The following is a 54892-nucleotide window of genomic DNA, read 5'->3' as shown; positions in this document are numbered from 1 at the left end:
CGACCGGCTGGGCCGACACCACCATGCTGCATGCCGACAGTGAGCATCCGAACTGCGCCTATATGTGGATGGAGCACTCGCTCCAGGCCAAGGTGCAGGGCGATGCCGCCGCCTGGTTCGGCGCCGTACCCTCGGTTCCGGCAGCCTGCAAGGGCGATGAGCTCCTGACCGACAGTGGCTGCGCCACCAACGGCTATGATCACTTCGACAAGATCAAGTTCTGGAAGACGCCCGTCGCGAAATGCGGCACGCAGAGCGAATGCGTGCCCTATCACCGCTGGGTCTCCGACTATATCGGCGTGATCGGGGGCAGATAGGAACCTACCTTCTCCCCTCGGGGAGAAGGTGGCCCGAAGGGTCGGATGAGGGGGTAGCGCGGCATAGAAAAAGCTGCATTTTGCTTACGCTCAAAGCCCTCGTCGCTCCGCTCCTCAACCCCCTCATCCGCCCTATCGGGCACCTTCTCCCCGTTGGGGAGAAGGGGAACCAGTATCCCTGGAGAAGCCAATGAACGCCGTTCGTTTCCAGCAGGTGTCGCGCCATTTCGGCCAGGTCCGCGCTGTCGACCGCGTCGATCTGGAGATTGCACCCGGCGAATTCTTCGCCATGCTCGGCCCTTCCGGTTCCGGCAAAACCACCTGCCTCAGGCTGATCGCCGGCTTCGAGCAGCCGACAGGCGGCCATATCGAGATCTTCGGCGAAACCGCCGAAGGCGTGCCGCCCTACCGGCGCAACGTCAATACGGTCTTCCAGGACTACGCCCTGTTTCCGCATCTCAACATTCTCGACAATGTCGCCTACGGGCTGATGGTCAAGGGTGTCGGCAAGGCCGAACGGCTGCGGGCCGCCGAACAGGCGCTGGAGCTGGTGAAGCTGCCGGGTTATGGCGCGCGCCGTCCCGGCCAGCTCTCGGGCGGCCAGCGCCAGCGCGTGGCGCTCGCCCGCGCGCTGGTCAACAAGCCGAAAGTTCTTCTGCTCGACGAGCCGCTCGGCGCGTTGGACCTGAAGTTGCGCGAGCAGATGCAGGAGGAACTGAAGAGTCTGCAGCGCGCGCTCGGCATCACCTTCGTCTTCGTCACCCACGACCAGGGCGAAGCATTGTCCATGGCCGACCGCGTCGCCGTCTTCAACGACGGCCGCATCGTGCAGCAGGGCACGCCGCACGATATCTATCAGCGGCCGAAGACCCGTTTCGTCGCCGATTTCGTCGGCTCCTCCAATGTCATCGCCCCAGAAACGATGTCGTCGCTCGGAGGCGAACGGCGCTGGGCAAGCCTGCGCCCCGAAGCCATCCGGTTGACTGAGGAGAGCGGCGTGGCGGCGACCGTGAAAGCGACGAGCTTTCTCGGTGCCGCTACCCGCCTCTCGGTGGAGGCAAACGGCGCCCGCCTGCATGTGACCGTACCCGCCGGCCAATCGGCTCCGGATACCGGCGCCTCCGTCCGCCTCGCATGGCTGCCGGCGGATGTGCATTACATGGATGACGCTGCATGAACGCCGCCGCCTTGACCGCCTCGACGAGCCAGGCGCCGGCTTCGATCCTGCCGCGCCGCGGCGGCGCCTTCGGTCGCCTCTCGGATCTCTTCTGGCGGCGCCCGAAACTGCTGCTGTTCCTGATGCTGACGCCGCCGCTGCTCTGGCTCGGCATCATCTATATCGGCTCGCTGATCGCGCTGCTGCTGCAGAGCTTCTTCTCGATCGACGACTTCTCGGGAATGGTGAACTACGAATTCACGCTCTCGACCTATGCGCAACTGCTGAACACAGCGAATTTCGACATCATCGTGCGGACGGTGGTCATGGCAGCTCTCGTCACGCTCGCCTCCGCCTTCGTCGCATTCCCCATCGCCTATTATGCGGCCCGCTATGCGCAAGGAAAATGGAAGGCGCTGTTCTATCTCGGCGTCATGCTGCCGCTCTGGTCGAGCTATCTGGTGAAGGTCTATGCCTGGAAGCTGATCCTCGCCAAGGAAGGCATCCTCACCTGGATCTTCGGCAAGCTGCATCTCGGCTGGCTGCTCGATGGCGTGCTCGCCCTGCCCGTCATCGGCGGCAATTCGCTGTCGGTGAGCTATATCGGCACCTTCCTCGTCTTCGTCTATATCTGGCTGCCCTACATGATCCTGCCGACGCAGGCAGCTCTCGAGCGCGTGCCGGCCAATCTGCTCGAAGCCTCCTCCGACCTCGGCGCGACGCCGAACCAGACCTTCCATACCGTGCTTCTGCCGCTGGCATTGCCCGGTGTCGTCGCCGGCTCCATCTTCACCTTCTCATTGACCTTGGGCGATTACATCATCCCGCAGATCATCGGCTCCTCGCGCCTCTTCATCGGCCAGGCTGTCTATGCGCAGCAGGGCACCGCCGGCAACGTGCCGTTGGCCGCGGCCTTCTCGGTGGTGCCGATCGTCATCATGGCAATCTATCTCTGGATCGCCAAGAAACAGGGAGCTTTCGATGCGCTCTGATCGTGGCCAACGCGCCTCCTTCTCCTTAAAGCTCGCGGCGGCAGGCGGCCTGCTCTTCCTGCATCTGCCCATCCTCTTGATCTTCGTCTATGCCTTCACGACGGAGGAAAAGAGCTATCAATGGCCGCCACCAGGCCTCACGCTGCAATGGTTCGGCATCGCCTGGAACAGGCCCGATGTCTGGTCGGCGCTGGCGCTGTCGGTGCAGGTCGCGACCATCGCAACCGCGATCGCCCTGCTGCTCGGCACTCTCTGCGCCGCCGCCGTCAGCCAGACGAAATTCTTCGGCCGCGAGGCGATCTCGCTGCTTGTCATCCTGCCGATCGCGCTACCCGGTATCATCACCGGCATTGCGCTGCGCTCCGCCTTCAGCCTGTTCGATATCCCCTTCTCGGTCTGGACGATCGTTCTTGGCCATGCCACCTTCTGCGTCGTCGTCGTTTACAACAATGCCGTCGCCCGTTTCCGCCGTACATCCGGCTCGCTGATGGAGGCGTCGATGGATCTTGGCGCCGATGGCTTCCAGACCTTCCGCCATGTCGTCCTGCCGAATATCGGCACGGCGCTGCTTGCCGGCGGCATGCTTGCCTTCGCGCTCTCCTTCGATGAAGTCATCGTGACCACCTTCACCGGCGGCCAGCAGATGACCTTGCCGATCTGGATGCTGGAGGAATTGATCCGCCCGCGCCAGCGACCGGTGACCAACGTCGTCGCCATGGTCGTCGTGCTTGTCACCTTCCTGCCGATCCTGGCAGCCTACTATCTTACCCGCGACGGCGACCAGATCGCCGGCGGCGGCAAATGAAAGGGAGAGAATAATGGATACCCAGATGCTGATCGGCTCCCGCTTCGAGGCCGGCACGGAAACGGAAGAGCGCGTGCTGAACCCGAAGACGGGCGAAACGGTGCTCAACCTGCCTGAGGCGTCACTCGGCCAGATCGATGCCGCCGTCGACGCCGCGGAAAAGGCCTTCACGAGCTGGTCACAGACGACACCGAGCCAGCGTTCGGTCTATCTCCTCAAGATCGCCGACGCCATCGAGAAAGAAGCCGAAGGTTTCGCAACGCTTGAGGCGCTGAACTGCGGCAAGCCGATCAACGCCGTGCTCAATGACGAAATCCCGGCAATCGTCGATTGCTACCGCTTCTTTGCTGGCGCGGTCCGCAACCTGCATGGCCCGGTCGCCGGCGAATACCTGCCGGGCCACACCTCGATGATCCGCCGCGACCCGATCGGCATCGTGGGTTCGATCGCGCCGTGGAACTATCCGCTGATGATGATGGCCTGGAAGCTGGCACCAGCCATTGCCGGCGGCAACACAGTCGTCTTCAAGCCCTCCGAACAGACGCCGCTGACGGCGCTGAAGATGGCGAAGCTGCTTTCGGAGATCCTTCCCGAGGGCGTCGTCAACGTCATTCTCGGACGTGGCGAAAGCGTCGGCAATGCGCTGATCAACCATCCAAAGATCAGCATGGTCTCCATCACCGGCGACGTCGCCACCGGCAAGAAGGTGCTTCAGGCCGCCGCCAAGACGGTGAAGCGCACGCATCTCGAGCTCGGCGGCAAGGCGCCCGTCATCGTCTTCGACGACGCCGATATCGACGCCGTCGTCGCCGGCATCAGGACCTTCGGCTATTACAATGCCGGCCAGGACTGCACCGCCGCCTGCCGCATCTATGCCGACGCCAAGGTCTATGACAATTTCGTCGCCGACCTGACCTCCGCCGTCTCCAGCATCAAGTTCAACCTCGCCGACGATACGGAGAACGAGATCGGCCCGCTGATCTCCAAGCGCCAGCGCGACCGCGTCGAAAGCTTCGTCACCCGGGCAGCCGAACACAAGCACATGGAGATCACCACCGGCGGCAAGATCTCCGGCGAACGCGGCTTCTTCTATGCCCCGACCATCGTTGCGGGCGCCACGCAGGACGACGAGATCGTCCGCCGCGAGGTCTTCGGCCCCGTCGTCTCGGTGACGCGCTTCACCAACGCCGACGATGCCGTGACCTGGGCCAACGACAGCGACTACGGGCTTGCCTCCTCGGTCTGGACCAAGGACATCAGCCGTGGCATGCAAACCGCTGCCCGGCTGCAATATGGCTGCACCTGGATCAACACCCATTTCATGCTGGTCAACGAAATGCCGCATGGCGGGCTCAAGCAATCCGGCTACGGCAAGGATATGTCAGTCTACGCTATCGAAGATTATACCGCGGTACGGCATGTGATGATCAATCATGGCTGAGGGGGGGCGGGGGTAAGGCATTCGCTCAGACTAGATTTCGTGAGTTTGTCGCACCGCTGTACCCCCCTCTGTCCCTATCGGGACATCTCCCCCACAAGGGGGGAGATTGTTGGGAGTATGCCGCCCGCTCTGTAAAAGCAATGGCCTTAGCTTCAGCAGATACGATACTGATTTAGATGCTAGTAGTCGCTGCGGGTTACCAATCTCCCCCCTTGTGGGGGAGATGTCACGAAGTGACAGAGGGGGGTATCCACACTCTCCGCGCGTTCCGCACCATCCACCAAAACCGACAACCCGTCATAACCAAAACGCCTTCGGAACAATTCACCCTCCTCCCGCGTCTTTAAGAGGTACAACGCAGAGGAGATTGCTAATGCTGAAATGGGCTCTCATTTTCTTTGTGATTTCGCTGATCAGCGGCTTTTTCGGCTTTTCGGGAGTATCGGCGGCAACCGCAACCATTGCGCGCGTTCTCTTCGCCATCTTCCTGATCATCTTCCTGGTGTTCCTGATCCTGGCCGTCATGGCCGGCAACGCCGTCGTCTGACGATATCGGCCATCATAACCTTCGGGGCGGGCCTAAATCAGGCTCGCCCCGACATTTATCGCAAGCGCCAGGATGGTCGTGTTGAACAGGAACGACAGGATGGCGTGCAGAAGTACCAGCTTACGCATGCCGACCGTGGAAACGCCGATATCGGCCGTCTGCGCGGCAACGCCGATGGTGAAGGAGAAATAGAGGAAATCCCAATAGATCGGCTCTTCCACGGGCTCGGCGAATTTGAGCCCCTGTCCCTTGCCCGCAGTGTTGTAGAATTTGTGCGCATAGTGGATCGTGAACAGCGTGTGCAGGAATGTCCATGAAATCAGGATCGTCACGATCGCCGTCATCACGCGGAAGAAGGCGACTTGGGGCGAGGCGTCCTTGATGCCGATGAGATCGAGCGCAATGCCGCCGATACTGGCGACTGCCGCTGCGATCGACAGGAACAGCAGCAAGCCATCCGAGAAATCGAGGTCGGCCGAACGCTTTCGGATGCGAAGCGCATTGGCCGTCAACATCCGATAGAGGCTGTAGGCGATGAAGACGACGGCGGTCGTATCCCAGGCGATCAGCAGGTTGCCGGCATTGAGATCACGCGATGTCAGAAGCAGGAAGACAGCAATACCGGCAAGCACGGAAATCAGGATGACATGGTGCTTGCGCCACAGCACGAGACCTCTGGAACGATGCATAAGTTCGTTCGCATCCATGCCGCTCTCCTGATCGCAAATCGCCATTACAAACCGATTTGCAAACGAGAGTGGCAAATAAAAGGAGGCCTCGCAACACGAAGCCCCCAATTGCGAAAATAGAGCCTCAGCCGGTCCATCCGCCGTCGACGACGTGAGTCTGGCCGGTCGTGAAGCCCGCTTCATCACCGGCCAGATAGGTCACCAGCGCGGCGATCTCTTCGGCGGTCGCGATGCGGCCCATCGGCTGGCGGGCGATGAAGTCCTTCATCGCCTTGTCGTAGTCGCCGGTTGCCCGCAGCCGCTCATGCAGTGAGGGGCTATCGACCGTGCCGGGGCAAATCGCGTTGGCGCGGATGCCCTTAGAAACGAAATCGGCGGCGATCGACTTGGTAAGCCCGATGACGGCAGCCTTCGAGGCGCAATAGGCAAAGCGGTTGGGCACGCCCTTCACGCTGGAGGCGACCGAAGCCATGTTGACGATCGAGCCCTTGCCCTTTTCCAGCATGCCGGGCAGGAAAGTGCGGCAGGTCGTGTACATCGCCTTGGCATTGAGGTTGAAGGAGAAATCCCAATCCTTCTCGTCGCAGTCGAGGATGGTGCCGGCATGCACGAAACCGGCGCAGTTGAAGAGCACGTCGATCGGGCCAACCTCTTCCGATAAAGCCTTGACGGCGGCGCTGTCGAGCACGTTGAGCACATGCTTGCTGGCGCCTTCCAGCGTCGAGAGCGTCTGCTCGTTGATGTCGGTGGCATAGACATGCGCGCCAAGCGAGATGAAGCGCTCCGCCGATGCCCGGCCGATACCCTGCCCCGCCGCCGTGATGACGACCTTCTTGCCTTCCAATCCGTGACCCATAATCCTGATCCTTTCCTCGGGGACCATGACCTCATCCACTCCGCCGGCTGCGGGGCCGGCACCGCCGATAAGATCATGCAATAACAATCAGTTGGCACAGCCTCTCGCTAAGCTTCGAAGGACTGCGCGAAGCGGCGGTTCAGCTTGTCGATGAGGACTGTATGTTGTTCACCGGTTCGCAGTCCATCGCTAATCACCTCGGATACATCGCTTTGAAACGCCATGTAGCCGTCATGCCGCGGCCGCACATAGGCGCCCTCTAGCGTCGCCCGCGTACTGCGGTAAAAATCGAGCGCCGGCGCATTGACCGCATCGCTGACCCAGGCGTCGGCATGACCCGGCTGGCCGTTCCCGCTTGCATAAATGCCAGCCTGCACCGGCCCACCCGCGATCCAGCGCGCGAAAGCCTTCGCCTCCTCCGGGGCTTGCGTGCGCGCCGATACGGCAATGCCCGTACCGCCAAGCGCCGAGCCGTTCGGCGCGCGGCTGTCGATGACGGGCATATCCGCAAAGGCTATCCGTGCCGGCCTGAAGCCCGCAAAGGAATAATTGACGTAACCGTAGATGAAGGGCGACGCCACATAGGGGCTGTCGACCTGCCCCATCAGGTCGAACACCGCGATCGGGTCCATCTCATAGCAGCGGACATCCATTCCGGCGACGATCCGTGCCATCCAGTCAAGCGCCGCTTCGCCATCGGCTTTCGCAATGAAATCCGGCCCCTCGATGTTGCAGGGCGTGCCGAGATGGGCAGCAAGCGTGATGAAGGTCATCAGCGAATGCGGCGGCCGCATCGGCAGGATCGCCTTGCCTTCCTTGACGAGCGTCACGAATTCGGCGAGATCCTTGACCGGCGAATTCAGACGGTCCGGCCGGTAAGCCTGCACCTGCGTCGCCGCGTCGAGCGGGAAGGCCCACTGGCGGCCCTGCCAAGTGTAACTCGGATAGGACCGCCCGACGGTGCCGGCTGTGATCGCGGCGATTTCCTCCGCATGGGCTGCATCGTCGAGCGGCAGCAGGCAATTCTCGCGCGTGATCTGGCCGACATGCGGATGATCGATGACGATAAGGTCGTATTGGGCGGCAAGTTCCTCCACCGGAAAGGTCTCGAAATCCTGCAGCGAGCGCTTGTCCCAGCTGATCTCGACACCGGTCTTTTCCAGCCACTCTTTGGAGCAGGCGAGCATTGGATCGTAGCCGCGCGGATGCGACCAGGTCATCCCCTTAAGCTTCACCATCATGCCGTCTCCGCACCGGTCTTGCGCTCGACGACCAGGATGTGATCGGCGGCGAGCACGACTTCGTCGCGCTGGTTCAGCACCTCGCAGCGTTCGACCACGCGGCCGGCCGCCGGCCGCTTCAGATCGTCTTCTTTCGCCGAAATGGTGACGCGGGTGCGGATCGTATCGCCGATATGCACCGGACGGACGAAGCGCAGCCGATCGTAGCCGTAGGAAAAGGCGACGGGATTGATGAGCGAGGCCGTGAGACCGACGCCGATCGCAAAGATCATCGTGCCATGCGCGATGCGCTGGCCGCCGGGCAAGGTCTTGGCGAATTCCGCATCCATGTGATGCGGGAAGAAATCGCCGGTATGGCCGGCATGAACAACGAAATCCGTCTCGGTGATCGTCCGTCCCGTGGTCACCCTGACATGGCCGAGTTCATAGTCTTCGAAATAGATGGTTTGCTCTGCCATTCCTCAAGCCTTTGGAAGTTCTGCGATCAGCGTCGCCGGCGCGGCGCTCGATTGATAGGCGGCTTCGACGAGGGCCATGGTCTGCCAGGCATCCTCGACCGAACCGATCAGCTCCCGATCCTCGCCGGACGCGAAGCGCTGCAGGTTGGCCATGCGGTTGACGAAAGCATCCGGGAACCAGGCGCCCTCCAGCTTCACCTCCACCCAATCGCCGCCGCCCTCGGGGTGGATCCAGAGCTCGTCCGGCTCGCCGCGCGGATAGTCGAGATTGACGCCGAGCTTCACATAGGCCGCGCCCTTGGTGCCGGCGATGCGAAACTCGCAGGCCTGGAACTTGCGGCCGAAATCATGGTCGTGATTGACCGAAAGCACGCAGCGGATCTTGTCGCCATAGTCGAGGATCGCCGCCGTCCGCGTCTGCGCGACATCGTGGTTGGGATGGCCGATGGTCTTGGCGTGGATCCCTTGAGGATTGCCGAGCAGCCCGCGAATGAAATCGAGATAGTGGATTGAGTGCATGGCGATCTCGATCCGCGGCAGCCCTTTCAGGAACGGCCAGAGCCCCCACGGCGTCGCAAGCGCGAGCCACGCGTCGAAGTCGACGACCTCGCCGAGATAGCCCTTGTTCACCGCATCATAGAGCGCCAGCATCATCGGCGCGAACCGAAGCTGGAAATTGACGGCCGCCTTGATGTCGCGCTCGCGGCAGACACGCAGAATTTCCGAGGCGCCGGCAAGATCGCTGCCCATCGGCTTCTGAATCAGCACGAAGGAGCCACGCGGCAATTTCGAAAGGATCGCCGCATGCGCCGCTGGTGGCGTCGCCAGATCGAAGATCGCGCCTTCTACGGCAAGCGCCTCTGCCTCGGAGGTGAAAGCTCGAATGCCCCATTGCGCAGCCAGCGCCGCCGCTTTCTCGGCATTTGGATCATAAAGGCCCGCAACGGGAAAACCGGCTTGCCTATAAGCCGGCAGATGGGCATCACCGACGATGCTGCCGGCACCGAAGATCACGATCGGGCGAGGATTCGAAGGCTTCGGCCACCATTGGCGAAGAGATTGAGGATCGAAGCTCATCTTACCCTCCCCTCGAAGGGGAGGGTCGGCACGTAGTGCCGGGGTGGGGTGATCCCTCCTCGTGCAAGGAAAGCAGCTTCGGTATTTGCAGAGAGTGCGCACCCCCCTCTGTCACTTCGTGACATCTCCCCCACAAGGGGGGAGATCGCTGGGAGCGTTTCGTACCGCCTCGGGAAACGAATAGCTGTCTTATCAGCAGATTCGATGTCTGCTGATTGCGAGAGATAACCGCGAGTTACCAATCTCCCCCCTTGTGGGGGAGATATCAGCGAAGCTGACAGAGGGGGGTATTCCTTCCATATTCTATTCGCTGGTGGAATGAGGGGCTCTTGTTGGAGGTCAGTCATGATGAAACACCTCCTCCATCATGGCCCACCACTCGCCTTGCCTGCGGGTCTCGAACGGCTTCTGGCAGGGTATGCAGAAGGACCACCATTCCTGGTTCTTCGGGCTCGCGGCCATCTTGGCCATATCAGCCTCGAAATCCGTGCCTACATATTCCCAGTAGCCGAAGAGCAGATTTTCCGGCTCTTTCAGGAAGATCGAATAGTTGGTGATGTTGCATTCGGAGATCAGCGCCAGGATCTCGGACCAGACGGCCGCATGAAGCGCCTTGTATTCCGCAACCTTTGCCGGCGCCAGGCCGATCACCATTCCCATCCGCTGCATGATCAGGTCCTCCTCAGCCGTGAATTTCCCACGTGAATTCGCCGATCGAGCGCGCCTTCACCGCTTCCCAGTCCCAGGCAATGCCGATGCCGGGCTCGGAGGGCGCCAGCGCCCGGCCGTCAACGATCTCCATGCCCTTGATGGTGAGGTCATCGAGTTGCGGGATGTATTCGACATACCTGCCGTTCGGCACGGCGCAGGTGAGGCTGACATGCAGCTCCATCAGGAAATGCGGGCAGACGGGAATGTCGAAAGCTTCGGCCACATGCGCCACCTTCAGCCAGGGCGTGATGCCGCCGATGCGGGCAACGTCGACCTGCACGATCGAGCAAGCACCCTTCTGCATATACTCGCGGAAATGCCGGATCGAGTATATGGATTCGCCGACTGCGATCGGCGTCGGCGTCGATCGGGTCAGCCGAATATGGCCGTCAAGATCATCAGCCGGCAGCGGCTCCTCGATCCAGGCAAGGTCCAACTCCTTGAGGCGTGCCGCCCGGCGGATCGCCTCGTCGACGGTAAAGCCCTGATTGCAGTCGGTCATGATCTCGAAGCCGGAGCCGAGCGCCAGACGCATCGCGGCCAGTCGGTCGTAATCCTCGGAGCCGCGCGGCTTGCCGATCTTCACCTTGGAGCCGGAAAAGCCCTTGGCCTTCGCCTGCAGGGCATCCTCAACCAAAGCTTCCTTCTCAATATGCAGCCAGCCGCCCTCTGTCGTGTAGAGCGGGCAGCGATCCCTAGCGCCGCCGGCAAGCTTCCAGAGCGGCAGGCCCAGCTTCTTGGCCCGCAAGTCCCAAAGCGCCGTGTCGATGGCGGCAAGCGCCAGTGCAGTGATGGCGCCGATGGTCGTCGCATGGGTGGCGAACTCTAGTCTGTGCCAGATCGCCTCGATGCAATCGGCATCCGCGCCGATCAGCAGCGGCACCAGATGATCAGCGAGCAGCCGCATGACGGAGGAGCCGCCGGTGCCGATCGTATAGCTGTAGCCCGTGCCGACCGCGCCGTCGCTATCGGTGACGGTGACGATCGGAGTCTCCTGGCTGACGAAGCTCTGGATCGCATCCGTCCGCTTCACCTTCGGCGGCAGATCGACCATGCGCAGTTCAATTTTCTCGATACGTGCCATGGGTCGGCTCCTCAACCTGCCAGGCTCTTGCCGGTTTCGGCGGAGAAGAGGTGCGCCTGGCTGAGATCGAAGCTCATCTTCAGCTGTTCGCCGCTCTTCAGCGAGCGCGGATTGAGCATGCGCGTCACCCATTCGCGCCCGGCAAATTCGACGAAGACGAGCGTTTCATTGCCGAGCGGTTCGGTGATGGCGACGGGCAAGGTCAGCTCGTAGACGGCAGATTCCGCACCCGAATGCAGGCCATGGCCAGTCGGGAAGATATCGTCAGGTCTGAGGCCGAAGGCGACCTTCTCGCCCTCCTTGACCTTGCCGGCAAACTGGCCGGGCAACGGCAGACGATCGCCGTTCTTGAAGGTGAGTTCTCCGCCCTTCAGCGTCGCCTCCTCGATATTCATCGGCGGCGAGCCGATGAAGCCGGCGACGAAGCGCGTGGCCGGCCGCTTGAACACCTCGTCCGGCGTGCCGACCTGCTCGATATAGCCGTCGCGCATGATGACGATGCGGTCCGCCAGCGTCATGGCCTCGACCTGATCGTGCGTGACATAGACCACCGTCGACTGCACCTTGGCATGCAGCTTCTTGATCTCGGTGCGCATCTGCGTGCGCAACTTGGCGTCGAGGTTCGACAGTGGCTCGTCGAAGAGGAAGACTTCCGGCTGGCGGACAATGGCGCGGCCCATGGCGACGCGCTGGCGCTGGCCGCCGGAAAGCTGCGCCGGGCGGCGGTCCATCAGCGCTTCGAGGCTGAGGATGGCGGCGGCTTCGTTGACGCGCTTATCGATCTCCGCCTGCGGCTGCTTGGCGATCTTCAGCGAGAAGCCCATGTTCTCACGCACGGTCATGTGCGGATAGAGCGCGTAGGACTGGAACACCATAGAGATGTTGCGATCACGAGGCGGCAGGTCGTTGACGACGGTGTCGCCTATCTCGATCACGCCGTCGGACACATCCTCCAGGCCGGCGATCATGCGCAGCGTCGTCGACTTGCCGCAGCCGGACGGGCCGACGAGCGCGATGAACTCCTTGTCCGCGATGTCGAGATCGATGCCGTGGACGATTTCCAGCGCGCCGTAGCGCTTGACGAGTTTTTTGAGGGAAACCTGAGCCATTAAGATCAACCTTTGACCGCACCGAATGTCAGACCCGACACCAGATGCTTCTGAATGATGAAAGTGAGAGCGAGCGCCGGAATGATCATCACGACCGCGAGAGCGCACATGCCGCGCCAGTCGATGGTGAATTCGGCCGTATAGTCGAGCAGACCCACAGGCAGGGTCTTGGAATCGACGGAGCGGGTCAGCTGCGAAGCGAGCGCATATTCATTCCAGCAGGTGAGGAAAGCGAAGATGCCGGCGGATGCGATGCCTGGGCCGGCAAGCGGGAATTCCACCTGCCAAAAAGCCTGCCAGCGGGTGCAGCCGTCGATCTGCGCGGCTTCGGCAAGATCCTTCGGCACCTGCCGGAAGAAGCCGTCGATCAGCCAGATGGTGAAGGGCACGTTCAGCGCGACATAGGTGAGGATGAGGCCGAAATGCGTGTCGATGATGCCGAGCCGCGCATAGACCATGAACAGCGGCAGCGACAGCGCGACACCGGGCACGGAGCGCGTCAGCATCAGCCCCAGGAACACGGCCGATTTGCCCGTGAAACGGAAGCGGGCGAAGGCATAGCCGCCGGACATGCCGATGACGAGCGCAATGGCGGTCGAGGTGATGGAGATAACAAGCGAATTGCGGAAATAGTCCCAGACGGGAATGCCGCCCTGCCCCACGCCGCTGAACATGGCGCGATAGGCTTCCAGCGACAGCTCCTGCGGGATCCAGACCGGCGGCTTCGCCATGATTTCCACGGTCGGACGCAGCGAGCTGATGACGATCCAGAAGCCGGGCAGGCAGATGACGAGCATCGCGAGGAAAAGGCCGATGAGATAGGCAACCTTCCAGAGGCGGCGCTGCAGGCGTTGTTGAGCGTTGCGATCCATGATTACCACTCCGCTCCGATCTGGGTGCGGGCAAGCGCCAGCTTACGGAAGAAATAGACGGTGAAGACGATCGAAAGGATGATCGAGACATAGGCCATGGCGTTGGCAAGCCCCATCTGCGCGTCGGCATAAGCGGTGCGCCCGACCAGCGTCCAGATCAGCTCCGTGCGCCGCGCCGGGCCGCCATCCGTCATGATCTTGACGATGTCGTAGGCGCGGGCGACGTCGAGCGAGCGGATCGTCATGGCGATGAAGGCAAACGGCATCAGGAACGGCCAGGTGACGTAACGGAAGGTCTGCCAGCTGGTGCAGCCATCGACCTTGGCGGCCTCGACCGGCTCCTGCGGCATGGCGAGCAGGCCTGCGAGGATGAGGATCGCGAAGACCGACGTCGAAGACCAGACCTCGGCGATGACGATGGACAGCAGCGCCAGATTGCCGTCGATCAGCCAGGGAATGGCCGTTTCCGTAATGCCCAGGGATTGCAGGGCATTGTTGATGATGCCGACATTGTCGTTGAACATGAACTTGAACTGGAAGCCGACGAGAACAGGCGAAAACATCATCGGAAACATCATCAGCGTGCGCAGTATGCGCTTGCCGTGGGTGGCCTTGTTGACCAGGACCGCTAGTCCGAGACCAAGCAGCATTTCCAGATTGAGGGCGATCGTCAGCAGCACCACGGTGCGCACGAAGGTCGCGAGAAACACCGGATCGGTGAGGATGCGGATGTAGTTGCGCAGGCCGATGAAGGTGAAGAGCGTGGCCGGCCGCGTCAGGCGAAACGGCGTAAAGCTGGAATAAAAAGAGAGAAGCAGCGGAAAGAGAACCACCGCCATAAGGACGATGATCGCCGGCAGAAGAAGCAGGACCGGTGGAGATATTCTTTTGAGCATGGTTTGCACCTGTCGGCATTCCTCGGCAGCGTGGCCCGGACTGCGTGGAATGAATTGCCTGGGACCGAGAAGCCGGTGCGATGCCGGCGGCACAAGCCGGCTCCTCACGGTGCCGGTCGAAAGCCATTCTCGAAGTCAGTTTGCGGAAATCCCGCACACTTGCGACGCGCGGGATCTCTATTGCATCGCTCAGAGCGCGCCGGCATCTTTCAGGACGTCGGTTGCCTTCTGGGCAGCGGCATCGAGCGCTTCCTTGGAGCTCTTGTCGCCGAGGATGGCAGCCTGAAGTTCAGGATAGACGACGTTGGAAATCTCGATCCATTGCGGCGTGCGCGGAACCGGGAAGGCATATTTCATGGCTTCCTGGAAGGTGCTCAACACTTCCTTCTTGTAAGGATCGGAAGCCGCCTGCTGGATATCCCAATCCCAGACCGCCTTGCGGGTCGGCAGCGTGCCCTTGGCGGCTTCGAGCTTCTGCGAATCGTCGTTGGTGAGGAACCAGACGAGCGAAGCGGCAGCGTCTTTGTGGGCGCAGGATTCGGTGACCGAGAAGCCGTGATGGCCGGACCAACCGGTGTGTTTGCCGGAGGAGCCGGCGGGCTGCACGACGACGCCGACATTGCCGGCGATCTTCGACGACTTCGGATCATTGAAATAGGTCGCCCAGCCCGGCCAGTCGAGATCGAGCGCGACGGAACCGGAGGCGAAGCCGGCGCCGAGGTCGTCCCATAGATAGTTGGTCGTACCGGCCGGAACAGCCTTGGCCTTGTACATGTTGACGAACCAGTCGAGCGCACGCACGCCGGCTTCGGAATTGAAGGCGGGCTTGCCGTCCTTGTCGAGATATTCGCCGCCTTCGGCGACCAGCATTTCATAGAAGCGGCCGTTGATCGCCTCTTCCTTGCCGGGGAACTGCGTGCCGAAGAAGTTCGGCGGATTGGCGAAGAAGATCGCCTGGTCGGAGACTTCCTTCCAGGTCTTCGGCGGCGCCAAATCGTAGCCGTACTTGTCTTTGAAGGCCTTCTTCTTGGCGTCGTCCTTGTAGAGGCGCTTCTGATAGTAGAGCGCCGAGACGTCGAACTGGGCGCGCGGCAGCATGATCAGACGACCATCGATAGTCGAGGCCTGGATGGTCGAATCGACGAACTGGGCGACTTCTTCCTTGGGCAGAAGCTTGGAAAGATCGGTGTAGAGGTCGGGATATTGCGGCGCGAAGGACGAGTGGTTCGAGCCGACGCACCAGGAGATGCTGCCCGATGCCATATCGGACTTGATTTCCTTGTCGAGCTCGAAGTGGTTCTTCTTGGAGAGAATATTGACCTTGGCGCCGGTCTCCTTCTCCCACTCGGCGATGCGCGCATAAAGCGGCTCATATTGCTGGCCGCCGATAAGCTTGGCGTCGATCGTCACGCCCGGAAATTTGCCCGGCAGATCGGCAGCGAAGACCGAGGTACCCGCAAGCAATGCCATCATGCCGGCAGCAAGACCGGCCTTCCAATTCCTCATCGAAGTTCCTCCCTAAGACCGGACCCTTGTCCGATTGTTCTCCCGACCCAAATATGGATCGATGATTTATAAGTAAACATCTTATTCATTGGCCGTCAAGCCGCGATCGCGTGCTTGTAAAATGCCTTCATTCATATATGAATGATGATTCATGTTTCGTCGCGTGGGGGACTTGCGGATGAGTGTAGAAGACGACAGTGATCGCTATCGCGCACCGGCCTTGGACAAGGGGCTCGATATTCTGGAATTGCTGGCAAGGATCGATGGTGGCCTGACGCAGGCGGAAATTGCCAAGGCGCTCAACAAGAGCCCCAACGAATTCTATCGCATGCTCGATCGCCTTGTGCGGCGCGGCTATGTGCAGCGCCAGGATGGTGATCGCTTCTATCTGACGCTGAAGCTCTTCGGGCTCGCGCATTATCATGCGCCGGTGCGCCGGCTCGTTTCCTTCGCCACGCCGCTGATGCGCGAATTCTCCAACCGCGCCGAGCAGGCCTGCCATCTGGCGATCTACGACCGCGGCTCGGTGGTCGTCATCGCCCAGCAGGATTCTCCCACCTATTGGGGCATCTCCATTCGCGTCGGCGCGCAGATCAATCTTTACAATACTGGCTCCGGACATATTCTCCTGGCATTCCGCGATGAAAAACAGCGCCAGATGATGATCAACGAGCAGAGGCGCCAGCAGGATCAGGAAGCCGAAGAGCCGCCGGCCGGTCTCGAAGAGAAACTTCGGGTAATCCGCGAAAAAGGCTTCGAAACCATGGACAGCCTGCAGACCAGCGGTGTCCGTAATATTTCCGCGCCGATTCTGGCCATGGACGGCAATGGACTTGCCGCTCTCACCTGCCCCTATATCGAGCCCGTCAACACCAAAGCGCCGAGCTACGATCAAGTCATCGAATATGTGCGGGAAGCGGCAAAGGAGATCTCCGAAACCGTGGCCGGCACGGTCGACAAAGCCGAGCTGTAATTTTTATTTGAATAAACTATTCTTCTGTGAGTATATGTAGAGCAAGCAGGTATGGGAGGATCACCATGCTCTTCGACAGCCATTTGCACATCGTCGACCGGAAAAAACTTGCCTATCCTTGGTTGGCCGAAGCCGGGGCGCTCAATCGCGACAGCCTCTATGAGGACTATGCGCGCGAGGCCAAGCGCCTCGGGATCACCGATACGCTTCACATGGAAGTCGATGTCGCCGAGGATGATATCGAGCGGGAAACCGATTATGTCAAAGGCCTGAGCCGCGAGCCCGGCAGCCTGCTGCGTGGCGCCATCGCTGCCTGCCGTCCTGAAAGTGCCGACTTTCCCGCCTATCTCGAACGCGTACTTGCCGATCCCTTCGTCAAAGGCTTCCGCCGCGTGCTGCATGTCGTGCCCGACGATGTCTCCGAGGGCGCCCTCTTCCGCGAAAACCTGAAGCGGCTCGGCAATACCAGGCTCACCTTCGATCTCTGTGTCCTGCCGCATCAGATTTCCAAGGCGCTCGCGTTGATCGACCTCAATCCCAATATCCGCTTCATCCTTGACCATTGCGGCGTGCCGGCCGTGAAGGATGGCTTGAGCGAAAGCTGGTCGTCAGGGATCAAGGAGGTCGCCAAACGGCCGAATGTCACGGTGAAGATCTCCGGTGTCGTCGCCTATGCCGATCCGGACAACTGGTCGCCGGAAACGCTGCGTCCCTTCGTCGAACATTGCATTACGAGCTTCGGCTGGGATCGCGTCATCTGGGGCAGCGATTGGCCGGTCTGCACGCTCGGCGGCAATCTCTCCACCTGGGTCGCCGCCACCCATGCGCTGATGCAAGGCGTAAGCACCGACGAACGTAGCCGGCTCTATTACCTCAATGCCAAGCGCCTCTGGTCTCTCTGAGACCGGAGGTTTTCCATCGAAAGACATGCCATGACCGCCACCGTCGGCATATCCAGCACCCATCCGAAAACCATGCCGGCCGATCACGCTGAGATCCCGGTGTGGAATGCGGAAAACTGGTTCTACGAAGATTTCGAAATCGGCCACAGGATCCGTTCTCTGCGCCGCACGATCTCCGAAGGCGAGTCCCAGCAGTTTAACGCGCTGGTCCTCGACATGCATCCTTACATCAGCGATCAGATCTTCGCCGAAACCGAAGGCCTGTTCGGCAAGCGGCTCGTTGCGGGCGCCTTCGTCTTTTCCGCCGGCCTCGGGCTCGTCGCCACGAACTGCGTCAACGCCTTTTCCTATGGCTACGACAAGCTGCGCTTCATCAAGCCCACCTTCATCGGCGAGACGATCTATACCATCCGCACCAACCTGGACAAGCAGCCGAAATATGCCGAACTCGGCCTGATCCGCTCTTCTTACGAAGTCTTCAAGGGCGAAGGCGAGCTGGTGCTCTATTGCGAGCATATCCAGACCGTGCGCTACAAGAACAGCCGTCCGGCGGATGCACCGCCGCTGAAAGTCTGACATGACCAAAGATAACGAGGAGGGCCTGCTCTCCGGCATTCTCGTGCTGGATATGAGCCAGTTTCTCGCCGGCCCGATGGCAGCGCTGCGCCTCGGAGATCTCGGCGCGAGGATCATCAAGATCGAGCGGCCCGATGGCGGCGATCTCTGCCGCCGGCTCTATCTCAGCGATACCGAGATCGGCGGCGATTCCACGCTCTTTCATGCCATCAATCGCGGCAAGGAGAGCTTTGCCCTCAACATGAAGGATACGAGCGATCTGCAGGAACTACGCACGCTGATCGCCAGGGCCGACGTCGTCATCCAGAATTTCCGCCCCGGCGTCATCGAGCGGCTCGGCCTCGACTACGCCTCCGTTGCATCAATCAATCCCCGCATCGTCTATGGCAGCATCACCGGATACGGCCCCGACAATGAATGGCGCCACTTTCCCGGACAGGATCTGCTGGCCCAGGCCCGCTCCGGCGCCATGTGGCTGAACGGCGAGGCCGATGACGGGCCGGTGCCCTTCGGGCTTGCTGTCGCCGACATGCTGGCCGGCAATCTGCTTGTTCAGGCCATCCTCGCCGGCCTCGTGCGACGCGGCGCGACCGGACGCGGCGTGCATGTGGAAACGAGCCTGCTGGAAGCGATGGTCGATTTCCAGTTCGAGGTGCTGACCACGCATCTGAACGACGGCGGCCGCCTGCCGAAGAAATCCGCCATCCGCAACGCGCACGCCTACCTCGCAGCGCCCTACGGCGTCTATCGCTGCGCCGATGGCTGGCTGGCGCTGGCGATGATGCCGCTAGCGCAGCTCGCACCGCTGCTCGACCTGCCCGCGCTTGCCGACTACACGCCGGATGATGCCTTCCAGCGCCGTGACGACATCAAGAGCATGATCGCGAGCCGCCTGCAGGAAAAGACCGTTCGCGAATGGCTCGCCATCCTGGAGCCGGCCGATATCTGGGCGGCGGAAGTGCTGGATTGGCCAAAGCTCTTGCAAAGTGCCGCCTTCCGTCAGCTCGACATGCTGCAGACGGTGACACGTGACGATGGCACTTCGGTGCGCACGACGGCTAGCCCGATCCGGGTGAATGGTGTTCGAGCCAAGAGCGATATGGCGGCGCCGACGATCGGCGGGCAGTCGGAGAAGGTCAGGGCGGAGTTTCTTGGGGACCGGTAGGTCGTCGCATACTTTGTATCTGCCGCACCCGTGATACCCCCCTCTGTCACTGTCGTGACATCTCCCCCACAAGAGGGGAGATCGATGGGGCGCATCATACCGCTCCTAGGAGCCGATAATTCAGCAAGTCTAAGTGCCGGTTGTTTGGCGCCAGCAGCGCTGCGGGTACCAATCTCCCCCCTTGTGGGGGAGATGTCACGAAGTGACAGAGGGGGGTGCTCAGGTGCGACAAATTCAAGGTCCCACCTTATCACTCAAAACAAAAAAGAGGCGCCGCATTCCTGCGACACCCCTCTCAAACAGCGCGCCTTCAAAGGAAGGTGCAATCTCACCTTCAAGCCGCAGCGAGCTGCAGCTCCTTGCTGACCATGGTGCGCAGCGCGACCAGGTCCTTGGCGAAGGCGCGGATGCCTTCGGAGAGTTTTTCGGTCGCCATTGCGTCTTCGTTCATCATCCAGCGGAAGGTCTTCTCGTCGACGGCGATCTTTTCGACCGAACCCTTGGGCTCCGGCGAAAGCTTGCGTTCCAGCTTGCCTTCGTCCTTGGAAAGCTCGTCGAGCAGGTTCGGGCTGATCGTCAGGCGGTCGCAACCGGCCAGGGCTTCGATTTCGCCGATATTGCGGAAGGAGGCGCCCATGACGATCGTCTTGATGTCGTTGGCCTTGTAGTAGTGGTAGATGTCACGCACCGAGATGACGCCCGGATCTTCCTCGGCCGTGTAGTCCTTGCCGGTCGACTTCTTGTACCAGTCGAGGATGCGGCCGACGAAGGGCGAGATCAGGAATGCCTTGGCGTCGGCGCAGGCGATGGCCTGGGCCTTGCTGAAGAGCAGCGTCAGATTGCAGTCGATGCCTTCTTTCTGCAGCACTTCGGCGGCGCGGATGCCTTCCCAGGTGGAGGCAAGCTTGATCAGGATGCGGTCGCGCTCGATGCCGCGCTCCTTGTAGGCTGCGATGATGGCGCGAGCCTTGGCGAGCGAGGCTTCCGTATCGAAGGACAGGTCAGCATCGACTTCGGTCGAAACGCGGCCGGGAACGAGGCCGGAGAGCGCCGCACCTACGGAGATCGCCAGACGGTCGGCAACGGCAGCGGCAACGGCTTCGGAGGCGCCGCCCTGCTTCTTGCCCCAGGCGACTGCTTCCTTGATCGCATCGGCGAACATCGGCGTGCCGAGCGCCTTCAGCACGATGGTCGGATTGGTGGTGCAATCGACCGGCTTCAGGCGAGCGACTGCCTCGATATCGCCGGTATCGGCCACGACCGTCGTCATGGCGCGGAGTTGATCAAGCTTGGAAGTCATAACAGGTATCCTTGTTGAATGAGGCCCATTTGGATGGGAGATGTCGGGCAACAGATCCGATCTTTCCGTCGAACGGACTTGAAGGCGTCAGGGATGCAGCCTTCCTTCTCCTATGTTTCGGTAACGGGATAAAAAGCGCGAAAGTTCCATTTCCGATGAACGGCCGAGCGATGAGGAGGCAACCTTCCAAAAACAGGCTTTTCGCCGGCACCGGGCGCCCTATATGGCTCCCTGTCCGGCCTGGCACTTGCTCGGAGCAGCATCTGCACATTGTCCTCCTCGATTGGACAAGACCGAATTCCTCAACACCGACTATCAGCAATCTCGCACGGAAAAGTCAAGGACATTTGTGCAATTCGATTGACATAAGTTTCATGTCATAGAATATCGATAGCGGAAGAGCCGATCTCGCCTGCTCCTGTCATCCGCCATAACAGTATTTCGCATCCTGGGCGGATCATGACGTTAAACGGCGCATGCGACAATCCTGCCGGAGGACCTGTGGCCAAACTGAGACGAGGAACCCATACCGCCTATTCGGAAACTTCGTCCCTGAGGCTTCGCGCCGCCTGGCTCTATTACAATCAGGGCCTGACGCAGAAGGACGTTGCCGAACAGCTCGGCATCAGCCGCACCACCGTCATCCGCTTGCTCGACGAGGCTATGCGCCGCGCCGAGGTGCAGATCTGGATCACGGAAGGCATTGACGACTGCGTCGAGCTGGCGATCAAGCTGGAGCGCACCTACGGGCTGGACGAAGCGATCGTCGTTCCCGAGCCCGCCGGCGGCAATGTGAACGCACAGGCAAAGAGCGTCGGCCTGGCACTCGGCCAATTCCTGACGGAGGCCATCCCCGACGATTATACGATCGGCGTCGGCTGGGGTCGGACGATGACCGCTTCGCTCGCGAGCTTCCGCCCCCCTCGCCGCGACAATTGCAAGGTGGTTTCCCTGCTCGGCGGTATCGTCGCCGTGCACCAGACCAATCCGATCGACTATACATGGCGCCTGGCAAGCCAGCTCGGCGCTGAATGCTACATGTTCCTGGCGCCGCTGCTCGTCGATTCCGTCGAGACCAAACGCAACCTCATCGAAAAATGCGGCCTCGAAGCCATCTATAGGCTGGCGGAGGACCTCGATCTCGCCATTGTCAGCTGCGGCGACATCGGTCCGCACTCGACATCGCTGTCGGAAGGCTTCATTTCGAAACGCGAGCTGGAAGAGCTGATCGAAGCCGGCTGCGTCTGCGACACCATGTTCAATTTCCTCGACGCCGAAGGCAATTCCGTCGATCACCCCATCAACAAGCGCGTCATGTCCGTTGATCTCGATACGTTGAAAAAGGCAAAGCACATCGTGATCTCCTCCGGCGGCGCCCACCGCGCCCAGGCAATCAGCGCCACCATCAAGCGCATCGGCTGCAACACGCTGATAACGGACGAAAGTGCCGCCAAGGCGCTGCTGCAGATGGCTATGGCGAAGGCGGCGTGAGCAATTGGATCCGCGTTTGCGGAGAGTCTGATGTCCCCCTCTGTCACTTCGTGACATCTCCCCCACAAGGGAGAGATCGTTGGGAGTTTGTGTCTCGCCCTAATGAATGTTCAGCAGCTGCAACTTCAACAGATACAATGTACTTTGAAGCGAGAGGCCGCTGCGGATTACCAATCTCCCCCCTTGTGGGGGAGATGTCCCGAAAGGGACAGAGGGGGGTGCGGACTTTCACCAAGCTAGAGGTTTATTGTGGCGAACCCTCAAGCATCCCCCGCTTCCCACCCCAGTATCGCCCGCTTGCGCGTCAGCCCCCAATGATAACCCGTAAGCTGCCCATTCTTCCCGAGCGCACGATGGCAAGGCACGACGAAGGAGATCGGATTGCGGCCGACGGCCGCGCCCACCGCCCGCATCGCTGTCGGCTGGCCGATATCCCTCGCGATGTCGGAATAGGTCACGGCGCGGCCCATCGGGATCTTCAACAGGCTTTCCCATACGCGAAGCTGGAAATCCGAGCCGATCAGCACGACCCGCAACGGCTCGTCGCTCGACCAGTTCGAACGTTCGAAGATGCGGGCCGCATAGGGCGCCGTCGCATGCGGGTCCTCTATGAACTCGGCATTCGGCCAGCGGCAGGTCATGTCGGCGAGACAAGCCTTCTCATTGCCGGAATCGCTGAAGGCGAGGCCCGCAAGGCCGCGATCGGTGACCATGATCAAGGCGAGGCCGAAGGGGGAGATGTGGAACGCATAGCGCATCACCAGGCCGCTGCCCCTCGCCTTCCATTCGCCGGGAGACATCGCCTCATGCGTGACGAAAAGATCGTGCAACCGGCTCGGGCCGGAAAGGCCGACCTCGAAAGAGGTCTCCAGGAGCGGCAGATCCTCCTTGCGCAGAAGCCGCTTGGCATGATCGAGCGTAACGGCCTGAAGAAACGCTTTCGGCGACAGCCCGGCCCAGCGCGTGAACGTCTTCTGCAGTTGGGTCGGCGATTGGCCGAGCCGTTCAGCCAGCATCTCCAGCGACGGCTGGTCGCGATATTCCTCGGTGATGAGCTCGATGACCTCCCGCACGGTGTCGTAATCCTGGCCTTCCGGGGTGATGTCTTTCTTCAGCTGTGCAATCGCATTCATGATCTTTCTCCTTGGAAAGGAGAAAACCACGGCAAGCGGGCTAAAACCACCCGTTTCTTGCGCAAGTGGCCTCTCTGCGAAAATGTGATACGGCGTGTCTCGAACGATCGGTTCATAGTCTCTGCGTCACGGTCGCCAATGCCCGCTTGAAAGCCTTGGCGAAGCTCTCGCGATCCTCCGGATTGAGGAAGGAGCCGACATCGGTGTCGTGGCTCCTGTCGCGGACATGCATGGACACGACGCCGATCTCGCGATGGCGGCGAACGAGGAAACGCGTCCAGAACGGATTGAAATCATGCTCCACCATCCGCCCCGTCGGCGAGAACTTGCGGATGGATACATTGGTGCGCGACACGGTGACCTCTTCGCGCACGCGGCCCGAACGGTAATTCAGCCAGAAGGCACCATAGAGCAGGAAGAGATCGGCGCCGAAGAAGATGCCGATCGGCCATGCCCCACGGATGATGAACAGGATGCTGTAGACGAGACAGAAGCCACCCGCCAAGGCCAGCATGACCCTGAACCCCTTTCGCCCCAGCGAGCGATGAGGGAACAATTCGGCAGCGAAGACTGGCCTGTTGCCGTCTGCCGCGGTATCGGCGTTGCGCTCCATCATAGGAGTTGAGTATAGGTCGTTCATGGCAAATCCCAAGATCAAATCCAGCGCTCAAACCGCGAAAAAGTCAAATACGACCGCAGGCCGCAAGCCGACCGGAAAGAGCATCTATTCCAAGGCAGACCTGGAAGAGATCTTCCGCCGCTTCTCCATCCAGCGACCGGAGCCGAAGGGCGAGCTGGAGCACGTCAATCCTTTCACCCTTGTCGTCGCCGTGGCGCTATCGGCACAAGCGACCGATGCCGGCGTCAACAAGGCGACGCGCGCCCTCTTCGCGGCCGCCGATACCCCGCAGAAAATGCTCGACCTCGGCGAGGAGCGCATCCGCGAATACATCAAGACGATCGGCCTTTACCGCAACAAGGCGAAGAACGTCGTCGCCCTGTCTGAAAAGCTGATCACGAATTTCGGCGGTGAAGTGCCACGAACGCGCGAGGAGCTGATGACCTTGCCGGGCGTCGGCCGCAAGACCGCGAATGTCGTGCTCTCCATGGCTTTCGGCCAGGCGACGATGGCCGTCGACACCCATATCTTCCGCATCGCCAACCGGCTGCTGCTGGCGCCTGGCAAGACGCCGGATGAAGTCGAGCAAAGGCTGATGAAGATCATTCCCGATCAATATCTCTACCATGCGCATCATTGGCTAATCCTGCATGGCCGCTATTGCTGCAAGGCGCGCAAGCCGGAATGCGAACGCTGCGTCATTGCCGACCTCTGTCGCTCGCCGGAAAAGACCTTTGACATCCCCGCCCCTCTGGTCGAACTGCCGCCCCAGGTTATCGGTGCGGAAGCTGCAGGCTAAGCCTGTCTTGACCGCAGGCCTGTCTCACTGTGTGAGATCAGCTTGTGCAGATGCACCATCATGCCTGCGGCAAACAGCGGCGTCAGCAGGTTGAGAAACGGGATCGCCAGAAAGGCCGCGATCACCAGGCCGGCGAGGAAGACCGTGAAGGCATGCTTGACGCGGAATTCCCGCGCCTCGTCCGGCGAACGAAAGCGCATGGCGGCGAATTCGAAAAACTCGCGGCCAAGCAGATAGCCGTTCACCAGGAAGAAGGCGACGAGGTTGACGCCCGGAATGAACAGCAGAAACAGCGCCACGATGTTGCCGACGATGACAACGCCGAGAAACCGCACGGAGCTCTTCATTGCAGCTGCAATCGGCATCGCCGTTCCTGGCGCATCGCCGGGATAGTCGCGCCTTTCGACAACTTCAGCGACATCGTCGAGAAAGAGGCCGGCGATCAATGCCGTCACCGGCGAGATCAGGAGCGCCATCGCCAGTGCCAAAGCAATCCCCGCGAAAATGGCAAGAAAGAGCGTAAGCCAGCCCGTCCAGTCCGCCGTCGATGGCATGAAGCCCTGCAGCCAGGGCAGGATGAAGGAATTGAACACGCCGCGCAGTGCAAACCATAGCGCGACCAGCGCCAGCAAAGTCAGGCCCAGAACCTTCCAGAAAACCTTGCGCGTCTCCGGCGCAAAGAGATTGGTAAGGGAAAGACGCGCAGCAAGAACAATCATTCGGTCGACCTCTTTTGATGGCAGATGGACAGCTAGGAAATGGTTGCACCGATATCAATATCTCGCGTCGGTGTATGAAATACGTTCAATTAAAAATTTGAATTATTGTAATATATTTTACACTAATATATTCTGTTCGCCACATTATGAACAACAATCGAAACAAGACCAGCCGCTCGATTAGATTTGAATGAGCGATTGAACCAGGCTATGGCGCAACCGAACATCGGAAAGACCATCGACGAGGCGTAAAAAATTGGAAGACCTTAGCCAGAAACTTAGACAATATATCAAGATCGGCACACCGGCCGAGCGAAGAATTGCTAAGTATTTCTCAGAGCATCTAAATGAACTACCGTTCGAGACGGCCTCCTCGGTCGCCGACAGGCTGGAGCTCAGCCCAATGACGGTAGGGCGGTTCCTGCGATCGCTCGGTTATCACGGCCTGGATGGGATCAAGGTGCATCTCAAAGAAAATGCACCCACGCTTACGTCACAATTGCCTAACATTCTCGAGCAGCTCCAGAAAGACGCCAACGAAGGCCGTCCGCTTGCGACCCAGATCGCCGAGCAGGTCGAAATGCTGCAGCATATCTACAATCTCGCCGGCCAGCCGCAGTGGCAGGAGGCGACCACGACCATCCTGTCCTCCGACAATGTCTTCGTCGCCGCCCATCCCAGCCTTGCCGGGGTTGGGCGCCATTTCTGCGACCGTCTGACCTTTGCCCGCGATCAGGTCCTGTTTCTCGACGGAGCCAATGGCAGCTATATCGAACTGTTCGGCGAGCGATCCGCAGATGGATTGCTTGTCATCATCGATTCACCGCGCTTCGTTTCGTCTCGCCTGCTGGCCCGCTCCGCGCGCCGGTCCGGATATAAGGTACTGCTGGTAACAGGCCAGTTTACCGAATGGGCGCATGAATTCGCAAATATCACGCTGTCCCTGCCGCCGCAGCGGGCCAATAGCCGCGAAAATCTCGCGGCCATAATGTCGCTGCTTGAATATCTGGCCGTCGCCGTCATTCAGGCGGCTGGCGAGACCGCGGAAAACAGAACTCGCCGCATAGAAGAGCTTCAGGGCATGTTTGCCTACGCGCCGCTCCGGTAAGCCACCCTATTCCATGGCGTCCAGTTCCGCGCGGTGGCGGTACATGGCGAGGAAGCGTCGGTAATCGCGGTCGTAGAATGCCTTCTTTTCGGCATTCGGGAGCCGCTCGTGACCGCCCGGATACATCGCAGTGCCGGCAGCACCCAGGCTTTCATGCAGGCGGCAGGAGACGGAAGCGGCGATCGCCGTGCCCAGAAGCACCGTCTCGTTCATTTTCGGGATTACAACCTTGCAGCCCGTCACGTCGGAATAGAGCTCCATGAGCAGCGAATTCTTCACGTGGCCGCCGGCCACATGCAGCGTGTCGGGCACATAGCCGTAGTCCCGCATCCGTTCCAGGATATGACGGATGCCGAGCGCAATACCGACGCTGGTACGCCAGTAAAGCCGGCAGAGACCGTCAAAGGAGGCGTCCAGCGTCATGCCGCTGATGACGCCCAATGCATGCGGATCGGCAAGCGGCGAGCGATTGCCGTGAAAATCGGGCAGCACATGGATGCGTCCGCCGAGCGAATCGCCCTCCTCCAGCCGCAGCTCGGCGATCCGCCGCACGATGCGGTCATGCAGCGCCGCCGTCGGAGGCCCGCCGGCCGCATGCATGCTGACGATATGATCGAGCAGCGCGCCCGTTGCCGACTGTCCGGCCTCGACAAGCCACATGCCGGGGAAGACGGCCTCGTAATAGGGCCCCCACATGCCGGTGCTGCGCTTGCGCTCGCGCGCAAAGGAAACGACGCAGCTCGAGGTTCCGGCAATCAGCGCCAGCTGATGCTCCAGCATGCCGGTATCGCCGGCATGGGCGGCAAGCGCACCGAGCGCGCCGGCATAGGCGTCGATCATGCCCGCGCCGACATGGCAGGCGCGATCGAGCCCTAGCGCCTCGGCCGCCTCCGCCGTCAATGTGCCGATGCTCTTGCCGACGGCGACGCTCTCTTCGGGCAGGCTACCGCGTTCACGCAGGTCGCCAAGCCCGATCACGTTGAGAAAATCGGCCTGCCAGCCCGGCTCGCGATGGGCGAGATAGTTCCATTTCGCCACCAGGGTCGAGCGCGACCGGGCAAGCGAGCCCGTCGCCTTCCACGTCATGAAATCCGCAAGATCGAAGAAGTAGCCGGCCTCGGCCCAGCTTTCCGGCAGGTTCTCCTTCAGCCACATCAGTTTGGGCATTTCCATTTCCGGCGACATGAACTCGCCGGAATAATCGAGAACCTCGTGCTTCGTCGCCGTGCAATAATCCGCCTCGGCAAGCGCGCGGTGGTCGAGCCAGACGATGGTGTCGAACCGCCTCTCCCCATCCGTGGAGACAGTCAGCTGCCCGCCATCGCGATCACGCACGACCAGCGAACAGGTCGCATCGAAGCCGATCGCGCCAATGACGGATGCATCGACGCCGGCAGCCTTCACCGCAGCGCGAACCGCGCTACAGACGGCGGCCCATATATCTTCGGAATCATGCTCGGCGTGGTTTTCACGCGGGCGATTCATCAGGATCGGATGTTCGCTTTTTCCCAGCAGCGAGCCGCTCGCCGTGAAGACACCAGCGCGTGCGCTACTTGTGCCGATATCGACCGCAACCACGTGATCACGCATGCAAAAGAGGTCCCGACCACTTATGTCTTGTTGCGGACAAGTTGTATCAATTCCGGCATCGCGTCAAACACGACTTCTGGCGAAAGCTGCTCCAATTCCGCCCGGTAACTCGGTGAATGCGCATGCGAACCACCGGTGAAGGCAAAGACCGTCATGCCGGCCGCGCGCGCCGCCGTAATGCCCGCCGGGCTGTCTTCGACGACAATGCAATGCTTCGGCGGCACGCCCATTTTTTCCGCCGCATAAAGGAAGAGATCCGGTGCGGGCTTGCCGCGTTTGACCATGCTGGCACTGAAGATATTCGGCTCCAGCCTGTCGAGAAGGCCGGTCACGCCGAGCGAGAGACGGATGCGCTCCAGCTGGCTCGACGAGGCGACGCAGCGCGGAAGCTGAAGCACGTCCAGCGTCGCTGCAATGCCGTCGATCGGCTTCAGCTCATGCTTGAAGCGCTCGTAGAGATCGTTGCGGATGCGATCGAGAAATGCCTGGTCGATGAAGACATCGAACTCCGTCTGCATCGTGTCGACGAGCGTCGCCAGGCTCTTGCCGAGGAAGCGGCTGTAGACATCCTCCTCGCTCATCTCGACGCCGACATCATGCATCGCCTGGATGAGCACGCTGACCGACAGCGGCTCGCTATCGACAAGCACGCCATCGCAATCGAAGATTACGAGCCCTGTTCCCTCACCCGCCATCACAGATCCAACCTGAATTCTGTTGCTGTCCCGCCAGCCAGAAACCCGACACGACAATGGAAAACGGCCGGAACAGGAGAAGTCCGGCCGCTTGAAAGTTATTCCGCGAGTTTGTTGTCCAAGTATAGCTGCAGGGTGACGCGGGTACCCTTTTCCCACAGCGTTTTCAGTGCATGCGCGAAGCGCTTGCGGAAGAGATCGGATTTGGCGACATCGCCGAAAATATCATCGAAGACTAGGAAGGCATTCGGATCGTCCTTTGCCTTGAGAGCTGCTTCATGCAGCCGATCCGCGCTGGCATCGTTGAAGACGATCTCCTTGCCGCTGTCGCTCTTGCCGGCGAAATAGCGGCACCAGAGGGCGGAAACGAGTGCAAGCCCGACGATATCCTCGTTGCGGCGGAGGCGATCGGCCGTGGATGGCAGGATGAACTTCGGCTGGCGGTTGGAGCCGTCCTGCGCCAGGCGCGGAATGGTGTCGGCGATCTTCGGATTGGCGAAGCGGCGCTCGATCAGCTTGAAGTAGTCGGCAAGCACGGTGTTTGGCACCGGCGGGATGACAGGGATGATCTCGTCATTTTCGAGCTTGGCGAGGAAGGCACGGATCAGCGGCTCTTCCATGGCTTCATGCACGAAGTGAATATCCATCAGCGCCGCCGGATAGGCAATCGCCGCATGGCCCCCGTTGAGAATGCGGATCTTCATGTGCTCATAGGGCGTCACGTCGGGCACGAAGGTCACGCCGACCTTTTCCAGCGCCGGGCGCCCTGCGGGGAAGTTGTCTTCCAGCACCCATTGCTTGAACTCTTCGCAATAGACGGGCCAGTTGTCCTCGATATCGAAGACTTCTTTCAGCAGGTCGATTTCGCGCGCGCCAGTCGCCGGCGTGATGCGGTCGACCATGCCGTTCGGGAAGGCGACGTTCGCGGCGATCCAGTCGGCAAAGGCCGGATCGGAAAGCTTCGCCGTACCGACGACGGCGGCTTTGGTGACGCCGCCATTGTGGGGGATGTTGTCGCAGGACATGACGGTGAAGGGCTGCAGGCCGGCGGCGCGACGCACCTTGAGGCCGGCCACGATCAGGCCGAACACTGTGTTCGGGGCATCCGGGTTCTTCCCGTCGGCTGATATCGCCGGATGAGCGGGGTTGAACTTGCCGGAGGCATCGATGAAGTAGCCGCCTTCGGTGATCGTCATCGAAACGATGCGGATCGTCGGGTCGGCAAGCTTGGCGATGATAGCCTTGGCGTCGCCGACCGGCAGGATGTCGATCATGGGCGCGGTCACGCGCGCAGCCGTGCGATTATTGTCCTGCTCGACGACGGTCGTCAGAAAATCTTGGGCTGCGAGCTTTTCCCGCATGGCCGCATCGGACGGCAGCACGCCAGCGCCGATGATCGCCCAGTCATGGGCTTCTCCGGCATTGAAAAGATCGTCGAGATAAACGGCTTGATGGGCGCGATGGAAATTGCCGACACCGAAATGCACGATGCCCGCCGAAAGCGATTTCGGATCGTAAGCAGGAATGGCCGCCTTCGCAGCCGCCTGCTGAAGAGTTGCGAGCGATAATTTGCACGTCATGTCTCTCGTCCTTCTGAAGGGTCTCTGGCGCCGGACGGCTTGGGATGAGCGCACCGGCTGGTATGCTTGCCCGTCCGCGGAAATCGATGGATCCGGACCGGCGAAATGCACTGGCCGTGCCCGCTCAAGCGCACACGGCCTCGGCTTTTGGCTCAGATCGACAGCCCCTCGGCGTTGAACCGGTGAATATGTGCCTTGTCAGGCGTCAGGTAGACGGTATCGCCAGCCCGGGCCGGAAAATCGCCCGAACCGCGTGCCGTCACCGTACCGATTCCCTCGACTTCGATATGCAGGAAGGTGTCGGAGCCGAGATGCTCCGCCACGAGCACCTTGCCCTGCCAATCGCCCGAGCTGGTCGACAACACGACATGCTCAGGACGAACGCCGATCGTATCGCCGCCAAGGCTCTGGGCATAGGCACCCTTGACGAAATTCATCTTCGGCGAGCCGATGAAGCCGGCGACGAAGAGGTTGCGCGGGCTGCGATAGAGCTCCAGCGGCGAGCCCACCTGCTCGATATTGCCTCGGTTGAGCACGACGATCTTGTCGGCCATGGTCATGGCTTCCACCTGATCGTGCGTCACATAGACCATCGTCGTCTTCAACTGCTGATGCAACTCGCTGATCTCGAGGCGCATGTTGACGCGCAGTGCCGCGTCCAGGTTCGACAAGGGCTCGTCGAAGAGGAAGGCGGCCGGCTGGCGCACGATGGCGCGGCCGATGGCGACGCGCTGGCGCTGGCCGCCGGAAAGCTGACGCGGCTTGCGCTCCAGATAATCAGTCAGGTTGAGGACGCGCGCGGCATCCGCGACCTTCTTGTCGATCTCCGCCTGCGGCATGTTCGCCATCTTCAGCGGAAAGGCGATGTTCTTGCGCACGCTCATATGCGGATAGAGCGCGTAGGACTGGAACACCATGGCAAGCCCGCGGTCGGACGGCTTCAGATTGGTGCCGTCCTTGCCATCGATGAGGATCTGGCCGCCGGAGACGTCTTCGAGGCCGGCGATCAGCCGCAGCAGCGTGGACTTGCCGCAGCCGGACGGGCCGACGAACACGACGAACTCGCCATTATCGATCTCGAGGTCGATGGAAGGGATGACCTTGGCTTCGCCGAAGACCTTGGAAACTTGTCTGAGAACAATGCTACCCATGCTTGTCTTCCTTACTTAACCGCGCCGAAGGTGAGGCCGCGAACGAGTTGTTTCTGGCTGAACCAGCCGAGGATCAGGATCGGAGCGATCGCCATGGTCGATGCCGCCGAAAGCTTGGCATAGAACAGGCCTTCCGGACTGGAGTAGGAGGCGATGAAGGTGCTCAGCGGCGCCGCGTCGACGGCAGAGAGATTGAGCGTCCAGAAGGCCTCGTTCCAGGCGAGGATGATGTTGAGCAACATCGTCGAGGCAAGGCCGGGGATCGCCATCGGCGTCAGGACGTAGATGATCTCTTTTGCCAGCGTCGCACCGTCCATGCGGGCCGCTTCGAGGATTTCGCCAGGGATTTCCTTGAAGTAGGTATAGAGCATCCAGACGATGATCGGCAGGTTGATGAGCATGAGGACGATCACCATGCCCAGCCGGCTGGCGAACTGGTTGTTTAAGAGACCGAAGCTCTGGAACAGCAGATAGATCGGGATGAAGGCGCCGACCGGCGGCATCATCTTCGTCGACAGCATCCACATCAGGACATCCTTGGTCCGCTTGGTCGGCGAGAAAGCCATGGCCCACGCGGCCGGCACCGCGACGAGCAGGCCGAGAATGGTCGAACCGAAGGCGATGATGACCGAGTTGCCGAAGTGGAGGAAGTAATCCGAGCGCGACTGCACCTCGAAATAATTCTCCAGCGTCCAGTGGAAGAAGAGGAACTGCGGCGGCGAGGCAATCGCATCGCCTTCCGTCTTGAAGCTCGTCAGGATCGTCCACAGGATCGGGAAGAAAATGAGGAGCGCCACGATCCAGGCGGCGATCGATACGACGATCTTGCGTTGTGTGCTGATCTTGCGTGCCATCTCAAGCCTCCAGATTCTTGCCGACTGCGCGCATCAGGAAGATCGCGACGATATTGGCGAGGATGACGGCGATGATGCCGCCCGCGGATGCGCCACCGACGTCCTGCGACAGAACGATCTGCGAATAGACGAGGTAAGTGAGGTTCGTCGTCGCCGTTCCGGGACCTCCATTGGTGGTGACGAGGATCTCGGCGAAGGCCGACAGCATGAAGATCGTCTCGATCAGGATCACGACGGTGATCGCGCGGGCCAGATGCGGCAGGATGATGTAGATGAACTTCGAAACCGGCCCGGCGCCATCCATCTCGGCGGCTTCCTTCTGCTCCTCATCCAGCGACTGCAAGGCGGTCAGCAGGATGAGCGTCGCGAAAGGCAGCCATTGCCAAGCGATGATGATGATGATCGACAGCAGCGGAACCATCTCCAGCCAGGTCAGCGGATCAAGCCCGAAAAATTTGAACAGATGCGCCAGGAGCCCGTTCACCGGGTTCATGAACATGTGCTTCCAGATGAGGGCGGCGACCGTCGGCATCACGAAGAAGGGCGCAAGCACCAGCATGCGCACGATGCCTTGGCCGAAGATCGGCTGATCAAGAAGGAGCGCCAGCGCAATGCCGCCGATGACGGTAATGAGCAACGCACCGCCGACAAGCAGTAGCGTCACGATCAGAGAGCTCAGGAAGGCCGGGTCGCTGATGAAATATTCGTAGTTGAGCCAGCCGATGAAATCATGCGTGCCGGGATTCAGCAGATTGTAGTTCAGCGTCGAGAAATAGATCGTCATCACGAGCGGGACGATCATCCACGCGAAGAGGAGCAGAACTGAAGGCGCCATCATGACGCGTGCGGTGGAACGGGTGTGCAACGTTGCCATGGCAAGTACCGACCTATCTTTTAAAAGGAGGGGATGGCCGCGGACCGGCTGAAACAAAAAGGGCCGCCAAGGGCAGTTCGGCGCTCGGCGGCCTAGAGCATGATGCCGAAAAGTGTAAGCGGTTTTCGGTCGACATCATGCTCTGCCAATTTAGTCCTAGAGCGGATTCTGATTTTGGGTCGTTCAACCTAAAATCATCCGGCTCTAGGGGAAAGCAGTGCTCGAGAGGGTGCACTGCTTTCCTTAGCTTCGAAGGCTCTTACTTCGGATAGCCGGCCTTCTTCATTTCGCGTTCCGTCAGCTGCTGGGCAGCCTTGAGCGCCTGATCGACCGAGATCTGGCCGGCAAGAGCGGCCGAGAACTGCTGGCCGACAGCCGTGCCGATGCCCTGGAATTCGGGGATGGCGACGAACTGGACGCCGACATAGGGAACGGGCTTGACGGTCGGATGCGTCGGATCAGCCGAGTTGATCGAGTCGAGCGTCATCTTCGCGAAAGGCGCTGCCTTCTGGTAGTCCGCATTCGAGTAGAGCGACGTGCGGGTGCCGGGAGGTGCGTTCAGCCAGCCTTCCTTCTGTGCCACAAGGTTGGTGTATTCCTTGCTGGTGGCCCAGGAAATGAACTTCTCCGCGGCTTCGGTCTTCTTCGAGGAAGCCGGGATGGCGAGGTTCCATGCCCAGAGCCAGTTGCCGCGCTTGCCGAGGCCCTTATCCGGCGCCAAAGCGAAGCCGACCTTGTCGGCGACCTTCGAGTCCTTCGGATCGGAGACGAAGGAGGCCGCAACCGTCGCGTCGATCCACATGCCGCACTTGCCGGACTGGAACAGGGCCAGGTTTTCGTTGAAGCCGTTGGAGGAAGCGCCCGGAGGGCCGGCATCCTTCATGAGCTTGACGTAGAAGCTCAGCGTGTCCTTCCATTCCGGCTGGTCGAACTGTGCCTTCCACTTCTCGTCGAACCAGCGGGCACCGAACGAATTCGACATGGCCGTCAGGAATGCCATGTTCTCGCCCCAGCCTGCCTTGCCGCGAAGGCAGATGCCGTAGACTTCATGGTCCTTGTCGGTGATCTTGCGGGCTGCATCGGCGACGAAGTCCCAGGTCGGGGCGTCCGGCATCTTCAGGCCGGCCTTCTCGAACAGGTCCTTGCGATACATCACCATCGAGCTTTCGCCATAGAACGGTGCTGCATAGAGCTTGCCGTCGGTGGTCAGACCGCTGCGAATGGCCGGGAGAAGGTCATCCACCGCATAGTCCTTGTCGGCGGAAAGCTTGTCGAGCGGCGCGAGCCAGCCGAGCTTGCTCCAGATCGGCACTTCATAGGTGCCGATGGTCAGCACGTCGTACTGGCCGGCCTTGGTAGCGATGTCGGTCGTAACCTTCTGGCGCAATACGTTTTCTTCAAGCGTGACCCATTGCAGATCGATACCGGGGTTCTTGGCTTTGAAATCGTCCGTAAGCTTCTGCATACGAACCATGTCGCCGTTATTGACCGTCGCAATCGTAAGGGTTTCCGCGGACGCCAGGCCGGCAAACATCAGCGCCGAGCAGGCGCTCAGCAATAAAGTTTTCAATTTCATATCTTCCTCCCAGAAGACTAAAAATGAGCATTCGCTTTGCTCGTGGGCAATTACTCGCTTATTGCGACAAAATGTCAATGCGAATTCGTTGCTGCATTGCCGAGCAAGCAACCCATCTCTTTGTTTTTACGGAAAAATTTTTTGCTCAATCCCTGAGCAAAAATTCAGCAACTGCCTCGTCGGTGATCAAACCGTTGATTTGCCGGCCGACAACCGCAGCCTTGATCGCCTCGAACTTGCGTCTTCCCTTGGCGATTCCGATGACCGAACAGGTGTCCCGGGATGGTATCGGCGCGCTTGCGACGCGATCATTGACATCATCAGGCATAAGCTTGCCATCGCCATCGAAAAGCCAGCCGCAGATCTCGCCGGCAGCGCCGCGGTTCATGAGCGCCAGCATCTCCTCTCTCTCGAGGAAACCGTCGAGGCAGAGCGGCGCTTCGATGCCCATTTCACCGATACCGACGAAGGTCACGTCGGCCTGGGCGCTGATATCCAGCGTCGAGCGTACCAGCGCCTGCGCATGCAGGAGTTCGCGTTCTTCGGCCGATGATACCAGCACCGGCAGCGGCATCGGAAAATGCCGCGCCTTGATGACGTCGGCCATGCTGAAAATGACGTTGTAATAGGCGGCTGAGCCGTCCGGGCCGATATTGCCGGTCAACGACACCACCCGGTGCTGCAGACATTCGATGGCCGGCAGTTGATCGACCGCGGCCTTCAGCGTGCGGCCCGTGCCGATCGCCAATACGATCGGATCGCTGCGCCGCAGCCAGCGCTCGATTTCGGCGGCTCCGGCTTCGGCAATGCCGATGGTCGATGATGTGCTGTCCGGATCGCCCGGCACGACATCGACATGGCGGAGACCGAATTTCGCTTTCAGCGCCGTGGCATATTCCAGACAGGCGGCGATCGGATGATCCAGCCGCACCTTGATCAGCCGCTCGGCAACGGCAAGCGATACCAGCCTCTGCGCCGACTGGCGGGAGATTCCCATTGCGACCGCAATCTCGTCCTGCGTCCGGCCGGCGACGTAATAGAGCCATCCGGCCCGCGCCGCATCGTCAAGCCGCCCCTGGGAATCCAGCTTTCTCGCCATCGCATTCCTTTATCGAAACAGCGCCCGATCCTCGGCCCTGTGCCCGCGATCCGGACCAAGTGATCCAGACCGAACGTGCCGGATCACTCAGTTTCCGGCGGGATGACGCCCTTGGTCAAGGTGAAACAACCATAGAAGCGGCGTTCGCCGGTCTGAATGACGCAGTAGGCATCCTTGGCACGCTCATAGAAGGCGTAGCGCTCGACCGGCGTCAGCGGCCAATGCTTGCCTTCGGCCTTGTCGATCGCAGCCTGCACCTCGTGCTGAACCTGCGGCACTTCGTCAGGCGCACCAACCACTTCCATGCGCGTTGCGGCATCGTCGATGAACGTGTCGAGAGGCATCAACGACAGTATGGCGGCAACCGCGTCGGCAGCCGGCACGTTGTCGATGCGCAGCAGCTCGCCCAGAACCGTCTGGCTTGCAATGGCTTCAGCGGGGAAATTCGTATCGACCACGACGAGCATGTCGCCATGTCCCATCGATTTCAGCGCATAGAGCACGTCAGCATTCAACAGCGGCGAAATTCCCTTCAGCATGACCGAGCATCCTCCAATGGCCTGCGCGACCATTCTGCGGCCGCTTCGTTCTCCGCGCAAACAAGTAACCATCGCGTTCCTGTCTGTCCATAGGCACCGGGAACGTTTTCGGCGGATGGATACCCGAAGAACTGTGCATCCAGGCGTGGCTTATTTCGGCCGTTATTGACCCGATAGCTTCGTCGGCATTAACTGAAGCGCGTTCAATAGTTGAGAGGTGCAGGTGCGCATTCTTCTGGTAGAGGACGATGACACGATCGGCGGCGCGGTTCGCGACCATATCGCGGCAGGCCCGCACGCCGTCGACTGGGTCAGGAATCTCACCGATGCCGATGAGGTTACCAGCGCCGTGCAGTATGGCCTTGTCCTTTTGGATCTGCAGCTTCCCGACGGCAGCGGCATCGATTTTTTGAAGCGGCTGCGCCGCAGGCCAAACGAAACGCCCGTCATCATCCTCACGGCGCGCGACCAGATTTCCGACCGCATCGAGGGATTGAACAGCGGCGCCGATGACTATCTCGTCAAGCCGTTCAATCTCGGCGAGCTCACGGCCCGTATCCTGGCGGTAGCCCGCCGCTATACCGGCAGCCCGCAGCCGACCATTCGCTTTGCCGATCTTGAAATCGACCAGCCGCAACGGCGTGTCCGGCTGGAGGGCAAGGATGTAGTGCTGACAGGGCGCGAATGGGCCGTGCTCGATCTGCTGGTTGCAAGGCCCGGCGCCATCGTCTCGAAGGACAAGATAGAGGAAGCCCTCTATGCCTTCGGCTCCGAGATCGAGAGCAATACGGTGGAAGTCTATGTCAGCCGTCTGCGCAAGAAGATCGGCAGGGACCGGATCCGGACGGCACGCGGCGTCGGCTATTGCCTGGGTGAGCGATGACGCAGCAGAAAGGCCCAAGCCGCGCCAGCATAACCCGTCGCCTGATCGCAGCACTCACCGGGACCGTCGTCGTCTTCTGGCTGATTGCAGTCGGTATCGGCGTCTATGTGGTCAACAAGGAACTCTCCGAGACCTTCGACGGCGCGCTGCAGGAAACCGCCGAACGGCTGATGCCCCTGGTGCTTGACGATCTCGCCAATCGCGACCATTCGGGTGACCCGCAAAGCCTGGAAGAACTCAACAAGGGGCTGAACCGCGAATATCTGACCTACCAGGTACTGGATGCGAACGGCAAGGTCATCCTGCACTCCCACGATGCCCCGGCAACGGCCTATGACGTGCCGCTGAAAATCGGCTTCCACAATACGCCGCGATACCGGATATACACGGAATCATCGGCTGACGGCACGATCTTCCTCCATGTCGCGGATGCCTTCAAGAATCGCCGCGAAGCATCCCGCGAAAGCGGCGTTGCATTGCTTTGGCCGCTGCTTGCCCTCATTCCCGCGAGCATCGTCGCCATAGGCTTCGTCGTCGGTCGGTCGCTGAGGCCCATCGACCGACTGCGATCGCAGATTGCCACCAAGGACAGTGGCAATATGGCGCCATTGGACAGCGAGACGCTGCCGCGTGAGCTGCAGCCGATTGCGCGTTCCGTCAATCTGCTGCTCGACCGCCTGCGCCTGGCCCTCGAAGCCGAGCGGGAATTCACCGCCAACAGCGCTCATGAGCTGCGCACCCCTATCGCGGGCGCGCTCGCCCAGACCCAGCGCCTGATCGCCGAACTGCCGCAGGGACCTCTGACAGACCGCGCCGGCCGCATCGAGACATCGCTTTCCAATCTGGGGCGGCTGGCGGAAAAACTGCTGCAGCTCTCCCGCGCTCAAGCCGGCATCGGTGCGGGCGATAAACCGGCCGACCTAGTGGCGATCATCGAAACCGTCATCGGCGATTATGACCGCGACAGCGCCACGGCCGGCCGCGTCCAGCTGGAAAATGACGCAAGGGTGAAATTGATCCGCAATGTCGATATCGACGCCTTTGCAATCGTCATGCGCAATCTTATCGAAAATGCGTTGATCCATGGCCCGGACGGCGGCGACGTGACGGTCCAGGTCGATGATCGCGCCATCCGCGTCGTCAATGGTGGCACCGTGCTTTCCGCAAATGAACTTGCTGGCCTAAAAAAGCGTTTTCGGCGCGGCAAGACGAAAGCGGCAGGTTCCGGCCTCGGCCTCTCGATCGTCGAGCGTATCGTCGAGCAGATCGGCGGACATCTCGATCTGCTGTCACCCGCGACGGGCAAGGCCGACGGCTTCGAAGCCAGGATCACGCTGCCGGCCGATTGACGATGGCGCGGCCCGGCAAGGATTGATCTTGCAAAGACCGGTAAAGGGTGCGAGCAAGGCCGCATGTTTCCAGCGGGTCGATATTCATGATCGTTTCCTTCGACATCGGCGGCAGCGCCATCAAGGGCGGCATCGCCCGCTCCATGACGGATATCGTGCCGCTGGCACGGCGCCCCACGCCCAAGCATGATTTTGCCGAATTCGTCGCGGTCCTGCGCGATGTCATCGCGGAAGCAGGCGAAAAACCGGACTGCCTCTCCTTCTCCATCGCCGGCGTGGTCGATCCCGATACGCAGGCGCTGACCTGCGCCAATATCCCTTGCATCCATGCCCGGCACCTCGCCGCCGATTTGGAAGCGGAACTCGGCTATCCCGTGCTGATCGCCAATGATGCCGATTGCTTCGCCATGGCTGAGGCCATGTCCGGCGCCGGCCGCGGCCATCGCATCGTATTCGGCGCCATTCTCGGCACCGGCGTCGGCGGCGGCCTGGTGGCCGACGGCCGGCTGGTCAACGCCGCCGGCGGCTTTGCCGGGGAATGGGGCCACGGTCCCATCATCGCCTCCTTTGCCGGCAATCCGCCTGTCGCCATCCCCGCCTATCCCTGCGGTTGCGGCCAGAGGGGCTGCGTCGATACGGTCGGCGGCGCCCGCGGCATCGAACGCCTGCACAAGACGCTTCATGGCCTGGACCTTTCCAGCGAAGAAATCATCGACCAATGGCGGAAGGGCGACGAGCGCGCGGAACGCACGATCGATGTCATGGTTGACCTGGTCGCCTCGCCGCTTGCTTTGACGGTCAATATAACGGGCGCAACCATCGTTCCGGTCGGCGGCGGTCTTTCCAATGTCGAACCGCTGCTTGCGCGCTTGGATGAGGCGGTGCGGACCCGCATCCTGCGCAAGTTCGGCCGGCCTCTCGTCGTACCCAGTGAGTGCAAGCTGGAGCCGGGCCTCATCGGCGCCGCTTTGTTGGGCCTGCAACATGCCGGGGAGCGCGGCCATGCTGCTTGAGGTCTGCGTCGAGGATATTATCGGACTGAAAGCCGCCGTCGCGGGCGGCGGCGACCGTATCGAGCTTTGCAGCGCGCTCGCCGTCGGCGGCTTGACGCCAAGCGCTGGGCTGATGGCAGAGGCCGCGAAGATGCCCGTCCCCGCCTACGCCATCATCCGCCCGCGCGCCGGCAACTTCGTCTATTCGGCTGATGAGCTCGACGTCATGAAACGCGACATCGACGCAGCCCGCAATGCCGGGCTGCGGGGCGTCGTGCTTGGCGCCTCTCTACCGGACGGGCGCTTGGATTTTGATGCGCTTGCCATCCTCACCGCCCATGCGGAAGGTCTCGGCACGACGCTGCATCGCGCCTTCGATGTTGTCCCTGGTGTCACCGAGGCCGTGGAAATGGCCGTCAAGCTCGGTTTCGAGCGCATCCTGACGTCGGGCGGCGCCAAGACCGCCGCGGAGGGCGTTGACATGCTCGAACGAACGATTGCCGCAGCCGCTGGTCGGATCTCCATCATGCCCGGCTCCGGCGTCACGCTCGCAACCGTCGGCCGGCTATGGCCGCGATTGCAAATAACCGAGATCCATGCCTCCTGCTCCGCAGCCTTTGTCGAGCCGGACGAGCGCGTCGTCGCCCTCGGCTTCTCGGCGCCGTCAGTGCGCCGCACGGATGCCGCGACCGTCAAGGCGCTCAAGACGTATTTCGCCTGAAGCCCTGCGAAAAGCCAGGGGCCTGAAACGCGAGATGTGAGCCGGAAGAACCACGACGCACTTTGGACAAGGTCATGAATTGACGAAGAAACATTAGAATGATCAATCGTTCATAAACGCATATGCTGTAGCCACGTATTGGCTGCGCAACATATAGTTATCGCGGCCAGCAGGTTTCCTCGGGAGCAGCTGAGATCTGAACCATGTCGGTGGCGCCACCTCGCAAGAAAAGCAGGGCTGTCTTCTGGATTGCGACGATCGTCGTCGGTTCGATCATCCTGGCGACCGCGCTTCTTGCCAATGACATGCGTAACCTCAGGGCGCTGGACAGCCGCTATCATCTCAACCTGTTTCCCCAGCCGGAACAACAGCCGGCACCTTTACCGCCGAAGCCCGCCCAAGCACTGCAGCCGGCACATGTCGCCGCGGCAAACACTCAAGCCGAACATGCGCCGGCGGCAGCAACCGGAGCGCCGAGGCACGATCGCATAAAGCCGACGAGTGATAAATCTTCGGCAAGGAGATCCCATCTGCTGGACGCTCCCGTCGACGCCTTGCTGAGCGCCTTCGTGCGCAGCTGGCGGATATCGGGCCAAACGCTTTGCGCCGATCTCGAAAAGTTCGGCTTGCCCGTAGGCGAATGGCGGCAAAGCGAATTGGGCGTCGGCACATCGGAATGCAGCTATGCCGTCCAGAAGGGCGCCTACGGCAACGCGAACGCGGCGTCTTTCTTCATCATCGCGCGCGGCAAGCCGACCGGCGAACTCGAGACCATCCGCATCAAGGTGATCATGCCCGACAATGACGATGGCAAGGCCATCGCCAGCACCTTCGTCGACACTGTCGTCCTGCTGCTGAACGAGACCCATTGGCTGGATTTCCAGGCGGCGCTGAATGCGATCGGCACGCTTCAGGATGTGACGCTGCAGGCCTTCGGCGCCAAGCTCGCCTTTTTCAAGGAATTCCAGAGCAACAACAATTTCAACCTTCAGCTCGAATTGCGCAGAACGACGCCGGAGCAGATCCGAACCGGCCTTGTCTTCGACAAGGCGCGCTGGACCCTTCCCTCTCCCTCCAAGTAGGCGCGTACTCCTTGAGTACGATGGCGCATCATTGATCCTGAGTCGTCAGGAAGACGATGCATTCCTGTTGACGGCAGATTTTCCTCTTATAGAACGGCGATCACGATTTTATCGCGAAAGTCGGGCGATGCGCGACAAACAAGTTCCGGGAAAGTGCCTCATTCCCATAGTGAGATATTTTCTTGAGAAAGCGCGTTTTGAACGGCCGGCCGGTCTTCAAGACGACGGGCATGTTTGGTCCACGCTGGATAGCTGCTTTGCATGCCTATGTGCATCCGATTTCCCCATCGATAGAACACCAGCAGATATGGATCGACCACGGAGTAGTGGTCTCCCACTACCCAGAGGCGCTCTTTCATTCTGCTTTCGATAAGCGCGAAGGCTGAAGAAAGATGCTGCTTGCCCTTGGCGATCAACGAATCATACTCGCCATCGTCGGTGAAATAGTCGGGCCGCCAAATCATTCGAACAGCGACGGCATGCACCGTGCCTGACAGCCAGTTAAACCATTCGATTGATCGAACAATTGCTTCTGGGGCAGTACTCAAGAGCTTGGCACTTGGGTTGGTTAGCCCGAGATGGACAAGGATTGCCGGCGCTTCCGTCAGGATAAAATTGTCAGCGGTGAGGACGGGAATGCGGCCTTTCGGGTTTAGTCGGCGGAATTGATCAGTTTTAGTTTCTGGATGCCCCGGAGACATCAAAACAAGTGAGTAAGGTTCGCCGATTTCCTCTAGTACGATGTGAGGAGCGAAAGAGCATGAGCCCGGTGCGGCATGCAGAGTGTATACCATCTGATCCTCGAATAGATGCTGTGAAAACGCCGATGAAAGCGACAGTTTTACGACTGAATTCCGCGAAAAAATCAGCGTTTCGCGACGAATGAGTGCGGACAATGCTTCACGAAGATATTTCCATCAAGATAAACCGCCCCAAATACCGATACCGCAGCCGATTAGCACCAGCATCAAGTTGGATTCCACATTTCGGTTAAGGACTGGGATGGCGATCGGGGCTTTTACGCCGCAAGCGCCGAGGCGCGGGGATGGACGAGATGATCGCGAAGCACCGTGCCCGAACGGTCGACTTCCTGCATCAGCACGTCGTAACTCCAGAGGTCGGCTAGGTGCTGTAGCACGCGCTTGGCATCCATATCGTCAAGCAGCGCGCCATTCAGCACCGTGTGCCTGACGATCAGCTTTCTATCGCCGGCAAGATCGACATCGACGATCTCGATATGCGGATCGATCCAGCCGACATCATATTGCCGAGACAATTCCCGCCGGATGCGCCGGTAGCCGCGCTCGTCGTGAATGGCGGCAACCCTCAGCCCCTCTTCCTCTTCCGGATCGTCGGTCAACTGGAACATGCGCATCTGGCGCATCAGGTGCGGGCTCAGGAATTGCGCCACGAAACTCTCGTCGCGATAATTCGCCCAAAGGTCCCGCAGCACCGCCATGGCATCGCCGGTGCCGGCAATCTCGGGGAACCATTGACGATCCTCTTCCTTCGGCCTCGTCACGATGCGCTCGATGTCCTGCATCATGGCAAAGCCGATCGCGTAAGGGTTGAGGCCGGAATAGCGCGGATCGTTGAAGGTCGGCTGGAAAACCACATTGGTATGCGATTTCAGGAACTCCAGGAAATCGCCGTCGCCAATGCCGCCAAGCTCGTGCAGCCGCGTCATGATGCGATAATGCACGTAGGTCGCCGTGCCCTCGTTCATCACCTTGGTCTGGCTCTGCGGATAGAAATATTGGGCAACATGCCGCACGATGCGGATGATCTCGCGCTGCCAGGGTTTCAGGCGCGGCGCCATCTTTTCCAGGAAATAGAGAATATTCTCCTGCGGCAGTCCGGCTAGCGCGCGCCGCCGCTCCAGATCGAGGTCTTGGGTCTTCTTGCCCGGCCCGGCCGGAACCGTGCGCCAGAGATCGTTGAAGATCTTCTCATCATATTCGCGCCGCTCGCGCTCGCGCTTTTCCTCCTCGCGCAGATCCGGCGTCTTCCTGCCGGCATAGCGGTGCACGCCATGCGACATCAGCGCATGCGCGGCATCCATCGTGCGCTCGACAGCCGCATGGCCGTAGCGTTCCTCGCAGCGCGCGACATAGCTCTTGGCGAAGTTGAGGTAGTCGAGAATGCCTTTGGCATCGGTCCAGAGCTTGAAGAGATAGTTGTTCTTGAAGAAGTGGTTGTGGCCGAAGGCGGCATGCGCGATGACAAGAGCCTGCATCGTCGCCGTGTTCTCTTCCATCAGATAGGAGATGCAAGGGGAACTGTTGATGACGATCTCATAGGCGAGCCCGCGCAGGCCTTTGCGATAGAAGGCCTCGTGGTGGGCGAAGTGCTTGCCGAAGGACCAGTGCTTGTAGAACAGCGGCATGCCGATCGAGGAATAAACGTCGAGCATCTGCTCGGCGGTGATGATCTCGATCTGATTGGGATAGACATCGAGACCAAGCTCGTTGATGGCGATCTTTTCGCAGGCATTGTGAATCCGCTGGATGGTGGCGAAATCCCAGTCCGCACCCTCGAAAAGCCGCTCCATCGATGCCTTTGCCATCATCCGCTCCTTGTTTCCGCCGTCCGGCGCTGGAAGAGATCGTGGAAGACCGGGTAGATCTGGCTGCGATCGCTGACACGCCGCATCGAAAGCACCGGCCATCCCGCCTGCATCCGCTCATACAGCGACCAGATCGCCGAACCGGACGAGATCGCGACGCTGCGCGATTCACCCACTTCGAGATAGGCAAAATACTGGCAGACGGGCAGGATTTCGCTCGCCATCAGCGCCGCCGTCGTCGCATTGTCGGAATAGGCATTGTCGCCGTCCGAGGCTTGCGCTGCGTAGATGTTCCAGTCCGAGGCGGGGAAACGATCACGCACGATCCGCCGCATGGCTTCGAGAGCGCTCGAAACCTGCGTGCCGCCCGTCGCCGGGCTGCGGAAGAAGGTCTCCTCGTCCACCTCCTCGGCGACGTCGGTATGGCGGATGAAGACGATCTCGACACGGCGGTATTGTCTCGTCAGGAAGATGTAGAGCAGCATGTAGAAACGCTTGGCAAGATCCTTCATGTGCTCGGTCATCGAGCCGGATACGTCCATCAGGCAGAACATGACGGCCTGTGCCACCGGCTTCGGCTCGTTCTCGAAACGGCGATAGCGAATGTCGATCGGATCGATATAGGGAATGCGCCGGACCTTCGATTCCAGCCTCTTGATTTCGGCCTCGAGCTGCGCGCGGCGTATCTCGTCCTTGCACTCTTCCGCCTCTTCGATGAGCTTTTCGACTGTTTCCGGTTTCGGACGATGCAGCGCCACGCGGCGCATCATCGCAAGCCGCATCGTGCGGTTGATCGCAAGATTGGCGGGCGATCCCGTCACCGAATAACCTGCCCGCACCGGGTTGATCTGGTCCGCCGACATCAGCCGCCGCTTGGCGAGGTCGGGCAGTTCGAGATCGTCGAGAAAGAGATCGAGAAATTCATCCCGCGTCAGAATGAAGCGGAAGGCATCCTCGCCGGTGCCGTCACCGCCGGCGCGCGGCCTGCCGTCGCCGCCCTCCGGCCGCGGCAGGATATCGCCTTCGATGAAGTCCTTATTACCGGGAAGAATATGTTCCTTGAGGCCCTCCGGGCCGCGATGGAACCGAGGCTCCTCGGTCCCATCAAGGGGAATGCTGATTTCGCCACCTTTCAGGATGTCCTGAATGTCGCGATTTTGAGAGGATTCATAGACCGCTCTCTGCACCAGCGCTTTTGCTCTACGCAAAAATCGTTGACGATTCTCCAGACTTTTACCGCCTGGGTTCAGGCGTCTGTCAACAATGTGCATTCCTTCTTCCTTGGTGGCTCATCCCGCCTGTTTCACACGCATGTACCATTCCACAAGCCGCCGAACCTGGCGCTCGGTATATCCCCGCGCAACCATGCGCTCGACGAATTCGCCATGTTTCTTTTCGGACTCGCCGTCCTTCTTGGACCCGAACGAAATGACCGGCAAAAGATCCTCGACCTGGGAGAACATCCGCTTTTCGATGACTTCGCGGATCTTCTCGTAGCTCGTCCAGGACGGGTTCTTGCCGCCATGGCTCGCCCGCGCCCGCAGGCAGAACTTGACGACTTCGTTGCGGAAATCCTTCGGATTGGCGATACCCGCCGGCTTTTCGATCTTGGTGAGCTCCTGGTTCAGAAGCTCGCGGTCGAGAAGCTGGCCCGTATCGGGATCCTTGAAGTCCACATCCTCGATCCAGGCGTCGGCATAGTCGACATAGCGGTCGAAGAGGTTCTGGCCGTAATCCGCATAGGATTCCAGATAGGCCTTCTGGATCTCGTTGCCGATGAACTCCGCATAGCGCGGCCCGAGTTCGCTCTTGATAAATTCGATATAGAGCTTCTCGGTTTCAAGCGGCAGCTGTTCCCGGCGGATTGCCTGCTCCAGCATGTACATCAGATGCACCGGATCGGCGCCGACCTCGGTCGTGTCATAGTTGAAGGTCGCCGCCAGCACCTTGAAGGCAAAACGGGTGGAAGCCCCGTCCATGCCTTCGTCGACACCGGCCGAATCGCGATATTCCTGCACACTGCGCGCTCTCGGATCGGTCTCCTTCAGACTTTCGCCGTCATAGACCCGAAGCTTGGAGAAGGCCGTCGAGTTCTCGTGCTTGGAAAGCCGCGTCAGAACCGTGAAGCGGGCGAGCGTCTCCAGTGTCGACGGCGCACAGGGAGCGTCGCTGAGTTCGGATTCCTCGATCAGCTTCTCGTAGATCTTCTGCTCTTCGGTGACCCGCAGGCAATAGGGCACTTTCACGACACAGATGCGGTCGATGAATGCCTCATTGTTCTTGTTGGCCTTGAATGTCTGCCATTCCGATTCGTTGGAGTGAGCAAGGATGATGCCGGAGAAGGGTATCGCCCCGATGTTTTCGGTGCCGATATAGTTGCCTTCCTGGGTTGCCGTCAGCAACGGATGCAGCATCTTGATCGGCGCCTTGAACATCTCGACGAATTCGAGAATGCCCTGGTTGGCGCGGTTCAACGCACCGGAATAGCTGTAGGCGTCGGGGTCGTTCTGCGCCAGGCTTTCGAGCTTGCGGATATCCACCTTGCCGACCAGCGAGGAGATATCCTGGTTGTTCTCGTCACCCGGCTCCGTCTTGGCAACAGCAATCTGGCGCAGCCGCGAAGGCTGTATCCGAACCACCTTGAAGCGGGAAATATCGCCCTCGAATTCCTCGAGACGCTTGAGGCACCAGGGACTCATGAGCCCGGTCAGGCGCCGGCGGGGAATACCATAACGTTCCTCGATCATCGGCCCCATGGTGACGGGGTCGAACAGGCTGAGCGGGCTTTCGAAGACCGGGCTCAATTCGTTGCCGGCCTTCAGCACATAAATGGGATGCACCTCCATCAGCGACTTCAGCCGCTCGGCGAGCGAGGATTTGCCGCCGCCGACAGGCCCGAGCAGATAGAGGATCTGTTTGCGTTCTTCCAGGCCTTGGGCCGCATGGCGGAAGAAGGCGACGATGCGTTCGATCGTCTCTTCCATGCCGAAAAAACCAGAGAAGGCCGGGTAAGTCCGGATGGTCCGGTTCATGAAGATACGCCCAAGCCTTGTATCCTTGGCCGTATCGATCAGCAGTGGTTCACCCATGGCTGCCAGCAGCCGCTCTGCCGCATTTGCGTACATGAGCGGATCATCCCGGCACGCTTCCAGGTATTCTGAGAATGACATCTCGACTTCGCGCCGTGCTTCGAAAGAACGGGCGAACGTGTTGAATAGCACATCGTTGTTTAACATGGCGCCTCGGTAGCTTGCTATTGCAATTAACGCCGGCTTTTACGAGATCACTTTATCCCGCTGTATCTAAGGTGCGGTATGAATCGCTTCGAATCAATAGGTGATCTGTCAATAATTCGTACGCTTGATTCCGAATGTCATCAATATCTTGATGGGATCATGCACCGAATTAATGAAACACAACCATAAGATTGTTGCGATCAAAACAACACAATCATAACGTTTTGCTTCCATGACAAGCATGCTCATTGGGCATTCACGGGAAAACCCTCTGAACGAGGAATTGATCGAAGCCGGCGTCGAGCTTCATTGTCCGCATGATTTGGGAGAAAAGATGGTGCCCAGAGCCGGAATCGAACCAGCGACACGCGGATTTTCAATCTTATAATCTTCCAGCATTCTCAGGCAATTTAACGATTCATGTTGCATCTGTGTCGCATCAACCTAGCAGGGAACGCTCTGCTGCAGCCAGTTCATCGGCATCATCGCCCCTCGGGAACAGGTGTCCATAGACGTCCATCGTCATCACGATCGACGAATGACCAAGCCGTTCCTGAACGACTTTCGGAGGTAGACCAAGGCCGCCGTCCTCGGTACGGTTGATGCACCACGACGCATAAAAATGGCGTAGGGCATGCATCCCCGTGTATTTAGCATTCAAAATCGGCTGACCGTCCTTATCCTTTTCACCGAGATCGATCGCTACGCCTGCGGCAATTTGGACAGGGATCAGGCCACGATTGATTATGTTGGCCAGCGACTCGACGTTTCCGCTACCATTGGGAAAGACCAAGTGGGCGTCTTTGGTTTCCTCTCGAATTGGCTCCCCCTCCTCATCTCTCTTTCCGGATACGGGTCGTGGATATGACAGCTTCCATTCCTTGAGGGTATTCATGACCATAGGGGGCGCAGGAATCGTTCGCTCTCCTGCTTCAGACTTCGGCCGGCCGATTTCATTGTAACGATCGGCGCGCTGATGGACACGGATCTGGCGCTTGTCGAAATCTACGTCGCTCCAGCGCAGGCCACGCAGTTCCGAAGCGCGAAGGCCACAGAAGATCGCCGTGAGGATCAGAGGCCGCCAGCGGCCCTCCAGAGCCCCTACAATGGCCTTCACCTCTTCCCTGGCTGGAATATCTACCCCGACCTTGAGTTTGCCTTTCTGGCGCTTCTCTTGACGTTTGTCTTTGCCCTTGCGGCGCCGGCCGGTCATGTCTCTGACGACGTTACGAGCGACTTTGCCGCGCTCCTGCGCATCGGCCAAAAGTGACCCGAGACTCACCAGCACTTTACGGACCATCACGGGAGAGCGACCTTCATCGCGCAGCTTATCCTCAAACGCTCGAACCGTCGGAACATTCAGCTCCGAAAGCTTCGTTTTGCCGAGGAACGGTGCGATGTGAAGTCTGAGGTGCTGGCCATACTGGTCGATCGTCGATTGTTCGAGATTGGCCGCTTGGGCACTTTTTATCCAAAGCTCGCCGGCTGCTTCCATCGAGATACTGGCACTATCCGCGACGTGTGTTCCTTCACGCACTTCGACCTTAGCAGTCGATATGAAGGCGTCGGCATCTTTCTTTCGATCGAAGGTTTTCAGGCGCCGGATGCCCTGCCCGTCAACGTAATCCGCTACCCAGGCTTCCTTCTCGACGCCCTTGGCAGTCGTCCATTTGCGCTTGCGGATAGACATTGCGGAATCCCTTCAACACGGAGCGAATGATATTCGCTGTAACTATGTTGCATTATGTCGCGATAAATCCGCTTGTCAACAAGCCGTAATCAAGTCTGGCTTACGCGGGAAAGAGCTTTTTCCAAATTCGATATTCGCTCTTCCACCTCCCGCATATATTGCCTTACCTCCTCATTTTCCTTCTCATCCTCTCGTTCTTTTTTGGCCGCAGCTGTGAGATCCTGAACCATTCCCGTCAACCGGTTAATGATCGTTTCATTTTCGCGATCCTTGTCGCGCAGATAGGCAATCTCGTCCTCATTGGAAAATGAGGACTCAAGCCGAGATACAATTTCAGCATTCACTGATCGACCATTCGCCTTTGCGGCATTTGTCACTAGGGCTTTCAACTCCTCGGTCAATCTGAGCTTCAGTTGGGGATCTTCGCGGGCCATTGTCTCATCCTTACCATTCCAAATCTTATGCACCACCGTGGTCTTGACAGCAAGTCACCACGGTGGTTTCATGATCACCGTGGTTACTTTGTGGTTGCACGGAGAGGTTAATGAATAGCAATATCACTTCGATGGAACTGGTCTGGGGCGGCGAGGAAATTGCGAAACTCATCGGCCGTTCCCGCCGCATCACTTTCCATCTGTTGGAAAAAGGCGAACTCCCCGCCAAAAAGGTTGGTGGCCGCTGGGTCGCTGAACGCAGCAAGCTCATCGCCTTCTTCATGGAGACGGCGGCGTGAAAATTCAAAACTCAACCATAGAAACGGAAAAGTCCGGCAGCGACGGCAATCGCTCCGGACCACGGTTCAATCATCCCGAGAAGGAAAGAAATATGAACAGTTCAGAACATAGCACCGGCGCCGACGGAAAGCCAGCCGGTATGCAGAACACGGCCCGAGACAAGAGCGATCCTGCGGAAGACCTCTTCACGGCACGAGCTTTTGTCCTCACCGTCTGGTTGGCGATGAAGTCCCAGGACTTTGAGGAGAACGGGGGCGCGGACGCACTATTTCTTGCCGGAACACTCTATGAAGCGTTCGAGCGCATAAGCCGTGCCCAGCGCACCTTGGAGGCGCTGTCATGATCGAGTTGCTCCACGTCGACGACACGCTCTCCGAGGCCAAAATATTCACGCATGCCATTTACTTGGCGGCCGCCGGCCTGAATGACAAGCAAGACATAAACGCGATCCAAGTGATTGCTTGCGAGATATCCGATCGCCTTTCTAAGGCGCGCGACATGCTCGATGAGATCCGCGAAAAGCCGACAAGCGTCGCTGACCTCGATCCTAGCCGGATGCTGGAAGCTATCCGGGCAGAGAAAACGCGACGGGCTGCGCTCAAAGCTGCGGAGGATAATGCCAATGGCTAATTACTCCTCTCCCTCAGTTCTGCAGCACCGTCGCTCCGAGTTAGAGGCCCGCATCGAGGAGATGATCGCCCTGCTCGATATCCTCGATGGCGACTGCCACCTCGAAGACAACGGTGACGATGAACTGTCTCTTGGAGCTTCGGGGCCTTATGTGAAGGGCAAATTCGAATGCGATCTCGAACAGGATCCGGCAGAGATGGGCATCGCCGATCGAGATGCGCTCGACCTTTTTCTGTGCGATTTTCCGATAGCGAACGGAGGTCGTGCCGCATGACCGATCTCACCGCCCCCGAACATCAACACAGCGAGGCCGTCGTCGAGGCGGCCCAGTGGCTGGCGGAGCAAAATCCCCCGCCACATCCAACCATACCGGCTCTGCGTAGCCGCTTCGGTCTATCGGCCGTTGAAGCATGCGATGCCGCAGCCTTGTCCCATCGATACCGCATCTTCAGAAAGGCGAATGCATGAACCAGCATAAGCGCAAAGTTCGCAAGCCGACAGGCGAGCGTTTCTTTCAGATGCATCAATGGCTGGTGATGTCCGAGGCATGGAAGGCCGCCACCGTCTATGAGCGCTGCCTCTACATGGAGCTCAAGCAGCGTTACAACGGTCAGAACAATGGCGATATCGCTCTCTCACACAGGGAAGCGATGGACGCGCTGAACTGCAGCAACAAGCCAATAGCGGAGGCCTTTCGGGGCCTCCTTGATAAAGGCTTTATCAAAGTCGCGATGGTCGGATCTTTCCATTGGAAGGCGAAGACAGCCGGGGGCCGCTCAACACGATGGATATTGACCGAACTCGCCGTCGATCAGCCAGAGCGGTCACTGGTGCCGACGAAGGATTTCATGCAATGGCGCCCAGCCTCGGAAGAAAAACAACGGTATGCCCACGGCACACGTATGGCGGTATCTGATACCACCGCTCAGGAGCACATGGTGGTACCAGGGCATACCATAAAACCGAAAGTGTATGCCCATGGCACACGATAAGTCCCATTTTCAGGGTATAAGTGTATGCCCTCGTACCACAGTATATAATATAACCATATCATGCGCTCAAAGTGGCGCTTCGGAGGTGCAGCATGCGTGAACATGATCTCCCCCTCTTTGCTTGGAAACCTGCTTGTAAGATCGTTCTCTTTCCCATGGTAGCCCGTGTCGGAAAAGTTCGCGACGTCGCCTCTAAGATGCTCGACAAGGCGACCGATCGGCACGCCGATTACTATCGCCGGCAGGTCACGGAAGCCCTCATATCGCAACTCGATCGCACCGGTATTCCCGAGAACGAGCAAGACGAACAGCTCGGCGCCTTCTGGGACGCTGTCCAGAATGAAATGATCCGGCAGTGCTATGGCAGCGGCGCTCTCGGGAACGATCCTAGGGGTGCGGCCTAGTCCCTAAATGATCAACCACGTGGCGGATATGGATCGTGGCCATAAGTCCATTCAGTCTGCCACTTACCATCCCGCCCTTGGACAAGCACCTGAGCATCGAGGCCGTTTTTTCCGGAACTATGTGCTGCATCAACTGCGGCTTTCATTGCTGCAGCTTGGGTGTCGTAAGGATAGTCCTTATCCAAGTGGCGAATCTTCCACTTAGCTCCATCTCTAAGAATATAGTACTCCGCTCTTGCCATCTTGTCCTCCTCCACTGGATGCATAGAGAATGGCAATCAATCTACCATGAGTCGAGTCATTTTCTATTTGGCAACTAACCGTCTCCCGCCGCGCATCGATGGTAAGGTAATCAGCTATCCAAGAAGCGTTGCATGAGCAATCTCATCATTTCCGCTTCTCCCATTTGCGTTTGACAAACGAAAAATGGCCCGCTGATATTCCACAGGTACTTTTCAGATTCGGTGGGGAAACAGCGTGACGAGCGACAGCGAAATCGGAAAAACCTTAAAAGCTTATTGTTCCGAGTGCCGTGGTGATCGCAACTGCGAAATTCGTGGCCATTACGCTGAGCGAGGTGACGATTACGTTTATCAATGGCATTGTGATTGGTATCTGTTGACCTGCCGCGGCTGTGATCACGTTTTCGCCCAATCTGTTAGCACAAATTCCGAGGATATCGATTATGATTACGACGCAAATGGAAACCTCATAGGAACCCATAGCGAAACCATTCGAAGTTGGCCGGCTAAATCAAAACGTGATAGGCCTGAATGGTTTTCACAAGGCGTAGTCGAAACCGATCTCAAGGATACGGTTGCGTTAAATGCTTCATTGGCAGAACTCTACGGCGCACTTGACCATGACTTGAAGGTCCTCGCTTCTATTGGAATGAGGACATCCTTTGACATTGCCGCTGAAATCCTGGGGATCGAGCCTAACAAACGCTTTGAACAAAAGGTCGAGGAGCTCGTCCAAAAAGGACTCATCAAGGAGTCAGAAAAAGATCACATCGACATTCTTGTTGACGCTGGCAGCGCATCGAGGTTGGCAACCGAAAGTGAGCGACTTGGACGCGCTAATGGATACTCTGGAGGATTTTATTTACAATAATATGGTGCTACCCGCGCGAAAGAAGGCTGCAGCAGAGAAAATTGCGAAGGTGAAGGCGAAGGTGAAGGTGAAGGTGAAGGTGAAGGTGAAGGTACCCCCAAGGAAGAAGGTATCCAAGGAAAAAAAGACAGCTGCAAAGGTTTGATACTTGTTAGATCTGTGTGGTTGAGGCCGCCTTGCGGCGATCTTGGGGGCCAGCAACGACTTATTGCTGCGCCCTACCCTGGAAGACATGGGGTGCCAACGCTGAAGTCACTTGTGCTCAAATGAACACAATGGCGTCTTAAGGAATTTATCTCCACCGTCAGTTACCAACCAATGTTTCACATCCCCAGTCGGCACGCCAGAGTATTTGCTTATGAGAGCGCTAGCATATTTTGACGCTTGCTCCTGGCCTTCAAAGGCAAAGTTCGTCGTAGCCATTAGGCAGAGCCCTAGGCGCGTCATCTCTATATCGAGCTCTTTATCCTTATTTAGGAATGTGAGGTATGAGCCGCCAGCCGCAGCTAAAGCGCCGACTATGGCACCGATTACACCCGCTACAAGCTCCTTGTTCATTACACAACCTCTGTACCGATTGACGACAAATTCTTCACATAGCGTTTAAAGATTTACGCCAAGTAACTAATTTAAAGCGTACTATCGGCAAATCCCTGAATTGCCATTCACCGCCAGCTGGCAACCAAGCGCCAAATCTTTGCGATGTGCACATTGCGAAAAGTGGGTGGCGCTCAAAATGACGGAAGCGTCATTTTCCTTGACCTCAGCAAAAGTGTGAACTATAGATTACATATGATCGAAGTTCGCCAAACTGAGGTTTTCGCAGAGTGGTTCCAATCCTTGAAGGACCGACCCACTAGAATTCGAATTCAAAAGCGCATCGATCGGCTTCCTTATGGACTTCTCGGCGATGCTAAATTCTTCAACGGGATCGGCGAACTTCGCCTCGACTTCGGGCCTGGATATCGCATCTACTTCGTCCAACGGGGCAATGAACTCATTATCCTTCTCTCGGGCGGCGATAAAGGCTCGCAGGAGTCGGATATTAAGCGCGCCATTGAAATGGCAAAGGAGGTTTAAATGACTATTAAAACCATCCCTTGGGACCCCACTGCTCTCCTCACCAGTGACGAGGCTATTCAAGAATATCTTGAAATAGCTTTCGAAGATGGTGACGTCACTGATATTGCTATTGCTCTCGGCAACATCGCGAAGGCCAAAGGCATGACGCATGTTGCCAAAGAGGCCGGCATTACTCGTGAGGCGCTTTACAAGTCCCTTAGCGAAAAGGGAGACCCGAAGCTTTCTACCCTTCTTGGGGTGATGAAAGCTCTCGGCCTTCAGCTCACCGTAATCCCAGCCCACGAGGCCGCTTGAGCACGACCCACCTTTTATTCCATGAAGGTGGGTTTCCTCATCTCGACTTTTACGCGACTTAAGATAATGATACCTTCCCTCGGAGGGTGTAGTGGTGCGGGCTGGCTTAATTGCACTGGGTCTTGTTATTTCGATGGCTGGCGCCGCAGGCCTAGCTCAAGCAGATGACGACACAATCAAAGTCGACATCCCAGGGCACGGGACATACCGCATTGGCACCCCGTCGGTTCACAACTTTTCAAAATTGATGTTTGCTTCAAGCGGTGGCTATTCCCAATATGCAATGGGAACCGACGCCGGCTTAATCTCATTCGTAGGCGGCAAGGATTTTCAACCTAGCGCCTCAGAGTACATTCTTGATGTGAGCCAAATTATAAGCGTCAACCCCAACATGCAGATGAACCACCTTAAAGCGAGTGGGCAATGCGTTATGCGGCAATCGGAAGCTGGCGATATTGTATTCTCAGTTGAATGCCATGCCGTTACAGATTTGGGTGATGCCGAAATGACCTATAAGGGGAACGGCAAGAAAGTGACGATTACACACGGCACTTCTACTCCTTAAATGAACGTCAAACTTCCAAATCCCCAAGCAGTTCATCGTAAGCGCCAAGGCGGGGCCG

62 protein-coding genes (1 of these 62 cut by a window edge) are annotated in these 54892 nt (G+C 59.3%); 30 read left to right on the top strand and 32 right to left on the bottom strand.

Features of this window, described 5'->3' with window-relative positions:
* The 6 genes from FP026_RS08700 to FP026_RS08675 all read left to right on the top strand — a co-directional run.
* On the top strand, positions 1-317 hold the final stretch of the coding sequence (locus FP026_RS08700; protein ID WP_149634236.1) for an ABC transporter substrate-binding protein. Its footprint begins 844 nt before the window's first position; the window shows 317 of its 1161 coding nt (coding positions 845-1161); its start codon lies beyond the left edge, outside the window; its stop codon occupies positions 315-317.
* Positions 318-507: 190 nt separating this feature from the next.
* Positions 508-1494, top strand: coding sequence for an ABC transporter ATP-binding protein (locus FP026_RS08695; protein WP_113330571.1), 987 nt, complete (start codon positions 508-510; stop codon positions 1492-1494).
* Positions 1491-2465, top strand: coding sequence for an ABC transporter permease (locus FP026_RS08690; RefSeq protein ID WP_149634235.1), 975 nt, complete (start codon positions 1491-1493; stop codon positions 2463-2465). Before FP026_RS08695 ends, FP026_RS08690 begins: the two co-directional genes overlap by 4 nt.
* Positions 2455-3270 (top strand): ABC transporter permease, encoded by an 816-nt coding sequence (locus FP026_RS08685; RefSeq protein WP_149634234.1) that lies wholly within the window; start codon positions 2455-2457, stop codon positions 3268-3270. Before FP026_RS08690 ends, FP026_RS08685 begins: the two co-directional genes overlap by 11 nt.
* 13 nt (positions 3271-3283) lie before the next feature.
* Positions 3284-4711 (top strand): gamma-aminobutyraldehyde dehydrogenase, encoded by a 1428-nt coding sequence (locus FP026_RS08680; protein WP_149634233.1) that lies wholly within the window; start codon positions 3284-3286, stop codon positions 4709-4711.
* A gap of 373 nt (positions 4712-5084) precedes the next feature.
* Positions 5085-5258 (top strand): DUF1328 domain-containing protein, encoded by a 174-nt coding sequence (locus FP026_RS08675; RefSeq protein WP_015341190.1) that lies wholly within the window; start codon positions 5085-5087, stop codon positions 5256-5258.
* A gap of 32 nt (positions 5259-5290) precedes the next feature.
* Here the strand turns inward: FP026_RS08675 and FP026_RS08670 are convergent, their stop codons facing one another.
* The 11 genes from FP026_RS08670 to FP026_RS08620 all read right to left on the bottom strand — a co-directional run bounded on the left by FP026_RS08670 (position 5291) and on the right by FP026_RS08620 (position 15724).
* Positions 5291-5965, bottom strand: a complete 675-nt coding sequence (locus FP026_RS08670; protein ID WP_149634232.1) for a DUF1345 domain-containing protein — start codon at positions 5963-5965, stop codon at positions 5291-5293.
* A 106-nt stretch (positions 5966-6071) separates the two neighbouring features.
* Positions 6072-6803: an SDR family oxidoreductase gene (locus FP026_RS08665; protein ID WP_149634231.1), complete on the bottom strand. Its 732-nt coding sequence runs from the start codon at positions 6801-6803 to the stop codon at positions 6072-6074.
* Positions 6804-6910: 107 nt separating this feature from the next.
* Positions 6911-8044, bottom strand: a complete 1134-nt coding sequence (locus FP026_RS08660) for an extracellular solute-binding protein (RefSeq protein ID WP_149634230.1) — start codon at positions 8042-8044, stop codon at positions 6911-6913.
* Positions 8041-8502, bottom strand: a complete 462-nt coding sequence (locus tag FP026_RS08655) for a MaoC/PaaZ C-terminal domain-containing protein (RefSeq protein ID WP_149634229.1) — start codon at positions 8500-8502, stop codon at positions 8041-8043. Before FP026_RS08655 ends, FP026_RS08660 begins: the two co-directional genes overlap by 4 nt.
* A 3-nt stretch (positions 8503-8505) precedes the next feature.
* Complete coding sequence (locus FP026_RS08650; protein ID WP_149634228.1) at positions 8506-9579, bottom strand: Gfo/Idh/MocA family protein; 1074 nt, start codon at positions 9577-9579, stop codon at positions 8506-8508.
* Between the two features lie 339 nt (positions 9580-9918).
* The gene (locus FP026_RS08645; RefSeq protein ID WP_149634227.1) at positions 9919-10248 is read right to left on the bottom strand and encodes an L-rhamnose mutarotase; all 330 of its coding nucleotides are present in this window, start codon (positions 10246-10248) and stop codon (positions 9919-9921) included.
* 13 nt (positions 10249-10261) lie between these two features.
* Positions 10262-11374 (bottom strand): mandelate racemase/muconate lactonizing enzyme family protein, encoded by a 1113-nt coding sequence (locus FP026_RS08640; RefSeq protein WP_149634226.1) that lies wholly within the window; start codon positions 11372-11374, stop codon positions 10262-10264.
* An 11-nt stretch (positions 11375-11385) separates the two neighbouring features.
* Positions 11386-12483: an ABC transporter ATP-binding protein gene (locus FP026_RS08635; protein ID WP_149634225.1), complete on the bottom strand. Its 1098-nt coding sequence runs from the start codon at positions 12481-12483 to the stop codon at positions 11386-11388.
* A gap of 5 nt (positions 12484-12488) precedes the next feature.
* On the bottom strand, positions 12489-13355 hold the full coding sequence (locus tag FP026_RS08630; protein WP_149634224.1) for a carbohydrate ABC transporter permease: 867 nt from the start codon (positions 13353-13355) through the stop codon (positions 12489-12491).
* 2 nt (positions 13356-13357) lie between these two features.
* A complete protein-coding gene (locus FP026_RS08625) occupies positions 13358-14251 on the bottom strand; it encodes a carbohydrate ABC transporter permease (RefSeq protein WP_149634223.1) in 894 nt (297 codons plus the stop codon).
* 189 nt (positions 14252-14440) lie between these two features.
* The gene (locus FP026_RS08620) at positions 14441-15724 is read right to left on the bottom strand and encodes a sugar ABC transporter substrate-binding protein (protein ID WP_432444110.1); all 1284 of its coding nucleotides are present in this window, start codon (positions 15722-15724) and stop codon (positions 14441-14443) included.
* 211 nt (positions 15725-15935) lie between these two features.
* Between FP026_RS08620 and FP026_RS08615 the strand changes: the two genes are divergently transcribed.
* The 4 genes from FP026_RS08615 to FP026_RS08600 all read left to right on the top strand — a co-directional run bounded on the left by FP026_RS08615 (position 15936) and on the right by FP026_RS08600 (position 19373).
* A complete protein-coding gene (locus tag FP026_RS08615; RefSeq protein ID WP_149634221.1) occupies positions 15936-16730 on the top strand; it encodes an IclR family transcriptional regulator in 795 nt (264 codons plus the stop codon).
* Positions 16731-16795: 65 nt separating this feature from the next.
* Positions 16796-17632, top strand: a complete 837-nt coding sequence (locus FP026_RS08610; protein ID WP_149634220.1) for an amidohydrolase family protein — start codon at positions 16796-16798, stop codon at positions 17630-17632.
* Between the two features lie 30 nt (positions 17633-17662).
* The gene (locus FP026_RS08605; RefSeq protein ID WP_149634219.1) at positions 17663-18208 is read left to right on the top strand and encodes a MaoC family dehydratase; all 546 of its coding nucleotides are present in this window, start codon (positions 17663-17665) and stop codon (positions 18206-18208) included.
* A gap of 1 nt (position 18209) precedes the next feature.
* Positions 18210-19373, top strand: a complete 1164-nt coding sequence (locus FP026_RS08600; protein ID WP_149634218.1) for a CaiB/BaiF CoA transferase family protein — start codon at positions 18210-18212, stop codon at positions 19371-19373.
* Between the two features lie 334 nt (positions 19374-19707).
* On the opposite strand, the gene tal is transcribed toward FP026_RS08600, so the two are convergent.
* A complete protein-coding gene (gene tal, locus FP026_RS08595) occupies positions 19708-20673 on the bottom strand; it encodes a transaldolase (protein WP_149634217.1) in 966 nt (321 codons plus the stop codon).
* 501 nt (positions 20674-21174) lie between these two features.
* Here tal and FP026_RS08590 point away from each other — a divergent pair.
* On the top strand, positions 21175-22164 hold the full coding sequence (locus FP026_RS08590; protein ID WP_149634216.1) for a sugar-binding transcriptional regulator: 990 nt from the start codon (positions 21175-21177) through the stop codon (positions 22162-22164).
* A 260-nt stretch (positions 22165-22424) separates the two neighbouring features.
* On the opposite strand, the gene FP026_RS08585 is transcribed toward FP026_RS08590, so the two are convergent.
* Both FP026_RS08585 and FP026_RS08580 read right to left on the bottom strand, forming a co-directional pair.
* The gene (locus FP026_RS08585; RefSeq protein ID WP_149634215.1) at positions 22425-23297 is read right to left on the bottom strand and encodes a methylated-DNA--[protein]-cysteine S-methyltransferase; all 873 of its coding nucleotides are present in this window, start codon (positions 23295-23297) and stop codon (positions 22425-22427) included.
* A 112-nt stretch (positions 23298-23409) separates the two neighbouring features.
* Positions 23410-23913, bottom strand: coding sequence for a DUF2244 domain-containing protein (locus FP026_RS08580; protein WP_149634945.1), 504 nt, complete (start codon positions 23911-23913; stop codon positions 23410-23412).
* Positions 23914-23935: 22 nt separating this feature from the next.
* Between FP026_RS08580 and nth the strand changes: the two genes are divergently transcribed.
* Positions 23936-24715, top strand: coding sequence for an endonuclease III (gene nth, locus FP026_RS08575; protein WP_188112541.1), 780 nt, complete (start codon positions 23936-23938; stop codon positions 24713-24715).
* On the opposite strand, the gene FP026_RS08570 is transcribed toward nth, so the two are convergent.
* Entirely contained in the window at positions 24712-25434 is a 723-nt protein-coding gene (locus FP026_RS08570) for a sulfate transporter family protein (RefSeq protein ID WP_149634214.1), read from the bottom strand. The two genes, nth and FP026_RS08570, sit on opposite strands and share 4 nt — an antisense overlap.
* Positions 25435-25690: 256 nt before the next feature.
* Here FP026_RS08570 and FP026_RS08565 point away from each other — a divergent pair, with 256 nt between their 5' ends.
* Entirely contained in the window at positions 25691-26542 is an 852-nt protein-coding gene (locus tag FP026_RS08565; RefSeq protein ID WP_149634213.1) for a MurR/RpiR family transcriptional regulator, read from the top strand.
* A gap of 6 nt (positions 26543-26548) precedes the next feature.
* Here the strand turns inward: FP026_RS08565 and FP026_RS08560 are convergent, their stop codons facing one another.
* The 9 genes from FP026_RS08560 to FP026_RS08520 all read right to left on the bottom strand — a co-directional run bounded on the left by FP026_RS08560 (position 26549) and on the right by FP026_RS08520 (position 36500).
* Positions 26549-28132: an FGGY-family carbohydrate kinase gene (locus tag FP026_RS08560; RefSeq protein WP_149634212.1), complete on the bottom strand. Its 1584-nt coding sequence runs from the start codon at positions 28130-28132 to the stop codon at positions 26549-26551.
* A gap of 20 nt (positions 28133-28152) precedes the next feature.
* Positions 28153-28827 (bottom strand): HAD family hydrolase, encoded by a 675-nt coding sequence (locus FP026_RS08555; protein ID WP_149634211.1) that lies wholly within the window; start codon positions 28825-28827, stop codon positions 28153-28155.
* Between the two features lie 98 nt (positions 28828-28925).
* The gene (locus FP026_RS08550; RefSeq protein WP_149634210.1) at positions 28926-30407 is read right to left on the bottom strand and encodes a mannitol dehydrogenase family protein; all 1482 of its coding nucleotides are present in this window, start codon (positions 30405-30407) and stop codon (positions 28926-28928) included.
* 152 nt (positions 30408-30559) lie between these two features.
* Positions 30560-31558, bottom strand: a complete 999-nt coding sequence (locus FP026_RS08545) for an ABC transporter ATP-binding protein (RefSeq protein WP_149634209.1) — start codon at positions 31556-31558, stop codon at positions 30560-30562.
* Between the two features lie 11 nt (positions 31559-31569).
* Positions 31570-32412, bottom strand: a complete 843-nt coding sequence (locus FP026_RS08540; RefSeq protein WP_149634208.1) for a carbohydrate ABC transporter permease — start codon at positions 32410-32412, stop codon at positions 31570-31572.
* 1 nt (position 32413) lies between these two features.
* On the bottom strand, positions 32414-33286 hold the full coding sequence (locus FP026_RS08535; protein WP_149634207.1) for a carbohydrate ABC transporter permease: 873 nt from the start codon (positions 33284-33286) through the stop codon (positions 32414-32416).
* Positions 33287-33545: 259 nt separating this feature from the next.
* On the bottom strand, positions 33546-34862 hold the full coding sequence (locus FP026_RS08530; protein WP_149634206.1) for an ABC transporter substrate-binding protein: 1317 nt from the start codon (positions 34860-34862) through the stop codon (positions 33546-33548).
* 145 nt (positions 34863-35007) lie between these two features.
* Complete coding sequence (locus tag FP026_RS08525; RefSeq protein WP_149634205.1) at positions 35008-35961, bottom strand: sugar-binding transcriptional regulator; 954 nt, start codon at positions 35959-35961, stop codon at positions 35008-35010.
* A gap of 83 nt (positions 35962-36044) precedes the next feature.
* Positions 36045-36500 carry an RbsD/FucU family protein gene (locus FP026_RS08520; protein WP_149634204.1) on the bottom strand — a complete coding sequence of 152 codons (456 nt, stop codon included), beginning with the start codon at positions 36498-36500 and terminating at the stop codon, positions 36045-36047.
* 223 nt (positions 36501-36723) lie between these two features.
* On the opposite strand from FP026_RS08520, the gene FP026_RS08515 reads away from it, so the two are divergent.
* The 5 genes from FP026_RS08515 (at position 36724) to FP026_RS08495 (ending at position 41527) form a co-directional block, all read left to right on the top strand.
* Entirely contained in the window at positions 36724-37383 is a 660-nt protein-coding gene (locus FP026_RS08515; protein WP_149634203.1) for a response regulator transcription factor, read from the top strand.
* Positions 37380-38732, top strand: a complete 1353-nt coding sequence (locus FP026_RS08510; RefSeq protein WP_149634202.1) for an ATP-binding protein — start codon at positions 37380-37382, stop codon at positions 38730-38732. Before FP026_RS08515 ends, FP026_RS08510 begins: the two co-directional genes overlap by 4 nt.
* 86 nt (positions 38733-38818) lie before the next feature.
* Complete coding sequence (locus FP026_RS08505) at positions 38819-39745, top strand: ROK family protein (RefSeq protein ID WP_149634201.1); 927 nt, start codon at positions 38819-38821, stop codon at positions 39743-39745.
* Complete coding sequence (locus FP026_RS08500) at positions 39735-40445, top strand: copper homeostasis protein CutC (protein WP_149634200.1); 711 nt, start codon at positions 39735-39737, stop codon at positions 40443-40445. The genes FP026_RS08505 and FP026_RS08500 overlap by 11 nt, the downstream gene beginning before the upstream one ends.
* Before the next feature lie 203 nt (positions 40446-40648).
* A complete protein-coding gene (locus FP026_RS08495) occupies positions 40649-41527 on the top strand; it encodes a DUF6030 family protein (protein WP_149634199.1) in 879 nt (292 codons plus the stop codon).
* Between the two features lie 158 nt (positions 41528-41685).
* On the opposite strand, the gene FP026_RS08490 is transcribed toward FP026_RS08495, so the two are convergent.
* The 6 genes from FP026_RS08490 to FP026_RS08465 form a co-directional block, all read right to left on the bottom strand.
* Positions 41686-42321: a glutathione S-transferase family protein gene (locus FP026_RS08490; RefSeq protein ID WP_149634198.1), complete on the bottom strand. Its 636-nt coding sequence runs from the start codon at positions 42319-42321 to the stop codon at positions 41686-41688.
* Between the two features lie 224 nt (positions 42322-42545).
* Complete coding sequence (locus FP026_RS08485) at positions 42546-44096, bottom strand: SpoVR family protein (protein WP_149634197.1); 1551 nt, start codon at positions 44094-44096, stop codon at positions 42546-42548.
* Entirely contained in the window at positions 44093-45364 is a 1272-nt protein-coding gene (locus FP026_RS08480; protein WP_149634196.1) for a YeaH/YhbH family protein, read from the bottom strand. The genes FP026_RS08485 and FP026_RS08480 overlap by 4 nt, the downstream gene beginning before the upstream one ends.
* 18 nt (positions 45365-45382) lie before the next feature.
* A complete protein-coding gene (locus FP026_RS08475; protein ID WP_149634195.1) occupies positions 45383-47329 on the bottom strand; it encodes a PrkA family serine protein kinase in 1947 nt (648 codons plus the stop codon).
* Positions 47330-47768: 439 nt separating this feature from the next.
* Positions 47769-49019, bottom strand: a complete 1251-nt coding sequence (locus FP026_RS08470) for a tyrosine-type recombinase/integrase (RefSeq protein WP_149634194.1) — start codon at positions 49017-49019, stop codon at positions 47769-47771.
* A gap of 89 nt (positions 49020-49108) precedes the next feature.
* Positions 49109-49453 (bottom strand): Arc family DNA-binding protein, encoded by a 345-nt coding sequence (locus FP026_RS08465; protein WP_149634193.1) that lies wholly within the window; start codon positions 49451-49453, stop codon positions 49109-49111.
* A gap of 110 nt (positions 49454-49563) precedes the next feature.
* On the opposite strand from FP026_RS08465, the gene FP026_RS08460 reads away from it, so the two are divergent.
* From FP026_RS08460 to FP026_RS08430, 7 genes are all read left to right on the top strand, one after another.
* Positions 49564-49752 (top strand): DNA-binding protein, encoded by a 189-nt coding sequence (locus tag FP026_RS08460; RefSeq protein ID WP_149634192.1) that lies wholly within the window; start codon positions 49564-49566, stop codon positions 49750-49752.
* Complete coding sequence (locus FP026_RS08455) at positions 49749-50096, top strand: hypothetical protein (RefSeq protein ID WP_149634191.1); 348 nt, start codon at positions 49749-49751, stop codon at positions 50094-50096. Before FP026_RS08460 ends, FP026_RS08455 begins: the two co-directional genes overlap by 4 nt.
* Positions 50093-50383, top strand: a complete 291-nt coding sequence (locus FP026_RS08450; RefSeq protein WP_149634190.1) for a hypothetical protein — start codon at positions 50093-50095, stop codon at positions 50381-50383. Before FP026_RS08455 ends, FP026_RS08450 begins: the two co-directional genes overlap by 4 nt.
* Positions 50376-50657 carry a hypothetical protein gene (locus tag FP026_RS08445; protein WP_149634189.1) on the top strand — a complete coding sequence of 94 codons (282 nt, stop codon included), beginning with the start codon at positions 50376-50378 and terminating at the stop codon, positions 50655-50657. The genes FP026_RS08450 and FP026_RS08445 overlap by 8 nt, the downstream gene beginning before the upstream one ends.
* On the top strand, positions 50654-50851 hold the full coding sequence (locus tag FP026_RS08440; RefSeq protein ID WP_149634188.1) for a hypothetical protein: 198 nt from the start codon (positions 50654-50656) through the stop codon (positions 50849-50851). Before FP026_RS08445 ends, FP026_RS08440 begins: the two co-directional genes overlap by 4 nt.
* Positions 50848-51375 carry a hypothetical protein gene (locus FP026_RS08435; protein ID WP_149634187.1) on the top strand — a complete coding sequence of 176 codons (528 nt, stop codon included), beginning with the start codon at positions 50848-50850 and terminating at the stop codon, positions 51373-51375. Before FP026_RS08440 ends, FP026_RS08435 begins: the two co-directional genes overlap by 4 nt.
* 92 nt (positions 51376-51467) lie before the next feature.
* Positions 51468-51779, top strand: coding sequence for a DUF6074 family protein (locus FP026_RS08430; RefSeq protein ID WP_149634186.1), 312 nt, complete (start codon positions 51468-51470; stop codon positions 51777-51779).
* An 11-nt stretch (positions 51780-51790) separates the two neighbouring features.
* On the opposite strand, the gene FP026_RS08425 is transcribed toward FP026_RS08430, so the two are convergent.
* The gene (locus FP026_RS08425) at positions 51791-52021 is read right to left on the bottom strand and encodes a DUF2188 domain-containing protein (protein WP_149634185.1); all 231 of its coding nucleotides are present in this window, start codon (positions 52019-52021) and stop codon (positions 51791-51793) included.
* 235 nt (positions 52022-52256) lie between these two features.
* Here FP026_RS08425 and FP026_RS08420 point away from each other — a divergent pair, with 235 nt between their 5' ends.
* Entirely contained in the window at positions 52257-52892 is a 636-nt protein-coding gene (locus tag FP026_RS08420; protein WP_149634184.1) for a DUF4145 domain-containing protein, read from the top strand.
* A complete protein-coding gene (locus tag FP026_RS30175; RefSeq protein ID WP_188112540.1) occupies positions 52861-53037 on the top strand; it encodes a hypothetical protein in 177 nt (58 codons plus the stop codon). The genes FP026_RS08420 and FP026_RS30175 overlap by 32 nt, the downstream gene beginning before the upstream one ends.
* Before the next feature lie 107 nt (positions 53038-53144).
* Here FP026_RS30175 and FP026_RS08415 read toward each other — a convergent pair whose 3' ends face one another.
* Positions 53145-53450 (bottom strand): hypothetical protein, encoded by a 306-nt coding sequence (locus tag FP026_RS08415; protein ID WP_149634183.1) that lies wholly within the window; start codon positions 53448-53450, stop codon positions 53145-53147.
* Between the two features lie 234 nt (positions 53451-53684).
* Between FP026_RS08415 and FP026_RS08410 the strand changes: the two genes are divergently transcribed.
* The 3 genes from FP026_RS08410 (at position 53685) to FP026_RS08400 (ending at position 54834) form a co-directional block, all read left to right on the top strand.
* Positions 53685-53972 carry a type II toxin-antitoxin system RelE/ParE family toxin gene (locus FP026_RS08410; RefSeq protein ID WP_149634182.1) on the top strand — a complete coding sequence of 96 codons (288 nt, stop codon included), beginning with the start codon at positions 53685-53687 and terminating at the stop codon, positions 53970-53972.
* Entirely contained in the window at positions 53973-54269 is a 297-nt protein-coding gene (locus FP026_RS08405; RefSeq protein WP_149634181.1) for an addiction module antidote protein, read from the top strand.
* A gap of 91 nt (positions 54270-54360) precedes the next feature.
* On the top strand, positions 54361-54834 hold the full coding sequence (locus tag FP026_RS08400; protein ID WP_149634180.1) for a hypothetical protein: 474 nt from the start codon (positions 54361-54363) through the stop codon (positions 54832-54834).
* Positions 54835-54892 lie beyond the last annotated feature (58 nt).

Origin of the sequence: Martinezella tropici, from assembly GCF_008370325.1 — a bacterium.
GTDB classification, from domain to species: domain Bacteria; phylum Pseudomonadota; class Alphaproteobacteria; order Rhizobiales; family Rhizobiaceae; genus Rhizobium; species Rhizobium tropici_B.
This window is presented reverse-complemented; position numbering and strand designations above follow the sequence as displayed.

Bases quoted from the DNA above. Each gene is read 5' to 3' on its own strand.
- FP026_RS08450 (WP_149634190.1), top strand. From the start codon at position 50,093: ATGATCGAGTTGCTCCACGTCGACGACACGCTCTCCGAGGCCAAAATA.
- FP026_RS08510 (WP_149634202.1), top strand. From the start codon at position 37,380: ATGACGCAGCAGAAAGGCCCAAGCCGCGCCAGCATAACCCGTCGCCTG.
- FP026_RS30175 (WP_188112540.1), top strand. From the start codon at position 52,861: ATGGATACTCTGGAGGATTTTATTTACAATAATATGGTGCTACCCGCG.
- FP026_RS08555 (WP_149634211.1), bottom strand. From the start codon at position 28,827: ATGGCGGGTGAGGGAACAGGGCTCGTAATCTTCGATTGCGATGGCGTG.
- FP026_RS08630 (WP_149634224.1), bottom strand. From the start codon at position 13,355: ATGGATCGCAACGCTCAACAACGCCTGCAGCGCCGCCTCTGGAAGGTT.
- FP026_RS08680 (WP_149634233.1), top strand. From the start codon at position 3,284: ATGGATACCCAGATGCTGATCGGCTCCCGCTTCGAGGCCGGCACGGAA.
- FP026_RS08445 (WP_149634189.1), top strand. From the start codon at position 50,376: ATGGCTAATTACTCCTCTCCCTCAGTTCTGCAGCACCGTCGCTCCGAG.
- FP026_RS08525 (WP_149634205.1), bottom strand. From the start codon at position 35,961: ATGGCGAGAAAGCTGGATTCCCAGGGGCGGCTTGACGATGCGGCGCGG.
- FP026_RS08430 (WP_149634186.1), top strand. From the start codon at position 51,468: ATGCGTGAACATGATCTCCCCCTCTTTGCTTGGAAACCTGCTTGTAAG.
- FP026_RS08545 (WP_149634209.1), bottom strand. From the start codon at position 31,558: ATGGGTAGCATTGTTCTCAGACAAGTTTCCAAGGTCTTCGGCGAAGCC.
- FP026_RS08660 (WP_149634230.1), bottom strand. From the start codon at position 8,044: ATGATGGTGAAGCTTAAGGGGATGACCTGGTCGCATCCGCGCGGCTAC.
- FP026_RS08685 (WP_149634234.1), top strand. From the start codon at position 2,455: ATGCGCTCTGATCGTGGCCAACGCGCCTCCTTCTCCTTAAAGCTCGCG.
- FP026_RS08570 (WP_149634214.1), bottom strand. From the start codon at position 25,434: ATGATTGTTCTTGCTGCGCGTCTTTCCCTTACCAATCTCTTTGCGCCG.
- FP026_RS08490 (WP_149634198.1), bottom strand. From the start codon at position 42,321: ATGGTATACACTCTGCATGCCGCACCGGGCTCATGCTCTTTCGCTCCT.
- FP026_RS08405 (WP_149634181.1), top strand. From the start codon at position 53,973: ATGACTATTAAAACCATCCCTTGGGACCCCACTGCTCTCCTCACCAGT.
- FP026_RS08670 (WP_149634232.1), bottom strand. From the start codon at position 5,965: ATGGATGCGAACGAACTTATGCATCGTTCCAGAGGTCTCGTGCTGTGG.
- FP026_RS08530 (WP_149634206.1), bottom strand. From the start codon at position 34,862: ATGAAATTGAAAACTTTATTGCTGAGCGCCTGCTCGGCGCTGATGTTT.
- FP026_RS08550 (WP_149634210.1), bottom strand. From the start codon at position 30,407: ATGACGTGCAAATTATCGCTCGCAACTCTTCAGCAGGCGGCTGCGAAG.
- FP026_RS08440 (WP_149634188.1), top strand. From the start codon at position 50,654: ATGACCGATCTCACCGCCCCCGAACATCAACACAGCGAGGCCGTCGTC.
- FP026_RS08475 (WP_149634195.1), bottom strand. From the start codon at position 47,329: ATGTTAAACAACGATGTGCTATTCAACACGTTCGCCCGTTCTTTCGAA.
- FP026_RS08500 (WP_149634200.1), top strand. From the start codon at position 39,735: ATGCTGCTTGAGGTCTGCGTCGAGGATATTATCGGACTGAAAGCCGCC.
- FP026_RS08650 (WP_149634228.1), bottom strand. From the start codon at position 9,579: ATGAGCTTCGATCCTCAATCTCTTCGCCAATGGTGGCCGAAGCCTTCG.
- FP026_RS08620 (WP_432444110.1), bottom strand. From the start codon at position 15,724: ATGATGGCATTGCTTGCGGGTACCTCGGTCTTCGCTGCCGATCTGCCG.
- FP026_RS08435 (WP_149634187.1), top strand. From the start codon at position 50,848: ATGAACCAGCATAAGCGCAAAGTTCGCAAGCCGACAGGCGAGCGTTTC.
- FP026_RS08655 (WP_149634229.1), bottom strand. From the start codon at position 8,502: ATGGCAGAGCAAACCATCTATTTCGAAGACTATGAACTCGGCCATGTC.
- FP026_RS08580 (WP_149634945.1), bottom strand. From the start codon at position 23,913: ATGATGGAGCGCAACGCCGATACCGCGGCAGACGGCAACAGGCCAGTC.
- FP026_RS08560 (WP_149634212.1), bottom strand. From the start codon at position 28,132: ATGCGTGATCACGTGGTTGCGGTCGATATCGGCACAAGTAGCGCACGC.
- tal (WP_149634217.1), bottom strand. From the start codon at position 20,673: ATGACTTCCAAGCTTGATCAACTCCGCGCCATGACGACGGTCGTGGCC.
- FP026_RS08425 (WP_149634185.1), bottom strand. From the start codon at position 52,021: ATGGCAAGAGCGGAGTACTATATTCTTAGAGATGGAGCTAAGTGGAAG.
- FP026_RS08505 (WP_149634201.1), top strand. From the start codon at position 38,819: ATGATCGTTTCCTTCGACATCGGCGGCAGCGCCATCAAGGGCGGCATC.
- FP026_RS08665 (WP_149634231.1), bottom strand. From the start codon at position 6,803: ATGGGTCACGGATTGGAAGGCAAGAAGGTCGTCATCACGGCGGCGGGG.
- FP026_RS08585 (WP_149634215.1), bottom strand. From the start codon at position 23,297: ATGAATGCGATTGCACAGCTGAAGAAAGACATCACCCCGGAAGGCCAG.
- FP026_RS08415 (WP_149634183.1), bottom strand. From the start codon at position 53,450: ATGAACAAGGAGCTTGTAGCGGGTGTAATCGGTGCCATAGTCGGCGCT.
- FP026_RS08540 (WP_149634208.1), bottom strand. From the start codon at position 32,412: ATGGCACGCAAGATCAGCACACAACGCAAGATCGTCGTATCGATCGCC.
- FP026_RS08615 (WP_149634221.1), top strand. From the start codon at position 15,936: ATGAGTGTAGAAGACGACAGTGATCGCTATCGCGCACCGGCCTTGGAC.
- FP026_RS08600 (WP_149634218.1), top strand. From the start codon at position 18,210: ATGACCAAAGATAACGAGGAGGGCCTGCTCTCCGGCATTCTCGTGCTG.
- FP026_RS08640 (WP_149634226.1), bottom strand. From the start codon at position 11,374: ATGGCACGTATCGAGAAAATTGAACTGCGCATGGTCGATCTGCCGCCG.
- FP026_RS08410 (WP_149634182.1), top strand. From the start codon at position 53,685: ATGATCGAAGTTCGCCAAACTGAGGTTTTCGCAGAGTGGTTCCAATCC.
- FP026_RS08460 (WP_149634192.1), top strand. From the start codon at position 49,564: ATGAATAGCAATATCACTTCGATGGAACTGGTCTGGGGCGGCGAGGAA.
- FP026_RS08480 (WP_149634196.1), bottom strand. From the start codon at position 45,364: ATGCACATTGTTGACAGACGCCTGAACCCAGGCGGTAAAAGTCTGGAG.
- FP026_RS08520 (WP_149634204.1), bottom strand. From the start codon at position 36,500: ATGCTGAAGGGAATTTCGCCGCTGTTGAATGCTGACGTGCTCTATGCG.
- FP026_RS08485 (WP_149634197.1), bottom strand. From the start codon at position 44,096: ATGATGGCAAAGGCATCGATGGAGCGGCTTTTCGAGGGTGCGGACTGG.
- FP026_RS08635 (WP_149634225.1), bottom strand. From the start codon at position 12,483: ATGGCTCAGGTTTCCCTCAAAAAACTCGTCAAGCGCTACGGCGCGCTG.
- FP026_RS08605 (WP_149634219.1), top strand. From the start codon at position 17,663: ATGACCGCCACCGTCGGCATATCCAGCACCCATCCGAAAACCATGCCG.
- FP026_RS08675 (WP_015341190.1), top strand. From the start codon at position 5,085: ATGCTGAAATGGGCTCTCATTTTCTTTGTGATTTCGCTGATCAGCGGC.
- FP026_RS08465 (WP_149634193.1), bottom strand. From the start codon at position 49,453: ATGGCCCGCGAAGATCCCCAACTGAAGCTCAGATTGACCGAGGAGTTG.
- FP026_RS08470 (WP_149634194.1), bottom strand. From the start codon at position 49,019: ATGTCTATCCGCAAGCGCAAATGGACGACTGCCAAGGGCGTCGAGAAG.
- FP026_RS08645 (WP_149634227.1), bottom strand. From the start codon at position 10,248: ATGCAGCGGATGGGAATGGTGATCGGCCTGGCGCCGGCAAAGGTTGCG.
- FP026_RS08625 (WP_149634223.1), bottom strand. From the start codon at position 14,251: ATGCTCAAAAGAATATCTCCACCGGTCCTGCTTCTTCTGCCGGCGATC.
- FP026_RS08495 (WP_149634199.1), top strand. From the start codon at position 40,649: ATGTCGGTGGCGCCACCTCGCAAGAAAAGCAGGGCTGTCTTCTGGATT.
- FP026_RS08695 (WP_113330571.1), top strand. From the start codon at position 508: ATGAACGCCGTTCGTTTCCAGCAGGTGTCGCGCCATTTCGGCCAGGTC.
- FP026_RS08610 (WP_149634220.1), top strand. From the start codon at position 16,796: ATGCTCTTCGACAGCCATTTGCACATCGTCGACCGGAAAAAACTTGCC.
- FP026_RS08690 (WP_149634235.1), top strand. From the start codon at position 1,491: ATGAACGCCGCCGCCTTGACCGCCTCGACGAGCCAGGCGCCGGCTTCG.
- FP026_RS08535 (WP_149634207.1), bottom strand. From the start codon at position 33,286: ATGGCAACGTTGCACACCCGTTCCACCGCACGCGTCATGATGGCGCCT.
- nth (WP_188112541.1), top strand. From the start codon at position 23,936: ATGGCAAATCCCAAGATCAAATCCAGCGCTCAAACCGCGAAAAAGTCA.